The sequence below is a fragment of the Roseovarius sp. BRH_c41 genome (assembly GCF_000961715.1).
Taxonomy (GTDB): Bacteria; Pseudomonadota; Alphaproteobacteria; order Rhodobacterales; family Rhodobacteraceae; genus Roseovarius.
The window spans coordinates 1-57,671 of the sequence record NZ_LADY01000047.1 but is presented as its reverse complement, the minus strand read 5'-3'; the positions used below and the strand labels follow the sequence as shown (position 1 = coordinate 57,671).

Annotated in this window: 47 protein-coding genes (1 of these 47 running past the window's edge); 32 read left to right on the top strand and 15 right to left on the bottom strand. The window is 61.6% G+C overall.

What is annotated here, in order from left to right; genetic code table 11:
- Positions 1-78: the beginning of a DUF2061 domain-containing protein gene (locus VR71_RS13585; RefSeq protein WP_009817700.1), read on the bottom strand. The gene continues 129 nt to the left of window position 1, outside the view; only the first 78 of its 207 coding nucleotides appear in the window; the start codon lies at positions 76-78; the stop codon falls past the left edge of the window.
- Between the two features lie 108 nt (positions 79-186).
- On the opposite strand from VR71_RS13585, the gene VR71_RS13580 reads away from it, so the two are divergent.
- A complete protein-coding gene (locus VR71_RS13580; RefSeq protein ID WP_045684783.1) occupies positions 187-1,050 on the top strand; it encodes a helix-turn-helix transcriptional regulator in 864 nt (287 codons plus the stop codon).
- A 94-nt stretch (positions 1,051-1,144) separates the two neighbouring features.
- Here the strand turns inward: VR71_RS13580 and VR71_RS13575 are convergent, their stop codons facing one another.
- The gene (locus tag VR71_RS13575) at positions 1,145-2,188 is read right to left on the bottom strand and encodes an aldo/keto reductase (protein WP_045684781.1); all 1,044 of its coding nucleotides are present in this window, start codon (positions 2,186-2,188) and stop codon (positions 1,145-1,147) included.
- 275 nt (positions 2,189-2,463) lie between these two features.
- Here VR71_RS13575 and VR71_RS13570 point away from each other — a divergent pair, with 275 nt between their 5' ends.
- On the top strand, positions 2,464-3,366 hold the full coding sequence (locus VR71_RS13570) for a DUF2971 domain-containing protein (protein ID WP_045684779.1): 903 nt from the start codon (positions 2,464-2,466) through the stop codon (positions 3,364-3,366).
- A gap of 229 nt (positions 3,367-3,595) precedes the next feature.
- On the opposite strand, the gene VR71_RS13565 is transcribed toward VR71_RS13570, so the two are convergent.
- Genes VR71_RS13565 through VR71_RS13550 form a run of 4 tightly spaced genes read right to left on the bottom strand, consistent with a single transcriptional unit; the run spans position 3,596 to position 6,078 of the window.
- Positions 3,596-4,117, bottom strand: a complete 522-nt coding sequence (locus VR71_RS13565) for a DUF6505 family protein (RefSeq protein WP_045684776.1) — start codon at positions 4,115-4,117, stop codon at positions 3,596-3,598.
- A complete protein-coding gene (locus VR71_RS13560; RefSeq protein WP_045684774.1) occupies positions 4,114-4,821 on the bottom strand; it encodes a biotin/lipoate--protein ligase family protein in 708 nt (235 codons plus the stop codon). The genes VR71_RS13565 and VR71_RS13560 overlap by 4 nt, the downstream gene beginning before the upstream one ends.
- Entirely contained in the window at positions 4,818-5,882 is a 1,065-nt protein-coding gene (gene apbC, locus VR71_RS13555; RefSeq protein ID WP_045684771.1) for an iron-sulfur cluster carrier protein ApbC, read from the bottom strand. The genes VR71_RS13560 and apbC overlap by 4 nt, the downstream gene beginning before the upstream one ends.
- 1 nt (position 5,883) lies before the next feature.
- Positions 5,884-6,078, bottom strand: coding sequence for a DUF6494 family protein (locus VR71_RS13550; protein WP_009817707.1), 195 nt, complete (start codon positions 6,076-6,078; stop codon positions 5,884-5,886).
- A 63-nt stretch (positions 6,079-6,141) separates the two neighbouring features.
- On the opposite strand from VR71_RS13550, the gene VR71_RS13545 reads away from it, so the two are divergent.
- Positions 6,142-6,921, top strand: coding sequence for a hypothetical protein (locus tag VR71_RS13545; RefSeq protein WP_045684986.1), 780 nt, complete (start codon positions 6,142-6,144; stop codon positions 6,919-6,921).
- Here the strand turns inward: VR71_RS13545 and VR71_RS13540 are convergent.
- Positions 6,915-8,876 carry a 4Fe-4S binding protein gene (locus VR71_RS13540; RefSeq protein WP_045684768.1) on the bottom strand — a complete coding sequence of 654 codons (1,962 nt, stop codon included), beginning with the start codon at positions 8,874-8,876 and terminating at the stop codon, positions 6,915-6,917. The genes VR71_RS13545 and VR71_RS13540 overlap by 7 nt on opposite strands.
- A 388-nt stretch (positions 8,877-9,264) precedes the next feature.
- Here VR71_RS13540 and VR71_RS13535 point away from each other — a divergent pair, with 388 nt between their 5' ends.
- The 10 genes from VR71_RS13535 to VR71_RS13495 all read left to right on the top strand — a co-directional run bounded on the left by VR71_RS13535 (position 9,265) and on the right by VR71_RS13495 (position 19,141).
- A complete protein-coding gene (locus tag VR71_RS13535; protein WP_045684766.1) occupies positions 9,265-9,819 on the top strand; it encodes a DUF3305 domain-containing protein in 555 nt (184 codons plus the stop codon).
- Entirely contained in the window at positions 9,816-10,430 is a 615-nt protein-coding gene (locus VR71_RS13530; RefSeq protein WP_045684764.1) for a DUF3306 domain-containing protein, read from the top strand. Before VR71_RS13535 ends, VR71_RS13530 begins: the two co-directional genes overlap by 4 nt.
- Positions 10,427-11,056 (top strand): molecular chaperone, encoded by a 630-nt coding sequence (locus VR71_RS13525; protein ID WP_045684762.1) that lies wholly within the window; start codon positions 10,427-10,429, stop codon positions 11,054-11,056. The genes VR71_RS13530 and VR71_RS13525 overlap by 4 nt, the downstream gene beginning before the upstream one ends.
- Positions 11,057-11,110: 54 nt before the next feature.
- On the top strand, positions 11,111-11,302 hold the full coding sequence (locus VR71_RS13520; RefSeq protein WP_009817713.1) for a ubiquinol-cytochrome c reductase iron-sulfur subunit N-terminal domain-containing protein: 192 nt from the start codon (positions 11,111-11,113) through the stop codon (positions 11,300-11,302).
- 104 nt (positions 11,303-11,406) lie between these two features.
- Positions 11,407-14,376, top strand: coding sequence for a formate dehydrogenase subunit alpha (locus VR71_RS13515; RefSeq protein ID WP_009817714.1), 2,970 nt, complete (start codon positions 11,407-11,409; stop codon positions 14,374-14,376).
- A gap of 12 nt (positions 14,377-14,388) precedes the next feature.
- Positions 14,389-14,985: a formate dehydrogenase FDH3 subunit beta gene (gene fdh3B, locus VR71_RS13510; protein WP_008279844.1), complete on the top strand. Its 597-nt coding sequence runs from the start codon at positions 14,389-14,391 to the stop codon at positions 14,983-14,985.
- 182 nt (positions 14,986-15,167) lie between these two features.
- Positions 15,168-16,328, top strand: a complete 1,161-nt coding sequence (locus VR71_RS13505; RefSeq protein ID WP_254656478.1) for a formate dehydrogenase subunit gamma — start codon at positions 15,168-15,170, stop codon at positions 16,326-16,328.
- Positions 16,329-16,330: 2 nt separating this feature from the next.
- Positions 16,331-17,641 carry a c-type cytochrome gene (locus VR71_RS13500; protein WP_045684758.1) on the top strand — a complete coding sequence of 437 codons (1,311 nt, stop codon included), beginning with the start codon at positions 16,331-16,333 and terminating at the stop codon, positions 17,639-17,641.
- Between the two features lie 4 nt (positions 17,642-17,645).
- A complete protein-coding gene (locus tag VR71_RS25050) occupies positions 17,646-17,783 on the top strand; it encodes a hypothetical protein (protein WP_009817717.1) in 138 nt (45 codons plus the stop codon).
- Positions 17,780-19,141 (top strand): sigma-54 dependent transcriptional regulator, encoded by a 1,362-nt coding sequence (locus VR71_RS13495; protein ID WP_045684756.1) that lies wholly within the window; start codon positions 17,780-17,782, stop codon positions 19,139-19,141. The genes VR71_RS25050 and VR71_RS13495 overlap by 4 nt, the downstream gene beginning before the upstream one ends.
- 6 nt (positions 19,142-19,147) lie before the next feature.
- Here the strand turns inward: VR71_RS13495 and VR71_RS13490 are convergent, their stop codons facing one another.
- Positions 19,148-19,882, bottom strand: a complete 735-nt coding sequence (locus tag VR71_RS13490) for a FadR/GntR family transcriptional regulator (protein ID WP_009817719.1) — start codon at positions 19,880-19,882, stop codon at positions 19,148-19,150.
- A 61-nt stretch (positions 19,883-19,943) separates the two neighbouring features.
- Between VR71_RS13490 and VR71_RS13485 the strand changes: the two genes are divergently transcribed.
- The 6 genes from VR71_RS13485 to VR71_RS13460 all read left to right on the top strand — a co-directional run bounded on the left by VR71_RS13485 (position 19,944) and on the right by VR71_RS13460 (position 24,637).
- A complete protein-coding gene (locus VR71_RS13485; RefSeq protein WP_296430409.1) occupies positions 19,944-20,702 on the top strand; it encodes a DUF2182 domain-containing protein in 759 nt (252 codons plus the stop codon).
- A 16-nt stretch (positions 20,703-20,718) separates the two neighbouring features.
- Positions 20,719-21,348, top strand: a complete 630-nt coding sequence (locus tag VR71_RS13480) for a DUF1326 domain-containing protein (protein ID WP_045684751.1) — start codon at positions 20,719-20,721, stop codon at positions 21,346-21,348.
- Positions 21,348-21,863, top strand: a complete 516-nt coding sequence (locus VR71_RS13475; RefSeq protein ID WP_045684749.1) for a DinB family protein — start codon at positions 21,348-21,350, stop codon at positions 21,861-21,863. Before VR71_RS13480 ends, VR71_RS13475 begins: the two co-directional genes overlap by 1 nt.
- On the top strand, positions 21,860-22,969 hold the full coding sequence (locus VR71_RS13470) for a dimethylsulfoniopropionate demethylase (protein WP_045684747.1): 1,110 nt from the start codon (positions 21,860-21,862) through the stop codon (positions 22,967-22,969). Before VR71_RS13475 ends, VR71_RS13470 begins: the two co-directional genes overlap by 4 nt.
- A gap of 106 nt (positions 22,970-23,075) precedes the next feature.
- Positions 23,076-24,068 carry an acryloyl-CoA reductase gene (gene acuI / locus VR71_RS13465; RefSeq protein WP_045684745.1) on the top strand — a complete coding sequence of 331 codons (993 nt, stop codon included), beginning with the start codon at positions 23,076-23,078 and terminating at the stop codon, positions 24,066-24,068.
- 53 nt (positions 24,069-24,121) lie between these two features.
- Positions 24,122-24,637 carry an N-acetyltransferase gene (locus tag VR71_RS13460; protein ID WP_045684742.1) on the top strand — a complete coding sequence of 172 codons (516 nt, stop codon included), beginning with the start codon at positions 24,122-24,124 and terminating at the stop codon, positions 24,635-24,637.
- A 2-nt stretch (positions 24,638-24,639) separates the two neighbouring features.
- Here VR71_RS13460 and VR71_RS13455 read toward each other — a convergent pair whose 3' ends face one another.
- A complete protein-coding gene (locus tag VR71_RS13455) occupies positions 24,640-25,434 on the bottom strand; it encodes an alpha/beta fold hydrolase (protein ID WP_045684740.1) in 795 nt (264 codons plus the stop codon).
- Positions 25,435-26,031 carry an amino acid synthesis family protein gene (locus VR71_RS13450; RefSeq protein ID WP_045684737.1) on the bottom strand — a complete coding sequence of 199 codons (597 nt, stop codon included), beginning with the start codon at positions 26,029-26,031 and terminating at the stop codon, positions 25,435-25,437.
- 125 nt (positions 26,032-26,156) lie between these two features.
- Between VR71_RS13450 and VR71_RS13445 the strand changes: the two genes are divergently transcribed.
- Positions 26,157-27,044, top strand: a complete 888-nt coding sequence (locus tag VR71_RS13445) for a LysR family transcriptional regulator (protein ID WP_045684735.1) — start codon at positions 26,157-26,159, stop codon at positions 27,042-27,044.
- 170 nt (positions 27,045-27,214) lie between these two features.
- Here the strand turns inward: VR71_RS13445 and VR71_RS13440 are convergent, their stop codons facing one another.
- Entirely contained in the window at positions 27,215-27,961 is a 747-nt protein-coding gene (locus VR71_RS13440) for a hypothetical protein (protein ID WP_045684733.1), read from the bottom strand.
- Positions 27,951-28,496 carry an RNA polymerase sigma factor gene (locus VR71_RS13435; protein WP_045684730.1) on the bottom strand — a complete coding sequence of 182 codons (546 nt, stop codon included), beginning with the start codon at positions 28,494-28,496 and terminating at the stop codon, positions 27,951-27,953. The genes VR71_RS13440 and VR71_RS13435 overlap by 11 nt, the downstream gene beginning before the upstream one ends.
- A gap of 105 nt (positions 28,497-28,601) precedes the next feature.
- Here VR71_RS13435 and VR71_RS13430 point away from each other — a divergent pair, with 105 nt between their 5' ends.
- Positions 28,602-30,053 carry a S8 family serine peptidase gene (locus VR71_RS13430; RefSeq protein ID WP_296430407.1) on the top strand — a complete coding sequence of 484 codons (1,452 nt, stop codon included), beginning with the start codon at positions 28,602-28,604 and terminating at the stop codon, positions 30,051-30,053.
- Between the two features lie 21 nt (positions 30,054-30,074).
- Here VR71_RS13430 and VR71_RS13425 read toward each other — a convergent pair whose 3' ends face one another.
- Complete coding sequence (locus VR71_RS13425) at positions 30,075-31,397, bottom strand: AarF/ABC1/UbiB kinase family protein (protein WP_045684982.1); 1,323 nt, start codon at positions 31,395-31,397, stop codon at positions 30,075-30,077.
- Positions 31,398-31,485: 88 nt separating this feature from the next.
- A complete protein-coding gene (locus VR71_RS13420) occupies positions 31,486-32,511 on the bottom strand; it encodes a LacI family DNA-binding transcriptional regulator (RefSeq protein WP_045684726.1) in 1,026 nt (341 codons plus the stop codon).
- Positions 32,512-32,743: 232 nt separating this feature from the next.
- On the opposite strand from VR71_RS13420, the gene denD reads away from it, so the two are divergent.
- The 9 genes from denD to VR71_RS13375 all read left to right on the top strand — a co-directional run bounded on the left by denD (position 32,744) and on the right by VR71_RS13375 (position 55,967).
- Positions 32,744-33,727, top strand: coding sequence for a D-erythronate dehydrogenase (gene denD / locus VR71_RS13415; RefSeq protein WP_045684980.1), 984 nt, complete (start codon positions 32,744-32,746; stop codon positions 33,725-33,727).
- 57 nt (positions 33,728-33,784) lie between these two features.
- Positions 33,785-34,753, top strand: coding sequence for a TRAP transporter substrate-binding protein (locus VR71_RS13410; protein ID WP_045684724.1), 969 nt, complete (start codon positions 33,785-33,787; stop codon positions 34,751-34,753).
- A gap of 60 nt (positions 34,754-34,813) precedes the next feature.
- On the top strand, positions 34,814-35,314 hold the full coding sequence (locus VR71_RS13405) for a TRAP transporter small permease (RefSeq protein WP_045684722.1): 501 nt from the start codon (positions 34,814-34,816) through the stop codon (positions 35,312-35,314).
- Positions 35,311-36,597, top strand: a complete 1,287-nt coding sequence (locus tag VR71_RS13400) for a TRAP transporter large permease (protein ID WP_045684720.1) — start codon at positions 35,311-35,313, stop codon at positions 36,595-36,597. Before VR71_RS13405 ends, VR71_RS13400 begins: the two co-directional genes overlap by 4 nt.
- Complete coding sequence (gene ltnD, locus VR71_RS13395; protein WP_045684718.1) at positions 36,594-37,484, top strand: L-threonate dehydrogenase; 891 nt, start codon at positions 36,594-36,596, stop codon at positions 37,482-37,484. Before VR71_RS13400 ends, ltnD begins: the two co-directional genes overlap by 4 nt.
- The gene (otnK, locus tag VR71_RS13390; RefSeq protein ID WP_045684716.1) at positions 37,484-38,725 is read left to right on the top strand and encodes a 3-oxo-tetronate kinase; all 1,242 of its coding nucleotides are present in this window, start codon (positions 37,484-37,486) and stop codon (positions 38,723-38,725) included. Before ltnD ends, otnK begins: the two co-directional genes overlap by 1 nt.
- Positions 38,722-39,366: a 3-oxo-tetronate 4-phosphate decarboxylase gene (otnC, locus tag VR71_RS13385; RefSeq protein ID WP_009817740.1), complete on the top strand. Its 645-nt coding sequence runs from the start codon at positions 38,722-38,724 to the stop codon at positions 39,364-39,366. Before otnK ends, otnC begins: the two co-directional genes overlap by 4 nt.
- The gene (locus tag VR71_RS13380) at positions 39,366-40,139 is read left to right on the top strand and encodes a TIM barrel protein (protein ID WP_045684714.1); all 774 of its coding nucleotides are present in this window, start codon (positions 39,366-39,368) and stop codon (positions 40,137-40,139) included. The genes otnC and VR71_RS13380 overlap by 1 nt, the downstream gene beginning before the upstream one ends.
- Positions 40,140-41,618: 1,479 nt before the next feature.
- Positions 41,619-55,967 carry a tandem-95 repeat protein gene (locus VR71_RS13375; RefSeq protein ID WP_045684711.1) on the top strand — a complete coding sequence of 4,783 codons (14,349 nt, stop codon included), beginning with the start codon at positions 41,619-41,621 and terminating at the stop codon, positions 55,965-55,967.
- Positions 55,968-56,159: 192 nt separating this feature from the next.
- On the opposite strand, the gene VR71_RS25045 is transcribed toward VR71_RS13375, so the two are convergent.
- Positions 56,160-56,372 (bottom strand): hypothetical protein, encoded by a 213-nt coding sequence (locus tag VR71_RS25045; protein WP_198134930.1) that lies wholly within the window; start codon positions 56,370-56,372, stop codon positions 56,160-56,162.
- On the opposite strand from VR71_RS25045, the gene VR71_RS13370 reads away from it, so the two are divergent.
- Together VR71_RS13370 and VR71_RS13365 are read left to right on the top strand one after the other, a co-directional pair.
- Positions 56,347-56,832 carry a GNAT family N-acetyltransferase gene (locus VR71_RS13370; RefSeq protein WP_045684709.1) on the top strand — a complete coding sequence of 162 codons (486 nt, stop codon included), beginning with the start codon at positions 56,347-56,349 and terminating at the stop codon, positions 56,830-56,832. The two genes, VR71_RS25045 and VR71_RS13370, sit on opposite strands and share 26 nt — an antisense overlap.
- Before the next feature lie 122 nt (positions 56,833-56,954).
- Positions 56,955-57,671, top strand: a 717-nt coding sequence (locus VR71_RS13365; protein WP_045684707.1) for a hypothetical protein, incomplete at its 3' end; no start/stop codon positions are given.

Genomic DNA, 57,671 nt, shown 5'->3' with positions numbered 1-57,671 from the left:
ACCGACGCCTGCCATGACAAGCAGCCCGATCAGATTCCAGATCACCGCTTTGACGATGCTGCGCAATCGCGTCTCCATAATGCCTCCTGTGCTGTGAGAGATTGGGGACAGAGTGCTTGCGATTTTGCTAAGCCGCCATTTCGGAAATGGTTAACATTTCTCCGCAACTGTGATAATAATCATCACATGATAAAGAAAATCGACAAACGTTTGCGCGCCACACTGTTTCGCGCCCGGTTGGCTGAGGCGATGCGCCTGCGGCAGAGCAACCAAAGCGCCTTGGCGCGCAGCATCGGTGTGGATCGCTCGACTGTGTCGCAACTGCTCAAGGAGGAAACTGGTCGGCTGCCCAATGCGCAGGTTGTGGGCGAATGCGCCTCGGCGCTTGGGGTCTCGGCCGATTGGCTCTTGGGGTTGACCGACCGGCCCGAGACGGCTGCTGATATGCTGGCCAATACGCTATCGCTGACCGAGGCACCGCGCGCCTTGGTCGATGAACAGATTTTTGCCTGGCACAAGGAGGCGGCGGGTTACAAGATCCGCCATGTCCCTGCCGCGTTGCCGGACATGCTGAAAACGCGCGCCATGCTAGAGTGGGAATATGAGCCGCATCTCGGGCGCTCGACCGATCAGGCGATTGGCGCGTCCGAGGATCGCATGGCGTGGATGCGGGCGGCGCAATCGGACTATGAGATCGCCCTGCCGCTCTATGAGATCGAGAGTTTCGCACGCGGAGAAGGGTATTACCGTGGTTTGCCCGCCGCCATCCGCCGCGCGCAACTGGATCACCTGATCACTGTCACAACGCAGCTCTATCCCAGTCTGCGGCTCTATCTGTTTGACGCGCGCCGCGTCTATTCGGCCCCCGTGACAATCCTCGGCCCGCTTCTGGCAGTTCTCTATATCGGGCGGAATTACATGGTGTTTCGTGATCGGGAAAGAGTGCAGGCCATGACGCTGCATTTCGACAGTCTGGTGCGCGAGGCGTCGATCACGGCGCGGGCCTTGCCGGACCATTTACGCGGGTTGCGGGATGGGACGGTGGGTTAGGGCATGGCGTCGTGCTGACAGTGGCCCCAAGCGATCCGCGCGGCGTGCTTTGGGCTTGCGCCCAGGCTTGAGAGATTGGGGCCAACACCCGTGCTCAATAGGGCATCGGATGCGCCTTGTGGGTGGCGTCGAGATCGGTCAGCACCTCTTGGCTGAGCGTAATCTCCGCTGCGCCAAGGGCCAGATCGAGCTGTGCCATGTCGGTCGCGCCAAAGATGGCCGAGCAGAGGAAGGGCCGCGTCAGGCACCATGCGAGCGCCATTTGCACAGGGTGGAGACCGTGTGTCTGTGCGACCGCGTGGTAGGCTGCGACCGCCTCGAAGGCGCGCGGCGTCTTGCGCCCGCCAAGGTCGCCGTTGATTGCCATGCGCGAGCCGGCGGGTAGGGCGCCGTTCTGATATTTGCCGCTGAGCAGCCCCGCCGCGAGGGGGGAAAAGGCCAGAAGGCCCACATCCTCATTGACGCTGAGTTCGGCCAAGTCCGTGTCGTAGAGGCGGCACATCAGCGAGTATTCGTTCTGGAGGGACGCCGCGCGGGGCCCGTGGCCCGCCTCGGCCAGCCGCAGCCATTGCGCCATGCCCCAAGCGCTCTCGTTTGAGAGGCCGAAGGCGCGGATCGTGCCGCGTTCGACTTCACGCTGCATGGCCTCAAGCGCTTCGTGCATATGCGAGAGTGTGTCGTCGCGGTTCTGGCCGGAGGGGTCATAGTTCCAGTTCTGGCGGAACATGTAGCTGCCCCGGTTGGGCCAGTGGAATTGGTAGAGGTCGATGGTGTCGGTCTTGAGACGGCGCAGGGAGGTCTCAATGGCCTCAGGGATGGACTGGGCCGTGATCGGCGCGCCGTCGCGGGCGTGTTTGAAGCCCTTGCCGGAATGTTTGGTGGCGAGGATCACATCCGCGCGCCGCCCTGAGGCTGCGAACCAGTCGCCGATGATCTCCTCGGTGCGGCCGGTGGTTTCCGCGCTCATCGGGGTGGTGGGATACATCTCGGCGGTGTCGATGAAATTCACGCCGCGCTCCAGCGCGCGGTCGATCTCGGCATGGCCTTCGGCGGGGGTGTTCTGAGAGCCCCATGTCATCGAGCCAAGGCAGAGCGCGCTTACCTTGATCCCGGTCCGGCCCAAGGGTCTTTTCTGCATGGTGTCTCCTGCGGTTTGGGTTTTGGGGATGGGATAGGGGAGGAAGGCGGTGGAGGGAAGGGAGATGTTCAGCCATCCGGTCGCAAGGCAAGGCTGTTACGGGTCGCGGTAATGCGAGTGGGATTTAGCGGACATTCGTGCCTGATACGGGGAACTGCAAGTACGAGCCCTTTGCGGTCATTGTTTTCGTCATTAATCTAGCGGACACTTTGGTTCGTGCGGGTATACATTAATGATTTTGGTGCCGACGGTTTTTCCAAAAGGGAACGCGATTGATGACAGATGATAGGCTGTTTTTTCACTACTGCAGCACACAGACCGGATTTGCCATACTCCAGAAACGAGAGTTTAGACTTTCGGCTCTGTCTTCTGCGAACGATACACTTGAAGGTCGGGTTCTCGGCCGAGTGTTTACACAGCTTCTTCGCGAGACTGACCTGCCGCCGGAATTGGTAGATGTTGCGTCAGTAATTGTGGAGGGATACCCTGACTCAACCGAAGGCTTTGCCTTCTGCCTTTCAGAAAAGGGCGATCTCTTGAGTCAATGGCGCTCCTATGGTCGCGACGGGTCAGGGATTGCTATTGGGTTTTCGCCCGATGTTCTTGAGAAGGATTTTGGTGAAGTTAATTTTGGGGCAAAGTTCTATGAGCTGGTCAAGGTAGGCTATGGTGAAAAAGGTTTAAAAAATTCTCTCAAATCAATTGCAGATGCGGTGGGAGCAGAGTTCGCAAAGTTCGGAGTTTTTGCACGTCTGAAAGATGGAATGACGAAGGAGCGTGCTTTGCTGATGCTTGCTGATCGTGAGCGAGAAGCAAAGGTATTCGACAGCGCGAACGATGACGCATCGGAGCTTCTAGCTCGATTATTGAAATCCCTCGCTCCGCTTCATTTCCAAATATACGGAACCAAGCCAGAGCATTTCCATGAGGAATGTGAGTGGCGTTTGCTTCGCTATCGCCATAAGGTCGCGTTGCCAGACATCGAGTATTTTGCTGATGAACACTCGATTCGACCTTACATCACTTCCCTCGTCGCAGACCCAGCTAGAGAAGCGATTGAGGAAGTGATACTTGGCCCTAAGCACCGAACAAATCTAGAATGGATGCGGGCATTTTTGAATTCAGTCGGGTTGTCACATGTTCGGGTAAGGCGTTCTGCGATCGAAAGCTACAGGTGATGCCCCCGCAGACGAAAATACTCCTAGTCATAATGGATCGAATGCTCACTTTGTCCCCATTGCAGACCTTGCGGTGTATCGCGGCAAGTGTCCGCTTTGTCCCTCACCTCGGTCCCTAGTGCCGGACCGCCTGAGCCCTTGCGCGCCTGTTGTCAGGGAGGCAGCGTCTCGGGCCGTGTTCCCGCGCGACCTCAAACCCAAAAGCCAATCAGCCTTTTCTCAACGTGCCTCAGTGCCCATGCCCATGCCCATGGTCGTGATCGTGCCCGTGGTCGTCATCCAAGCTACCGTGCAACGCGAATTGCTCTAGCCCCGCGTCTTGGGCTTCGATCACGCTGAAGGTTTCGCGCACGCCCGCCTCGGTCAGTTCGCGGATCACGGTGAGGAGGGTGTTGGGCGTGTGATCTTCGCAGAGATCGAGCATTTGCGCCACTTCCTCGCGGGCGACGGGCAGGGCTGCGGCGAGGTCCGGCGCGCCGTAGATGTCGACGAAATGCTGGGCGAGGGCCGTGGTCAGGGTGGCAATCTCGGCCTCTTCGACTTGGGTCACGGCGACAAAGGTCACGCGGCCAAAGGTTTCGACCCCGAGCCAGCCGTTTGAAAACGCCTGCCGGGATTTGCCGGTGAGATCGGCCTCGGACCAATTCGAGAACTCGAACCCGCCCGAGATGCACCATTCGCCGGTGCGCGCGGGGCTGTGGTAGACGCGCTGATCGCTCTCGTCGAAATGGATAGCGCGGGCGAGTTTCATGGCTTGGTCTCCAACAGGGTGGTGAGCGGGATGAGGTGGGTGGTGTCATCGGCGCGCAAGAGCATGCCAAAGCGGTCGTCCACGCCCTGAAACGTGCCGGTGAGGCCGTTTTGCGTGACCTCCTCGCCCATGCGCCACGCGAGGCCGCGCCATTCGGCATGGAGCGCGCGGGGGCCCGCGTCCTCCCATGTGTTGATCCAGACGAGGCTATGGCGCGCCCAGGCTTCGAGCAATTCGACCGGGTCCATCTCGGCGCAGCCCTCATCATAGAGCGAGGTCTGGTCGGGTTGGTCGCCGGGGTGTTCCGCGATTTGCATCAGGGGCAGGTCGAGGCCGATCACCAGCCAGTCGGGTTCCTCCTCGGGGTCGGTGCCGCCTGCGGCCACGCGCAGCCGCCCACATGAGGCGCCGTTGAGGCGTATGGCCCCCGACCATTCGAGATGCACCGCCACCTCGGGCGGGGCGAGCGCGCCAAAGGCGTTTTGAAAGCCCACGCCGCAGGTGGGCAGCATCACCATCGCCTCGCCAAGCGGCACCTCGGGGGCGAGGACGATGGCGGCCATCAGGTGATTGGCGGTGAGGTTATGCACGATAAGGCCCGCATCGCAGCCTTGGGTCGCGAGGGTGCAGGCCATGTCAAAGGGGTGGGTCGCGCCGCTGACGGCGCGCCCTGACATCAGCGGAGGAAAGCTGGGCGTGGTCATGCCAGCCCTGCGTTGATGAGGTGGCGGGCCACCTCGCGGAAGGCCTGCGCCTGTGGGCTGTCGGGTTTCGAGACAACGATGGGCGCGCCGCCGTCCGAGGCCACACGAATGTCGAGATGCAGGGGGATTTCCGCCAGGAGCGGCACGCCCAGTTTCGCGGCCTCGGCGCGCACCCCGCCGTGACCAAAGACATGTTCTTCGTGGCCGCAGTTGGTGCAGATATGCGTGCTCATGTTCTCGATCATGCCCAGGACCGGCACATGCAGCTGATTGAACATGTCGATCCCCTTGCGGGCATCGAGGAGCGCCACATCCTGCGGGGTGGAGACGATGATCGCGCCGTCCACCTGCGCCTTTTGCGCCAGTGTCATTTGCACGTCGCCGGTGCCGGGTGGCAGGTCCACCAAGAGCACATCCAAAGCGCCCCATTGCACCTGCATCAGCATTTGTTGCAGCGCGCCCATCAGCATCGGGCCACGCCAGACCACGGCCTGGCCTTCGTTGGTCATCAGGCCGATGGACATCATCGTCACGCCATGGTTGCGCATCGGCAGGATGGTCTTGCCATCGGGGCTGGCGGGGCGGCCAGAGACGCCCAGCATACGCGGCTGGCTGGGACCGTAGACATCGGCATCCAAGAGGCCGACGCGCCTTCCCTCGGCGGCCAGTGCACAGGCGAGATTGGCGGAGACGGTGGATTTGCCCACGCCACCCTTGCCAGAGGCAATGGCGATCAAGTGGTTGACGCCGGGGACTTTTTCGGGGCCTTTCGGCTCTGCCTTGCGGGAGGGTTTGAGATCGGGCGGAGCCTTGGTCGAATGGCCGGTGAGCACGGCTGAGACCGAGTCGGCCCCTGCCAGTGCCTTGACCGCCGCTTCGGCGGCGTCGCGCACCGGGGTATAGGCCTGCGCCTTGGCCGGGTCGATTTCCAGCACGAAGCGCACGGTGCCGCCGTCGACGGTGAGGGCGCGCATGACGCCCGCCGACACGATGTCCGATCCGCTGACCGGGTCGGTTATGGTTTTGAGCGCCTCAAGGACGCTCTCCCTCGTCAATGCCACGTCAGTCCTGCCCTTTGATCTTGCCGGTCACGGTATGTTCGATGTCGAGACCATCGACGGTCAGAACCATTTTGGCGGTGAATTCCTGACCAGCGGTGGCGCCCTTCTTGCGCAGCCCATCTTCGATGGCCTGTTGCGAGGTGACGCCCACCTGTTTGAGGAATTTGCGCATCGACATGTTGAAATCGTCGCTCATCGGTTTCTCCCTTTGTTATTCAGAATGCTTGACGCCGATATAGGCGGTTTTCTAGGCTTGGGTATGCGCCTGTTGACGGATCTCTGCAATCGCCTGACCCGGATCGCGATGTTGTGGCTCGCGGTGGTGGTCTGGCTCTTGCCCGGTGTGGTGCGGGCCGATGACAAGCGCTTTCGCCTGAGCGCGCCGGTGGCCTTGGCCCAGAGTGGGCTGCTGGAGCATATCATTCCACGCTTTGCACTCAAGACCGGGGTGCGGGTCGAGGTGGTGGACGAGGGCGCAGAGGCCGAGATCACGCTGGGGTCGCAGGGGGAGCGCGCGGTGTTCGAGGGGGCGGGGGTGCTCTGGCGCATGGCGATTGAGGGCAAGCATCCGGGGGCGGCAAAGTTTGCCGATTGGCTGACGTCTGAGATCGGGCAGCGCACGGTGACGAGCTATGAGGTCGCGGGCGTTGCGCCCTTTCGCCTGCCGGAGATTGTTGAAGAGGCAGAGGTCGCGCAGAGCTTTGACGGGGATGCCGCGGTGGGAAAGCAGGCCTCGCTGCTTCTCTGTGGGCGCTGTCATGTAGTGGCCCCCGAGAACCGCATGAGCGCCATCGGTTCCACCCCGTCGTTTGCCGTGCTGCGCAGCTTTGCGGATTGGGATGCGCGGTTTCAGAGTTTTTACGCGCTCAGGCCGCATCCTGCCTTTACCCAAGTCGAGGGCGTGACCCAGCCCTTTGCCAGCCATCTGCCCTCGCCGATTTCGCCCATCGAAGTCAGTCTCGATGAGTTGGAGGCGATCATCGCCTATGTGGCGGGGCTGACCCCCGCCGATCTGGGCGCGCCGATCCAAGTTCAGTGATCCTTGCGCTTGGTCAGGTAATCTTCGGTGCGGCGCACGCGCGGGCGCTCGCCCATGGCAAAGGGATTGTCGGCGGAGTTGAACTGCGCGTTGATGCGGCAGCCCTCGCACATCTGGATCATGCGGGCGGCATCCGAGGTGGCGAACATGGCGTGTTTGCCCGCGAGTTTCTCGGTGATGCGGTTTATGGTCGCCTTGGAGCCAAAGAGCGTGCCGCATTCGACGCAGGCAAATGGCTCTTCCTCGTTCAGCACGACTTGGGTGAGGGCGCTATCGTCAAGGTTCATGCGCGGTTCGAGCGTGATCGCCTTTTCCGGGCAGATCGTGGCGCAGATGCCGCATTGCAGGCAGGCATCCTCTTGAAAGCGGAGTTGCGGTTTGTCTTCATTGTCCATCAGCGCGCCCGAGGGGCAGAGCGAGACGCAGGAGAGGCAGAGCGTGCAGGCGTCGGTATTGACCAGCACCGCACCGTATGGGGCGGCGGCGGGCAAAGGTAGGGTGCCGCCCGAGGGGTTGAGGGATTTGGCGGCAAGGCGCGCGACCTGACGGCGGCTGCCCATGGGCAGGACCGGGCTGGCGAGGGGGGCGGGCGGGGGTGCGCCATAGAGCGCATCGCAGAGCGCGTCGGGGTCGGTGAGGTCGAGGAGATGCACGGCGTCTGTGGCTGTGCCTGCCATGGCCTGTGCCAGCGGCACCTCTTGATCCAGTGCGTCGCGTTCGGTGGTGGGGGCGAGCAGGATTGCCACCTCGGCAAAGCCCGAGGCGAGGGCCGCGAGGATTTCTGCATGGCCAAAGCCCGCGAGCGCCGAAACCTCTAACGGGATCACATCGGCGGGCAACCCGCGCCCGTGGCGGGCGGCAAGGCGGATCATCTCGGTGCCGTGGGTGGCATCATGGACAAGCAGGCGCGGGGCGGTGCCGCCTGCGCGACGAAAGGCCTGCGCCAGCGTCTGAATGCGGCGAAAGGTCATGTCGGGCGGCGGCGCGTCATAGGTGATGGCCCCCGAGGGGCAGCGCGCGGCGCAGGCGCCGCAGCCCGCGCAGATCATCGGATCAATGCTGACGTGATCGCCATCCGGCGTGATCGCACCGGTGGGACAGATATCGAGACATTTGCTGCACCCGGTCTGTTCGGCGCGGGAATGGGCGCAGATCAGCGGCTCTAGCGCGACATAGAGCGGTTTTTCGAAGGTGCCGATCATCTGGGCGGCCTGAAATACCACGTCCGAGACCGCATGCAGGCTGCCGGGATCGGCGCGCAGGTAGCCGTCGCGCTTTTCGGGGGCGGGAAAGAAGGGCGTGCCGCCGCGCAGGTCAAGGAGCACGTCGCATTGCGTCTGCCCACCGTCGCGCGCCGCGGTCCAGCGTAGCGCGCCACGCCCGCCGGGATTGACCTGTTGCAGCGCGTCGATGCGCAGGTCAAACTGTCCCAGCGTGCCGTGCGCCTGCGTGATCCGGCCCCGGATGGTGTCGAAATCGCGCGCCTCGGGCGGGTCTATGTCGTCAGTCAAGAGCACCGTCACGCCCAAGAGGGGCGCCAGTTTTTCCGCAGCGGGCAAAACAACGTCAGACGCGCCGATGATAAGGCATAGACCCTCTGATATGACATCAAGGGTCTTTTCCGGCGGGATGGGCAGGCTGGCTTCGGCCAGAAGCGCGGCCATTTTGGGTAGTTTCGGGGCCGGATCGTCGGACCAGCCGGCCCTGTCGCGCAAGTCGAGGAATGCGGGGCTCTCTACCTCCAGATCAAGGGCCAGCTCCTCAAAGATGCGGCGTTCCTGAGCACAGCAAATAATAGCGTCGCCGGAGGCCATCGCCTTGGTCGCGGACTCGATTTCATCGGTGCAAAGCGCACTATGCAGGCGCGAACAGGTCAGACCTGTTGCCGTGGCGAGACCCTCGGGGTCAAGCGTCTGAGTGGCGGAACAATCGCACAAAATCAGGTGTTTAGGCATGTTTACCCCGGTGTTTGGCACGTCTGGGAAGCGGACCTGCGCGGTCTCGTTGCGCAGAGAGTAGGCATGATTCGAAGCGCCCGTAAACCGCAATTCGGATGGGGTGAGCGCGACGAGGGGGGTAAGATGACCCCCGATTTAATCCTGATTGATTCTGTTTGTTTTCAACATCTTGCCATGCGGCAGTGCAGCATGGACAGGGGCAAAGTGGACAATTTGTCCTGAAGCGATCGTAGCGCCGGGTGAGGTGGTCCAAAATGTCCGGATCGGACTTTATGTGGACTGTCGCACACAAAAATGGCTTTGCGCGGTCAGATAACTGGACCAATCTCGGGATTACGCAGCAAGGGGATGGCACGACAGCGTGACCCACAGCCACGACAAACAGATGATGGTGCCACTTGGTGTCGTCATGCGCAGAACGCCCGGTGTGACCCGTTGGGCGGCTTGGGCGTGGCGTGCGGTCGCGGTTCTGCCAGGGGCGTCGCCCGCCGACTGGCGTGAATTGCGGCGCGACGGTGACATGGTGGAGTATCACGCCGGAACCGTCATGCTGGATCTGCACCACACGCAGACAGAGGCCTATCTGAATGCCCTTGCCGCGCAGGTGCCATCGGTCTTTGTGATGTTGCGCAACCGTGTGGGGGCTGATCTTGCCGCTGCGCCCTTTGACGTGGTTCTGGTCACCGCCTCGCCATTCGAGGCGCAGGACTATGCGGATAATGGCGAAGATATCGTTGAAAAGGTGCCCATGCCCGAGGGGCTGGTGGCGCTGGTCCGCGACTTTATCGAGGCGCATCACGAGGAAGAAGTGTTCAAGAAGCGCCGCCGTGACAAACTGGGCGAAGGTCCGGCGCAGGATGGAATTGGCGATGCGCGCATCGTGCAGCCGCGCGATGTTTTTGCCACGCCGGAGCGCATGCGCCGGGGGAGGCTGAATTGAGCCGGGGGTTGGGTTTCTGGTCCCGCCGCAAGGCGCAGGTTGAAGCCGAGGCGCGCGAAGAGGCGCGGGCTGCGGACGTTCAGGATTTGGCCGCGCGTGAGGTCGAGCTGGCCGAGAAGACAGACGAGGAGCTCTGTGAGGAGCTCGGCTTGCCTGATCCCGATACGCTGCAATTGGGCGATGATTTTCGCGCCTTCATGGGCAAGGCGGTGCCGGAGCGGCTGCGTCGACGGGCGCTGCGGCGGTTGTGGGTCAGCAATCCGGTGTTGGCCAATATCGACGGGTTGGTCGATTATGCCGAAGATTACACCGATAGCGCCATGGTGGTGCCGGATATGAAGACCGCCTATCAGGTGGGCAAGGGCATGTTGGCGCATGTCGAGGAAATGGCCCGGCAGGCCGAAGCGCTGGCCAATCCGCCGGTCGCGGAGGAGGCGGTGGTCGAGGTGGACGTGGAGGAGCCGGAGGCCGAGGTGGCGCTGGCAGAGGTGGCGCCGGCAGACGTAGCATCTGACGTTGCGGACGCGGCTGATGAGGCGTCTGACCCGGTTGCCGCGCCGCGCCGCAGGATGCGGTTTCAATTCGAAAATCAGACCGGAGTATCCGCATGACCCAACAAGAGGCGATCATGACCCAAGAGACCGTGATGCCGGAGATTGCCGCCGAAGACCGTTTGCGTGCCGATCTCTACGATTTTCTGGCGGCCATTCTGGCGCGGTCACCGGGACAGGACATGTTGACCAAGACCGCCGGATTGAGCGGCGATGCCACCCCGATGGGCGAGGCTGTATCAGCGCTGGCGCGGGTGGCCAAGGTCAGCACGCCCGCAGGTGTCGAGCGCGAGTTCAATGCGCTGTTCATCGGCTTGGGCCGGGGCGAGTTGCTGCCCTATGCGAGCTATTACCTGACGGGCTTTCTCAATGAAAAGCCGCTTGCCGGATTGCGCCGCGACATGGCCGCGCGCGGCATGACGCGGGCGCAGAATGTCTATGAGCCCGAGGACAACATCGCCTCCTTGATGGAGATGATGGCGGGCCTCATTCGGGGGCGGTTTGGCAAGCCTGCGACGCTCAGCGATCAGCAGGCGTTCTTTGGCAAGCATATCGGCCCCTGGGCCGGGCATTTTTTCACGGATTTGGAGGCGGCGACCCATTCGGTTCTCTACGCTTCGGTCGGCGCGGTCGGTCGGGTGTTCATGGAGATCGAGGCGCAAGGCTTTCGAATGAGCGGGGCGTAAGCCCGTGACGCAACCGGCGGAGCGATCCGTCATAATGAGGGGAGGGAGACCTATATGACCCGGAAAACCGAGGCTGGCAGCAGCCGCCGTGATTTCCTCAAACTGGCTGCCACTGGCGCACCCGCAGTCGCGGTTGCAACCGTGGTGATGGCGGGCACGGCAGAGGCCGCAGAGCCTGATCTGACATCCAACGAGATGCAGGACACCGCGCATACCCGCGCCTATTTCGAGAGCGCCCGTTTCTAGGATCGGACGAAATCACCCGCCGCTGACGACTGGTTGCTTCAGGCCCGACTGTCAGAGGAAACCGCAGTACCCAGCCCAAGAGGGCCTAGGGAGGAGATAGAAACATGCTGAGGAAAAAGACCAACGGGGTTGCACGACGCCCCCAGCGGACCAGTATCCTGTCTGAGGTCGCCGGGTCGTCCGTCGATCGTCGCGCGTTCCTGCGCGGTAGCGGTCTGGCCATTGGTGGCCTGGCCGCGCTTGGTGCCATGGGGGGCACCGTGACCCGCGCCAATGCGCAGAGCGCCGCAAATGAGGCCGTAAAGACGGTGAAATCCGTCTGTACGCATTGCTCGGTCGGCTGCACGGTCGTCGCCGAAGTGCAGAATGGCGTCTGGACGGGACAAGAGCCCGGCTGGGACAGCCCGTTCAATCTGGGCGCGCATTGCGCCAAGGGGGCCGCAGTGCGCGAACACGCGCATGGCGAGCGCCGTCTCAAATATCCGATGAAAAAAGAAGGCGGAGAGTGGAAGCGCATCAGCTGGGAGCAGGCGATCAACGAGATCGGCGACGGCATGATGAAGATCCGCGAAGAGAGCGGCCCGGATTCTGTCTATTGGCTGGGATCTGCCAAGCATAATAACGAACAATCCTATCTCTTCCGCAAGTTCGCCGCCTATTGGGGCACGAACAACGTCGACCACCAAGCGCGGATCTGTCACTCGACGACCGTGGCCGGTGTTGCGAACACATGGGGCTACGGCGCCATGACCAACAGCTACAATGACATCCACAATTCCAAAGCCATCTTTATCATCGGCGGAAACCCGGCAGAGGCGCATCCTGTCAGCCTGCTGCATGTGCTGAAGGCCAAGGAGCAGAACAACGCGCCTTTGATCGTCTGTGACCCACGCTTTACCCGCACGGCGGCACATGCCGATGAATATGTGCGCATGCGTCCCGGTTCGGACGTGGCATTGATCTGGGGTATCCTCTGGCACATCTTCGAGAATGGCTGGGAGGACAAGGAATTCATCCGCACCCGCGTCTGGGGGATGGATCAGATCAAGGATGAGGTGGCCAAGTGGACGCCCGAAGAGGTCGAGCGTGTCACGGATGTTCCAGGCAGCCAGCTGCGCCGCGTGGCGCGGACGCTGGCCAACAACCGTCCGGGCACCGTGATCTGGTGCATGGGGGGCACGCAGCACACCACCGGCAACAACAACACCCGCGCGTATTGCGTTCTGCAACTGGCCCTTGGAAACATGGGTGTAGCGGGGGGCGGCACCAATATATTCCGCGGCCATGACAACGTGCAAGGCGCGACCGATCTGGGCGTTCTGGCGGACACGCTGCCCGGCTATTATGGTCTGGCGGAAGGCTCCTGGGCCCATTGGGCGCGAGTTTGGGACGAAGATCTTGACTGGTTGAAAGGCCGGTTCTCGGATGCCTCCTTTGGCGAAACCAAGATGATGAACCTCAACGGCATCACGGTTTCCCGGTGGATCGACGGTGTTCTTGAAGACAAGGAGAATATGGACCAGCCCAACAACGTGCGGGCCATGGTTCTCTGGGGTCATGCACCCAACAGCCAGACACGCGGCAAGGAAATGAAAACCGCGATGGAAAAGCTGGACATGTTGGTCGTGGTCGACCCGTTCCCGACGGTCTCTGCCGTCATGAACGACCGCACCGACGGTGTGTACCTGCTGCCTGCGACGACACAATTCGAGACGCGCGGCTCTGTCACCGCCTCGAACCGGTCGTTGCAATGGCGGGATCAGGTGATGGCTCCGCTGTTCGAGTCCAAGGTTGACCACGAGATCCTTGCGCTTTTTGCCAAGAAGTTCGGCTTTGATGACAAGATGTTCCGCAATATCGCGATGGATGACACCGGCGAGCCCAATGTCGAGGACATCACCCGCGAGTTCAATCGCGGCATGTGGACGATTGGCTATACAGGGCAATCGCCGGAGCGGCTCAAGCTGCATATGGCGAACCAGCACACCTTTGACCGCACCACGTTGCGCGCCAAGGGCGGTCCGGCCGATGGCGATTATTACGGTCTGCCATGGCCCTGCTGGGGCACGGCAGAGATGAACCATCCGGGCACGGCAAATCTCTATGATATGTCGTTGCCGGTCTCTCAGGGCGGTTTGACCTTCCGGGCTCGGTTCGGCGTCGAGCGTGAGGGTGACAATCTCTTGGCCGAGGGTGTCTATTCGGCTGGCTCGGAGATTCAGGATGGCTATCCCGAATTCACCATGCAGATGCTGGTGGATCTGGGTTGGGATGGCGATCTGACCGCGCAGGAGCGGGCCATGATCGACTGGGTGGCTGGTTTCCGCGATACGCGGCCGGGCACCGAGGAAGTCGGCGAAACCAGCCAGCAGGGCGAGTTGCCCTCGGATTACGCGGCAAAAGTGGGTGGCGTGAACTGGAAGACCGACCTCTCGGGCGGGATTCAGCGGGTGGCGATTGCGCATGAATGCGCGCCCTTTGGCAATGCCAAGGCGCGGGCCGTTGTGTGGACCTTCCCCGATCCGGTGCCGCTGCACCGCGAACCGCTCTACACGAGCCGTCGTGATCTGGTGGCGGATTACCCGACCTATGAGGACCGCAAGTTCTGGCGTCTGCCGACCATGTATGCCTCGATCCAGCAAAAGGACTTCTCGCAAGAGTATCCGATCATCCTCACGTCTGGCCGTCTGGTCGAGTATGAGGGCGGCGGGGACGAGACCCGATCCAACCCGTGGCTGGCCGAATTGCAGCAAGACATGTTCGTCGAAATCAACCCGCGCGATGCCAATAACATCGGTGTGCGGGATGGTGCGCAGGTCTGGGTCGAAGGCGCTGAAGGTGCCAAGGTCAAGGTCATGGCGATGGTGACAGAGCGGGTGGCAGAAGGCGTCGTCTTTATGCCGTTCCACTTTGGCGGTCATTTCGAGGGCAAGGATCTTCGGGAGAATTACCCCGCCGGGTCCGATCCCTATGTCTTGGGCGAAAGCACCAACACCGCACAGACCTATGGCTACGACTCGGTCACGCAGATGCAGGAGACCAAGTGTACTCTCTGCAAGATCATGCCAGCGTAAGGAGACAGAGACATGGCAAGAGCAAAGTTTCTATGCGACGCCGAACGCTGCATCGAGTGCAACGCCTGCGTCACGGCCTGCAAGAACGAGCACGAGGTGCCGTGGGGGATCAACCGCCGCAAGGTGGTGACGATCAACGACGGCAGCCCCGGTGAACGTTCGATCTCGGTGGCTTGCATGCACTGTTCGGATGCGCCCTGTATGGCGGTCTGTCCGGTGGATTGCTTCTACCAGAACGAGGAGGGCATCGTGTTGCACTCCAAGGATCTGTGTATCGGCTGCGGCTACTGCTTCTATGCGTGCCCGTTCGGTGCGCCGCAGTTCCCGCAGGCGGGCAATTTCGGTAGCCGGGGCAAGATGGACAAATGCACCTTCTGCGCCGGTGGTCCGGAAGAGAACCACTCGGAGGCCGAGTTCCAGAAGTATGGGCGCAACCGGATCGCCGAGGGCAAATTGCCCATCTGCGCCGAGATGTGCTCGACCAAGGCGCTGTTGGCAGGGGATGGCGACGTCGTGTCGGCCATCTACCGCGAGCGCGTCGTGGCCCGTGGTTTCGGCTCGGGTGCTTGGGGCTGGGGCTCTGCTTACGGTCAGCAGAGCGGCGGCTGATCGCGCTAATGCCGGTGCCGGAGGGTGACATGACCTTTGGCACCGGCCCGAACACAATCGGAAACCTCAAAAGCTTCCGATCTGATTTCTTTTGAAGAAATCGGATAAATCAGACTTAGATCGAGGACATCATGCGCGCATTTCTCAGCTTGGCTTTGTGTTTTCTGCTCGCACTGCCCGCCATGGCGCAGGACACGCCAACGACCACTGGGCCTGACCGGTCCGTCACCGGCGGCGCACAAACTCTGGACGATATTCTGGCCCGGCAGCGCGGCGAGAAGGTCGACGACAGTTTCCGCCGTGACGCCACCGGCAACCCGGATGACGCGGCGGGGATGGCGGGGCAGTTGGGCACTTTGGGCGGATCTTCGGATGCCGATGTGTGGCGCGCGCTGCGCTATGGGCTTGATGACGTCAAGGTCTCAACCGGCGGGCCGGAGGCGCGGGTGCTCATTCAGGACGGCGGCATGAACTGGCTGCAATTCCGCAAGGGGCCGCTGGCGACCTATGGCGCGTGGTTGCTGGGAGGCACGGTGGCGCTCTTGGCGCTGTTCTACCTCATTCGGGGCAGAATCCGCATTGACGGCGAAAAGACCGGGCGCACTGTGACGCGCTTTCAGGCGGTCGAGCGGTTTGGCCATTGGCTCATGGCGGGCTCTTTTGTCGTGCTGGCGATCACCGGGCTGCTCGTACTCTTTGGCCGTATGGTGGTCATTCCGCTGTTGGGGCACGAGGCGTTCTCGACCATCGCGATCGGGTCAAAATGGGTGCATAACAACATCTCATGGGCGTTTATGATTGGCCTCGTGATGGTGTTCTTCATGTGGGTTCTGCACAATATTCCCAACCGGACGGACCTGAAATGGTTGGCCGTGGGCGGCGGGATTTTCAGCAAGGGTGTGCATCCGCCCGCCAAGAAGTTCAACGCGGGTCAAAAGATGATCTTCTGGGCGGTGATCGTGTTTGGCGCGTCCATCTCAGCCTCTGGCCTGTCGCTGCTCTTTCCATTCGAATTGCCGATGTTTGCCAAGACCTTTGCCCTTCTCAATCAGACAGGATTGCCGCAGGCGGTGGGTTATGGCGAGTTGCCGGTGATGCTGGCGCCGCATGAGGAAATGCAACTGGCGACGCTCTGGCACAGCATCATGGCCTTTGTGCTGACCGCGATTATCCTCGCGCATATCTATATCGGCTCTGTCGGCATGGAGGGTGCCTATGATGCCATGGGCTCGGGCGAGGTCGAGGAGCAATGGGCGCGTGAGCATCATGGGTTGTGGCTCAAGGAATTGCAGGAAAAGGGCGAAGCGCCGGTTCACGGCAAGGCCGCCACACCTGCGGAGTAGCCATGCGTGCACGCGCCCTTGGTCTCTGGTTCTGGGCGCTGGCGGGGACAAGCCCGCTGGCGGCTGAGGAGTTTACCACACTCAAGGGGCATGGTGGGCCTGTCATGGGGCTAACAATCATGCCCGAGAGCGGGCAGGTGATTTCAGCCAGTTTCGACAATTCCGTGGGGCTGTGGCAGGGGCGCACGCCCCGCTGGTTGGAGGGCCATGCGGCAGCGGTGGTGACGGTCGAGGCACTGGAGGCCGGTCGGCTGGTGTCCGGGGGCGATGATTTCGCGGTGATCGTATGGGACATGGCGACCGGGCAGGGCACACGTCTGGAGGGGCACAAGGGCAAGATTGCGGCGCTTGATGTGTCGCCGGATGGGCAATGGATCGCTTCGGCCAGTTGGGATGGCTCGATCGGGATTTGGCCGGTGGCGGGGGGCAAGGGACGGTTTCTCACCGGGCATGACGGGGCGGTCAGCGATGTCGCCTTTGGCCGGGACGGAGCGCTCTTGTATTCCTCGTCAGCCGACGGGTCGTTGCGGGAATGGCGCTGGCACGAGGCGGGGGCTGCTCCGCGCGAGGTGCTCAATCAGGGATTTGGCATCAATCGGATCGTTCTGGGGCCGGACGATGCCTGGCTGGCCTATGGCGCGGTCGACGGGGCGACGCGGGTGGTCGACCCGAGGAGCGGTCAGCAGATCGCCGATTTCACGCTGGAGCGCCGGCCGGTTCTGTCGCTGGCCTATCACGCGGCAACCGCGCAATTGGCGGCGGGCGATGGGCAGGGCTATATCATGGTGATCGACACGGAGGATTGGACGATCACCCGCGATTTTCAGGCCATGGCGCGCGGCCCGGTCTGGGCGTTGGAATTTTCGCCGGACGGGCGTATGATCTATGCGGGCGGCCTGAGCGAGGTGGTCTATGGCTGGCCGGTGGACATGCTGGACAGTTATGATCCGGCGGGCGAAACAGAGCACAGTTTTCTGCGGCCTGCGCAGGAGATGGAGAATGGCGAGCGGCAATTCATGCGAAAATGCTCGATCTGCCACGCGCTGACGCCGCCACCCTCGCGCAAGGCGGGTCCGACCCTCTACGGTGTCTTTGGCCGTCGTGCCGGCACAGTGCCCGGCTATGCCTATTCCGAGATCCTCGACGGATCGGGGATCGTCTGGACTGACGACACCATTGACGCGCTTTTTGACCTTGGACCGGATCATTATATTCCCGGCTCCAAGATGCCGATGCAACGGATCACAGCGGCAGAGGACCGGCAGGATATGATCGACTATCTGCGCCGGGCGACCGCAACAAGAAGGAACTGAGAGAATGAAAGCAATGATTGCCGCCTTTGCAGCCTGCGCGGTGATTGCCGCCGCGGCCCCGACAGTCCTGCACGAGCTGGGCTATACGTCAGAGGCCAAGCGCGCAGGCGATGCGGTCCGGCTGGGTGACGCGGCCGAATGATGCCGCAACCTGCGCCCGAGGATACACGGGACGAATATGGTCAGAACCTTGCGCATGCGTCGGTGCTTATCATTGACGACGAACCGGGGATGCGCAATTTTCTGATCAAGACGCTGGGGCCAAGATGCCGCCATGTGGAGCAGGCGCGGTCCTGTGAAGAAGGGGCCATGATCCTCGATCAGGCGCATTTCGATCTGGTAATTCTCGACAATATCATGCCGGGCAAGACCGGCCTCGATTGGCTGGAGGAGCAGCGGCGTGTTGGGCTCTTTGCCGATACGATTCTGATCACCGCCTATGCCGATCTTGATACCGCGATCAAGGCGCTGCGCGCGGGGGTCACGGATTTTGTGCTCAAGCCGTTTCGCGCCAATCAGATTCTCAATGCTGTGGCGCGGGCGCTGGACCGCAAGTATCTGGCGCGCGAGAACTACCTCTTGCGGCATGAGTTGTCGGCGGGTGGGCAGGCGGCGCGCGGGCGGTTGCTTGGGAATTCGACTGCCATTCAGGCCGTGCGCGCGATGCTGGGAAAGCTGGCGGCGGCGCCCACCTCGGTGCTGTTTACCGGCGCAAGCGGGACCGGAAAAGAGATTGCGGCGCGCACCCTGCATGGATTATCGAACCGGGCTGACAAGCCTTTTGTCGCGGTCAATTGTGCCGCGATTTCGGCGGATCGCATCGCTGAGGAGCTGTTTGGCGTGGTCGAGGACGGGCGCGCGCGCAAGGACGGGCTTTTGCTTCATGCCGATGGTGGCACGCTCTTGCTCGACGAGGTGGCGCAACTGCCGGAACATGTGCAGGCGGCCTTGTTGCGGGTGCTGGAGGACAAGCGCATTCGCCCCATTGGGTCTGAACGGGAGATCCCGCTGAACCTGCGATTTCTCTTTGCCACCAATGCCGATCTGAAAGAGGCGGTGCGGTCTGGCCGTTTCCGGGCTGATCTCTATCACCGGATCAATATCGTCAATGTCCAGATGCCAAGCCTCAAGGAGCGTCAGGAGGATATTGTCGAACTGGCGGCGCTTTTCATGAGCGAGTTTGCCGGTGCGCTGGGCATGCCGGTGCTCGATCTCGATGCTGAGGTTCTGCTCAAGCTCAGCCGCTACGATTGGCCCGGCAATGTGCGCGAATTGCGCAATCTGATTGAGCGGTCGGTGATCCTTGGGGCCCTTCCAGAGGAATTCGCGGGCTCTGGCCGGGAGGGAGGCGAACCAGCGCTAGAGACGCTGGAACATGTGGAGCAGCGCCACATCATGGCCGTGCTCGATTCCTGCGGCGGCAATCGGGCGGAAGCGGCGCGGCGTCTGGGCGTGGCGCGCAAGACGATTGACCGAAAATGCGCGGCTTGGGGAGTCTGAGCCTGACTATCTGGGCGCGCGGGCGCGGGCGGCCATGACATCGCGCCCAAGGGTGAGCGTATAGGCCTCTAGTTCGGTCAGCGCCGTTTGGGCGGCCTCGGCCTCAGACCCGGCGAGCGCATCGGCGATGCGGGTGTGAAAGCCAACGATTGCCTCGCGCGACCGGGCCGTGAAGGTGATCATGTTCATCAAGGGTTGCATCGCCTCGACCGCACCTGCGAGTTGATAGCTGAGCACCGGGTTGCCCGCGCTGTCCACCAACGCGCGGTGAAAGGCCACGTCAGAGGCGCAAAAGCTCTCGTCGGTCAGTCCCGGTTGCCCTTGGCGATGGATCTCGGCGCGCATGGTGGCCAGGGTATCGGGTGTGCGGCGCTGGGCGGCAAGTGGCGTGCAGGCGCGTTCCAGCGCATAGCGCGCTTCGCAGGCGACATCAAAGCTGATGGCGTTCATGCTGAGCAGCAGCGTAGCGGTGGTGATCTGTTGGCCGTAAGCCTCGGTGTAGCTGAGGCGGTTGACGAAGGCACCACCAAATGCGCCGCGCTGGGTGCGAATGAGCGATTGCGCCGCCAGCCGCTTGAGCGCCTCGCGCACGGTGGGGCGCGACACCGCGAAGTGATCGGCAAGCTCTGCCTCGGAGGGCAGGCGTTCGTCGACGATGAGTTGACCCGAGACAATCGCATCGCGGATTGCCTCGGCTATCTGGGCCGAAAGGTCGGCTTTGTTATCCGGATCAATTTTCATTTGTCATACATTTAAATGTCTGACAATTTAAACGCAAGAGGTGAGTCGCAGGGAGAGCGCGATGATTGCAGCACGGGTCAGGCGGATGGGGGGAGGGCACTGGCTGGTGCTGTTCGGTCTCATTCTGGGGGCCTGGGGGCTGCTGTATGCCATGGCGCTGCCGCAGGATTTGCGCGACGGGGCGGTGATTTACGGGGCGGATTTCCTGCAAAGCCTGTGCATCGTGACGCCCGATGCCGCCGGATTTGGACGGATTGCCCTCATGTGGGCGCTGATGTCGGCGGCGATGATGGCCCCCACGGCGCTGCCCGCATTCGCCACTTACGAAGAGTTGAGCCACACTGGCGAAACGCGGTTTGGCGCGTTGGTGGCGGGGTATCTGGGCGTTTGGCTGGGGTTTTCGATCCTTGCGGCGGGGGCACAAATGGCGCTGTTTCAGGCGGGGTTGCTGACGGCGTTCGGCGATAGCCGCTCTGGCGTCTTGTCGGCGGGGCTGCTGGCCGTGGCCGGGGCCTATCAGTTCAGCCCGGTCAAGGAGGCCTGCCTGTCGAAATGCCGCCGCCCGCTGTCGTTCTTCATGCAGCATTGGGATGAGGGCGCGTGGCGCAACGGGGTGCGGCTGGGTCTTGTGTGTCTTGGCTGTTGCTGGGCGCTGATGGCGCTGGCCTTTGTTGGGGGGGTGATGAACCTCGCCTTCATGGGGTTGGCGACGGTGATCATGGTTCTGGAAAAACTGCCCGATCTCGGGCGCTATCTGACCCGGCCCTTGGGGGCCGGGCTGACGGCGGCGTCGGTCTGGGTTCTGTTCACGTCAATCTGAAAGAGGAGGCTGGAAAATGGCTTTGGATACGTTGGGCACGGTGCCCTGGGCGATCAAGGGGGAGTTGATCCTCAACTGCAACTGCACGGTATTCTGCCCCTGCGTGGTCTCTTTGGGCAAACATGCGCCCACCGAGGGATATTGTCAGGCGTGGTCGGGCGTGCGCATCGACGAGGGTCACTATGGCGACGAGGACCTGAGCGGCCTCAACGTCGGTCTGATGCTGGAAATCCCCGGTCTGATGGCGCGCGGCAACTGGAAGGCGGCGGCCTTTATCGACGAGCGCGCGAGCGAGGCCGGGTACGTGGCGCTGGTCAATATCTTTTCCGGCAAGGCGCGCGGCACGACCGGCCTCTTTGGGGTGCTGGTCAGCGAGTTTCTGGGCGCTGAGCGCGCGCCGGTCATTTTCGAGACCGAGGGCAATGCACGCCGCCTGATGGTGGGCAAGATGATCCAAGGCGAAGTGGTGCCGGTGCCGGGCCACAAGGGCGAGGATATCGTCGTCACCAACACCGAATACTGGATGGGCCCCGACATCACCGTCGCCACCGCCACCAAGGGCCGCGTACGCGCCTTTGGCCGGGTGTGGGATTTCGACGGGCGCAGCGCGGAAATCTGCCAGATTGATTGGAAAGGTCCGCGCTGATGCTGCTGGCGGCGGATCATGTGCGCCTGATGGCGCGCTATAATGCCTGGCAGAACGCGCAGATCATGCGCGCCGTGGATGGCGTGAGCCGCGCGGTGCTGACCGAGGATCACGGGGCTTTCTTTGGCTCGATCCTCGGCACGCTCAACCATATCCTCTGGGCGGACCGGCTCTGGCTGCATCGGTTCGGGGCCAAGGTCGCGGCGCCGGAGGGCGGAATGGCCGAGAGCACGACACTCACGCCGACGGGGGCGGCGTGGGGCGCGGAGCGGTTCGCCACCGATGGGGCGCTCCGGCTCTGGGCGCGGGGCCTGCACAGCATTGACCTTACCGGCGATCTGACATGGTTTTCTGCCATCAAGGGCGCAGAGGTCAGCCGCCCGAGGGCGATGTGCATCACCCATTTCTTTAACCATCAAACCCACCACCGGGGGCAGGTCCATGCGATGCTGACGCGCGCTGGGCTGCCCGCCCCGGTCACCGATCTTGTTTTCATGCCTGAGGAGGCTTTATGAGCGCACCCCTTTTGTCCCTGTCACGCCGGTTGCGTCGCACGCCTTTTTCAGAAGGGGTCGAAGCGGCGGGGGTCAAGGCCTATACGGTCTATAACCACATGCTCTTGCCCACGGTGTTCCGTTCGGTTGAGGAAGATTATCGCCACCTGAAGGACGCGGTGCAGGTCTGGGACGTGGCCTGCGAGCGGCAGGTGGAATTGCGCGGCCCGGATGCGGCGAAGTTGATGCAGATGCTGACGCCCCGCGACTTGCGCGGCATGACGGCCGGGCAGTGCTATTATGTGCCCATCGTCGATGAGACTGGCGGCATGCTCAACGATCCGGTGGCGGTCAAGCTGGCCGAAGATCGCTGGTGGATTTCGATTGCGGATTCGGACCTGCTCTATTGGATCAGGGCCACGGCACATGGATGGCGGCTGGATGTGTTGGTGGATGAGCCGGACGTGAGCCCGCTGGCGGTGCAGGGGCCGCGCGCCGATGATCTGATGGCGGCGGTTTTTGGCGATGCGGTGCGCGACCTGCGCTTTTTCCGGTTTGGGCATTTCGATTTTCAGGGCCGTGACATGGTGATCGCGCGTTCGGGCTATTCCAAGCAGGGCGGGTTTGAGATCTATGTCGAGGGCGGCGATATCGGTATGCCGCTCTGGCATGCGCTGATGGAGGCCGGCAAGGGCATGGATGTCCATGCCGGATGCCCCAATCTGATCGAGCGGATCGAGGGCGGATTGCTGAGCTATGGCAATGACATGACCGACGACAACACGCCGCATGAATGCGGATTGGGCAAGTTCTGCAACACTCATACGGCGATCGGGTGTATCGGGCGGGATGCCCTGCTACGGGTGGCCAAGGAAGGGCCGGTGCAGCAAATCCGTGCACTGGAGATCGAAGGAGCGGCTGTGCCACGCTGTGACCGGTGGTGGCCGGTGATGGCGGGAGGCAAGCGCGTGGGCCGGGTCAGTTCGGCAACGTGGTCGCCGGATTTCGGGGCGAATGTGGCGATCGCAATGGTGCGAATGACGCATTGGGATGCCGGGACAGAGGTGACGGTCGAGACCCCGGAGGGGCCGCGCGCCGCACGGGTTCGAGAGAAGTTCTGGACCTGAGAGGGGATGGGGGCGCTGCCCCCGCCGCCCGTACCGGGCGTCCCCCCGAAGTATTTTGGGCCAGATGAAGCGGGGCGTAACGCCTGCATGACAGAAGGAGAATGAAATGTTCAAGGCATTGGTCGTCGAGAAAGACGCAGAGAGCGGTAAGACAGCCGCTGCGGTGAAGACCTTGACGTTGGACGATTTGCCGGACGCCGAGGTGACGGTGGCGGTCGAATATTCCACGGTGAATTACAAGGACGGGCTCTGCATCGGGCCGGGCGGCGGTCTGGTGCGGTCCTATCCGCATGTGCCGGGGATTGATTTCGCGGGCACGGTCGAGGCAAGTTCTGACGACCGTTACAAGCCCGGTGACAAGGTGGTTTTGACCGGCTGGCGCGTCGGCGAGGCGCATTGGGGCGGCTATTCCCAAAGGGCGCGGGTGCGCGCCGACTGGCTAGTGCCCTTGCCCGAGGGGCTGGATACGCGGGCGGCGATGGCGGTGGGCACCGCTGGCTTTACCGCGATGCTGGCGGTGATGGCGCTCGAGGATCACGGGCTGGTGCCGGGGCATGGCGAGGTGCTGGTCACCGGGGCTGCGGGCGGCGTGGGATCCGTGGCCACGGCCATTCTGGCGCATCTGGGGCATGAGGTGGCCGCTGTGACTGGTCGGCCTGAGCAGGAGGCCTACCTGCGTGAATTGGGTGCCAGCCGCATCGTGCCGCGTGAGGAGTTGGCCGAGACGGTCAAGCGACCGCTCGAGAGCGAGAACTGGACGGGTTGCGTCGATGCCGTGGGCGGCGCGATGCTAGCGCGGGTTCTCGGCCAGATGAAATATGGCGCAAGTGTTGCCGCCGTGGGGTTGGCGGGGGGCGCGGGCCTGCCTGCGACGGTCATTCCGTTCCTGTTGCGCGGCGTCAATCTCTTGGGGATCGACAGCGTGATGCAGCCCTATGCAAACCGTCTGCGGGCCTGGGAACGGATCGCGCGAGACCTGCCGATGGACAAGCTCGAGGCGATGATCACGCCTGCCATCTTGGCAGATCTGCCGCGTTTGGGGGCGGATATTCTGAAGGGGCAGGTCAAGGGCCGGGTTGTGGTCGATCTGAACGGCTGAGACTTGCCAAAGCGTCTCGCCCCCGCTAGCCATTGCGGGCGGGGGAGAGTGGTATGACAGAACAGGCAGGTATCACGATCAGGCTGGCGCGCGAGGCGGATTTTGCCGCGATCTGGCCGATCGTGCGCGATGTGATCCGGTTGGGTGATACCTATGCCATCGAGGCGGGTCTGACCCGCGAGGCGGTGCGTTCGCTCTGGATGGAAGCGCCGCGTGCCACCTATGTGGCCGAACGCGGTGGCGAGGTTCTGGGCACCTATTACCTCAAGACCAATCAGGCCGGGGGCGGGGCCCATGTGTGCAACGCGGGCTATATGGTGGCCGAGGCGGCGCGCGGGCAGGGCATCGCGCGCGCGATGTGCGTGCAGTCGCAGGATGAGGCGCGCGAGCTTGGCTATCTGGCGATGCAGTTCAATTTCGTGGTCGAGACAAACCGGGGCGCGATTGCGCTTTGGGAGCATCTGGGATTTGAGACGGTGGGGCGTTTGCCTCGGGCGTTTCGCCATCCCCAAGCGGGTCTGGTCGACGCGCGCGTGATGTTCAAGTGGTTGGGCCCCGAGGAGGCGTGATCTCAGGCGTGCAGGCTGAGGAATTGTGTAAGCCTGCCCGCAAAGGCTTGGGGTGCCTCGATCAGTCCGAGGTGGCGCAGGGCGGGCAGGATCAGGCACTGACTGTCCGTGATCTCGGCGGCGATGGCCCCGGCCATGGTCGGGGTGGACCCGCTGTCATTTTCACACGTCATCACCAAGCTGGGCAGGGTTAGCGGCGGCTGGGGCTGGATCAGTTCGGTTACGCCCTCTGCCAGCACGAGCCGATGCGCCGCATAGCTGGCTGGATCAGTGGCGAGCACGGTTTGGCGAATGCTATCCACCAGATCGGGGGCGTGATCGCGGAATTCGGGTGTGAACCACCGCTCCAGCGCTGCGTCGATGGTGGCTGCCGGACCGCCGGAGGCGGCGTCGCGGGCCTGTGCCTCGACCCGCGCCTGCAGGTCGGGGGCGCGTTCGTGGGGCGAATTGAGGATGGCGAGCGCAGAAACCCGGATCGGGTGATCGAGGGCTACGCGCCGGTTGATCATGCCGCCAAGAGAAAAGCCGACGAGAGCCGCGCGGGGCAAGGCCAGCCGATCCATCAGGGTGAGGAGTTGGAGTGACAGCGTGGAGAGGGTGAGCGGCCCCGCATGGGGGGCGCTCTGCCCATGTCCCGGCAGATCGTAGCTGAGCACGCGGAAGCGCTTGGCCAAGAGCGGCGCGATCACGCCCCATGTGCTGTTGCGCGACAGACCGAGGCCGTGGATCAGCACCACGACGGGGGCCTCGACCGGTCCAGTCAGGTCATAGGCTGTGCCATCAGGGGAGAGTGTCATTCAGACCCCAGCGGGATTGTCAGGATCATGTCCCATTTCGCGCAGATCCTCGTAGCGGTTGCCGATGCGGTGATGCGGATGCCCGCCGACGGAAGCCCCAAGCGCGAGGATGATTTCATCCTCGGCGGGCGCGTCCGGCACAACGGTGTGGATGGTCTGATAATGCGAGCGCCGCCCGGCGTCGTCCTTGTCCATCAGGGGGATCATCAGGGCGGCCCCGGCGGCCCCGCGCGTGTTGGTGAAGGCGAGATAGGTCTTGGCCTTGACCGCATCGCGGAACTGGTTGCCGAACCACAGCGTATGGGTGAGGGCCATGGCATGTTCCAACTCGCCGCCCATACCGACGATGCTGGCCTTGCCATAGCCTTCGAGCCGGTCGCCGGTGACCTCAAGGATCATGTCGGTCAGCATGCGTCCAAGCTCTGGGCCGTGCGCGCGAATTTCCGGGCCGAGATCCTCGACATGACCACGCCCGAACCACGGGTTGCGGATGATCGCCATGGCGGCGACCAGCAGCGTCGGATCTGCCACCGCCTTGCCGCCTTCGCTGTGGGTGCGTTGCACGAGGGTCAGGCTGCGTCGAAGGTCAATGGTCATGGAGCTGTCCTAGGTGTTTTGAAGCGCCTTGACGGCGCGTTGCGGGAAAGTCGCATAAAAGAAGCATTCTTGAAAACGAATTGTTTTGCTGCAAATATGCGGAAAATTCGAATTGAAAGCCCGTGATGAACATCACCGCCTTGCAGACCTTTCTCGCCATTGTCGACACCGGCAATCTGGTGCGCGCCTCGCAAAAGCTGAACGTCACGCAATCGACGGTGACGGCGCGGCTCAAATCGCTGGAGGATGAGCTGGGTCAGCAGCTTCTCAATCGGCAGAAATCGGGCACGACGCTGACCCCGGCGGGCACCAAGCTCTTGCGCTATGCGCGGATCATGACCGGGCTCTGGCGGCAGGCGCGCTATGAGACAGGCCTGCCTGCGGGCCTCAGTTCGGTCTGCACCTTTGGCTGTGACCGCGAGTTGTGGCACGGGCCGGGACGGGCGTTTTTCGACGGGGTGGTGCAGGGGCATCCCGATATGGCCGTGTCGGTGCAGCAGGGTAGCGGGCGCGAGTTGGAGGATTGGCTGGCGGCGGGGTTGGTGGATGTGATCCTGACCTACGGGGCCTCGGCGCGGGGCAATCAGACTGTCTATGCCTTGCCGCCTGAGGAATTGGTACTTTATTCCGACCGGGAAGTGACCTCGATCCGGGCTGACCCCAAGTATATTTTCGTGGATCACGGCGAAGACTATCGCCGGTCCCACGGCGAGACCTATCACGATGCCGGAATTGCGCGGGTGAGTTTCGACAGTTCCTGGTGGGCGCTGCAATTCCTGCTCGAGCGGGGGGGATCGGCCTATCTGCCGCGCGCGCTGGCGGCGCCTTTGGTGGCGGAAGGGCGGCTCTATGAATTGCGCGAGGCGCCGATCTATACCCGCAAGAAAATGCTGGTGGTCAATGACAGTGCTGCGGCGAATTGGGAGTGGTTCACGCCCTTGGTGGGCGCGCTGAGGGCGCGGTCGGCGGATTGGCTGGAGCATCCGGATCGGAGGTTTGTCATTCCGGGCTAGGGGGAGAATTGTGACTGGTTCTGGCAATGCTCCTAAGAGGGAGCCGCGCGATCGCTAGGCCGCGGGACGGCCTAGCGATCGCGCGGCGGCGCTCCGCGCCTTGTTCCGCGCGTGCGCGTTTGAAGTAAACGTCGCCCTTCAGATCCATGCCAGCCTTATTCAGCACCTCCCTACCTCAGAAAGGCGCGCTCTTCGTCTGTGGTCATCGGCTGGCCTGCGCCGGTGGCGGTAAAGAAGGCATCAAGCGCCTCGAGAGCTGAGGCGGGGGTGTATCCGGTGTCACCACCTACCTCCCCGGCCTGGGCGATGGCAAATTGCAACTGCCACCCGGCATCGTCGCGACAAGCGACGGCGACATAGCCGCCGCGCTCGGGTGTTGTCGCCTCATATTCTCGGCAGAACTGGCCTGCCGCATCGGTGAAAGACGAGACCACGGTCAAGGTGGTGCCATCCGAGAGTTGCGCCGCATTGCCCGACGGCAGGCTGTCGAGGCGTTCGCTAAGGGCCGTGCTGAAGGGTGCGCCAAGCGGGGTCTCTGCCCCGCGTGACAGCAGCAGCCCCGCGCCGATTCCAACGGCGAGGGCGAGGCTGGCGGCGAGGGCCATCGGCTGCCAGCGCAGGCGGGATGCAGGTGGCGCGGCGGGCGCTGGCGCTGTGCGCAGGGGCACCACATTGGATGCCTCTGGCGGTGCGCTGGCCTCGCCCATGGCGCGGACGCGCGCGATGAGCGCCTCAGAGACCTGTGCATCGGGATGGTCCTGCATCGCTTGCTGTGCCAGTTGCGCAGTCTCGACGAAGAGGCCGTAGCGTGCAGCCAAGGCTTCGTCGGTGACAATCTGGGCAAGCAGTGCCTCGGCCTTGGGGCCTGTGATTTCGCCATCGGCGAGGGACATCAGTGTGTCGTCGTCAATCTGCATCGGTTCTGCTCCTTCCCCTTGCCTGAGGATAACGGCTGGGGCTGCTGTCTATTCCCACGGCTTTTGCAAGGGCAAGCCGGGCGCGGCTGAGGCGGCTCATGACGGTGCCCTGAGGGATGTCGAGTGTCGCGGCGGTTTCGGCATAGCTCAACCCTTCGATGCAAACCAGATGCATCACATTGCGCTGATCCTCGGGCAAGTCCGCCATCGCGATGCGCACGGCGTTCAGGGTCAGCCGGTCATCGGTCTGGGCGGCGCTGTCGATAGGGTCAGGTTGCGGGCTTTCGTGGATATCAACGGTCTCGCCGCGCGTGGCGTCGCGTCTCAGGGTGTCAATCCACGCGTTGCGGAGAATGCGAAAGAGCCAAGCCTGTAGATGGGTCGCGGTGTCGAACCGGTCTCGGGCGCGAAACGCGCGCTCGGCCGTGATCTGTACGAGATCGTCGGCGAGATCACCGCGGCGGCAGAGCGACAGCGCAAACCGCTTGAGGGCGGGCAAAAGCGCCACGACGTCCTCGGTGAACTTGTCAGACATTGTGGCGTGGCCTCTGAAACTAGGGGATGTCGGGAATAAAGTCTGATCTATTTCGTTTTACATAACATGGCATGTAGGGTGGGGACGACAAGAGGAGAAAAACAGGTGAGCCAGTGGCGACCAAGCGCCGTGCTGATTTTGGTTGGTCTCATTGCCCTGACCGGGCCGTGGGTGTCTGGGCTGTCCCCGGTCAGTGTGGCCTGGGCAGACGATGGCGACGGGGATGGAGATGGCGATGATGGGGATGACGGGGATGATGGCGGCGGTGGGTCCGGTGCAGGTCGTATCGGTGTCGGGGAAACCAGTTTCCGCGACTACCGCCGTAATTTGCGCTCGCTGTTCAATCTTCAGGTGCCGCGCCGAACGCAACGCGCAAGCCCTGCACCGCGCGCCGCGCCCCGCCCGACCGAAGCCGAGCGTGAGATCATTGCGCGTGGTCTGAGCGATGACGACGCCGCAGCGCTTGTGGCGCAGGGCTACGGCATTTTGGAGCGCGTTGATCTGGCGAGCCTTGGATTGACCATGCAGCGGCTCTTGGTGCCCGAAAACACCAGTTTGCAAGAGGCGCGTGCGGCGGTTCAGGCACTGCCCACGGGTGAGGTGGCGGATTTCAATCATTACTACCGTGCCGGTGGAGACATGGCATCGGATGCCGTGGGGACAGAGAGTGTCGCGGAGCCATGTGAGGGGCTGCATTGCCCGGCACGCGGTTTAATCAATTGGCCTGATCATATCGGGCCGGGGGGCTGCGGCGTGCCGGTTACCATCGGCATGATTGATACCGGGATCAATACCGACCACGCGGCGCTTGCGGGGGCGCAAGTGGCGCTCCTGCGGGTGGCACCTGAAGATTACAGTGCCTCGGATGCCATTCATGGGACGGCTGTGGCCGCTCTTTTGGTGGGCGATCCCGCCTCGCGCGCGCCGGGTCTCTTGCCCGGTTTGCCGCTGGTCGCGGTGGATGCGTTTCACAAGGCGTCAGGGGATGAGCGTGCCGATGCTTTTACCCTCGTGCGCGGTCTTGATCATCTGGTCGAGGCCGGGGCAACGGTGATCAACCTCAGTCTCACGGGGCCAGCCAATGCGGTGTTGGAGCAGACATTGGCCGAGTTGGAGAGCGCAGAGGGGATTGTGGTGGTGGCAGCGGCGGGCAATGGCGGGCCCAATGCCCCGCCCGCCTATCCTGCCGCCTACGACAGCGTGATTGCCGTCACGGCGGTGGACAGGGCAGGGGGCCCCTATCGTCGCGCTGGACGGGGTCCGCATGTGCATCTTGCCGCGCCGGGGGTCGAAGTTTGGACGGCTGCCTCCGTCAAGGGGGCGCGGTGGAAAACCGGCACATCCTTTGCCGCCCCCTATGTCACCGCTGCTGTGGCGCTCTGGCAACAGACGCATCCGGGTTCGTCCCCAGCGGAAATCCGGGCCGCCTTGGCGCAAAGCGCGGTGGATCTCGGGGAGGCTGGAACAGACGACATCTTTGGTCATGGTTTGCTCAATCTCGAGAATAGCTGCCCGAACCCGGCTCGGGTCGGCATCATTCCGGTTCTGGCGGATTAGATTGGCCCGGAGCTACGGCTGTCACGGGTAACGCTCCAGCATTGGGCGCAGAGCGACGCGGGCCCGGAGTTTGGTGGCGAGCAGGTACATGCCGCCAATCTTGCGGTGCAGGAACATCGTCGCGGGCGGGGGCACATGGGTCAGATCGCGCTCTGACCCCATCGCCAGCCCCATATCGCGCAGGGTTTTCATAAGATCGGCGCTGCCGAAATCAAACGGTGTGCTCTGGCGCAGCGGTGCCATGGCGGTGTTGAACATCTCGAGGATCTGATCCTGATGCCGGGTGGAGGTCGCCGCATCGAAATAGCCGATGCGGAGCATCGCGGCGCGGGTGCGAGCGGCGTCGCACGCGAGCGCGGCGTTGAGCAAGCCACGAAAATCCTGCGTGAGATCCGGGGCAATCGCCATTACGGCGCCAAAATCCAAGAGGACGATGCGGCGCGCGGCCGTGTCAAAGCGGTAATTGGCGAGGTTGGGATCGGTCTGCATCAGGTCAAAGTCGAAGAGTTCCCGCAAGGTCAGAGCGATCAGATGCTGTGCAATGTGGTCGCGCAGGTCTTGGGGGGCGTCGATCAGCGCGTCTATGGGCTGGCTCTCGATATAGGACATGGCCAGCACATGTGGTGTGCTGAGATCGGTGTGGAGGTCAGGGAGACGGAACGCGTCTGAACCCGCGAGACGCGTCTGAAAAGCGGTGAGATGTCGGGCCTCGGAGAGGTAGTCGGCCTCTTGATGCAGTTGCGCCTTGGCCTCGCGCAGCATCGGGCCAAGGTCCATCTCGCGCGGGACCACGCCCGGAACGCGCAAGAGTGTCGCCAGATTGTCGATGTCGCTGTCGATGCTGGCGCGCACGCCGGGATATTGCACCTTGATCGCCAGATCGCGGCCATCGAGGGTTTGCGCGCGGTGGACCTGTCCGATTGAGGCCGCAGCGAAGGGGCGCAGATCGAAGCGTTTGAACCGCCCATACCAGCCCGTACCCCATTCGGCATTCAGCACTGATTGCAGCTGTTTGGGGGGCATGTGCGGCGCCTCGGCGCGCAGGGTGGCCATGATCGCGGTCATCTCGGGCGGCAGCACAAGGCCTGTGTCCATCGACAGCATCTGCCCCAGCTTCATCGCCGCGCCACGCATCTGGCCCAGATCTCGGGTCACGCGCCGGGCGGTGGCGGGCGTCAGCAGCAGTCCGGGAAGCCGTGGTCGCTGGCCTTGCGCTGCCTGGCGCACTCCGCTGGCCACCATGTCGCCCAAGATACCGGTGGTCATGCCACCAAGGCGCATCAAGCGGCCAAGACGGTGACCGGGCACAGGGTAAGACCCGTCCAGATCGTCGTTGCGCGCCATTTGATCCACTCCTCCGCCCGATGTGAGGGGCAAGATGGGGCGCTGTCGCGCGATTGCCAGACCCTGTTGCGGCGGCATAAGCAATCGGTCAGGCGGTGCTGCCCGGGACGAGACGGAACTCTATGCGGGTGATTTTTGGCGGAGTTTCGCCCGCGAGGCTGCGCAGTATGTGATCTGCCGCGACAAAGCCGATGCGTTCGCGGTTGGACGCGATGGTGGTGAGAGGCGTCGGCAGCGCTTGCCCGATGCTGAGCCCGTTGAAGCCTGCAAGGGCGATGTCACCGGGAAGCGATAGCCCGGCGGTCTGACAGTGAAAGACGCCCCCGACCGCCATGTCATCATTGGAGAAGAACACCGCTTTCGGGGCCGGGGACGCGGTGGCGAGAAGCTGCGCCAGACCTGTCCGACCCAGTGGCACCGAAGATGGGCCGTCGAGCATGAGCGTGTTGGCAAGGGTCAGGCCCACTTCGGCCAGACCGTCCTTGAACCCGTCAAGCCGGGCCAGCGCGCGAAAATCGGTTGATATGTCATGGCCGATATAGGCAATTCGGCGATAGCCGCGCCCGATCAGGTAATGCGCCATCGACCGTCCGGCGGCGCGGTGCGAGAAACCGACAACCATATCGGCCACATCCGAGTCAGTATCCATCACCTCAACCACCGGCATTTCGGCGGCGCGCAACAGGCTGCGCGTCGCCGCGTTCCCGGCGGTTGGAGCCAGAACGAGGCCCGCAGGCCGCCAGGACAGCAGGTCGCGCAAGAGGTGCTCTTCGCGGGCGGCATCATAATGTGAAATGCCGAGGATCGGGTGATATCCGTCCTGTTCGAAGCGGGTTTCCAGCCCTTTGAGCACATCTGCAAAGACAATGTTCGAGAGCGAGGGCAGGATTACCGCGACCTGACGCGAGGCCCCGCCGGCGAGCGTTCCGGCCAGACGATTTGGCACGTAATTGAGGGCGCGCGCGGCGTTTTCGACCTTGAGGCGGGTGTCCTTGGCAACAGCGCTGCGGCCCCGCAAGGCGCGGCTTGCGGTGATTTCACTCACGCCTGCGGCCTCGGCCACCTGCGAGAGGGTCGGGCGGCGGGACGGTGGATCGGGCGGGTTCGGGTCCATACCTTTAGATTGCGCAAAATGATGGCGCTGTCATTGAGAATCTGCGTGGGAAGGGGTGCAGAGCCGCGCGGCGGCGCTTTGGGTCTTGTTCCGCGTGGGGAGGTTAGGACCATGTTTGCCGATACAGAAGTTCAAGTTCCAAGGCGGCTTCTCTACCTCGGGCGCCATCGGACAGAACCATATTGACAGCGCTGTCATTACTTGGTTCAGTCCGGGTCGAGGGGGATTTGGCGTGCGTATTCTGATCACCGGAGCAGCGGGATTTATCGGTCAGCGGGTCGTGCGCGCGCTCTCGGAGCGCGATAGCCTGATCGTGGATGGGCAAGAGCGCCGGATTGCGGTCCTCCTTGCCACAGATATTGCCGAGGCTCCGTTGCGTGATCTTGCGCAGTCCTGTCGGCGGGTGCATGCCCTGCCGGGGGCGCTGGATAGTGCGGAAATATTGGCGCGGATTGTCGAGGATGCGCCCGAGTTGGTGATCCATCTGGCCGGTGTCGTCTCGGGGCAGGCGGAAGAGGATTACGCGCTGGGCATGGCGGTCAACTTGCAAGCGACGATTGCCCTGATCGACGCCTGCCGTAGCCTGCGCAAGCCGCCGGTGTTTGTCTTTTCCTCATCGGTTGCGGTGTTTTCCTGCACCGACAATGACACGATTTCAGAGGAGACCCAGCCCGCGCCACTGTCATCTTATGGTACGCAAAAGCTGATGGGTGAATTGCTGGTGCGCGATGCCAGCCGAAAAGGGTTTATCCGGGGCCGCGCGTTGCGCTATCCGACCATCGCGGTGCGGGCGGGCAAGCCCAATCGCGCCGCGTCGGGCTTTGCCAGCGGGATTATCCGCGAGCCGCTGGCCGGGATGGCGGCGGAGTTGCCGGTAGGGCGCGGGCTGCGGATGCATCTGGCCTCACCCGCCAAGGCGTTGGACTATACGCTGACGGCCATTGCGCTGGCGCAAGCCGAGCTGGGGCTGGAGACCACCGTCACCTTGCCGGGTATTTCGGTCACGGTGGGGGCGATGCTGGACACGTTGGAGACCTTGGCGGGGCCCGAGGTTGCCGCGCGGGTGACAGAGCGGCCCGATGCCGCGATCGAGCGGATCGTGACCACATGGCCGGGGCAGATCATCACGCCGCGCGCCGAGGCCATGGGATTTGCCCCCAACCGGGATTTTGCCGAGATAGTGCAGGAGTATATGGATAGTCTGGCACGGAACTGACGGGGCACGGGAGGCCCCGGTTGACTGAACCAATGGAAACCCAAGGAGGAGGATCACATGAAACATCTGGCACTGGGCGCGATTGCTGCGCTGGGACTGGTCACAGCGGCCGAGGCGCAACAGAATATCGTGGTCGGGCACGCGCTCTCGCCCACCTCGCATTATGGCGTGGGCGCGCAGGCGTTCATCGACACGCTGACCGAATTGTCGGGCGGCGCCTTTACCGGCGAACAGGCACCTGCCGGGCAGTTGGGCGGCGAGCGCGACATGATCGAAGGCTTGCAGATCGGATCGCTGGATGTGGTCATCACCTCTACCGGCCCCTTGGGGAATTTCGTGCCGCAGGTCTATGCGCTCGATCTGCCGTTCCTGTTCCGCGACTATGACCATGCCCGCACCGTGCTGGATGGCGAGATCGGGCAGGAATTGCTGGATGAGATAAGCAAGAATAATCTGGTGGCGCTGGCCTGGTCCGAGAATGGGTTTCGCCATGTGACCAACTCGCAGCGCGCCGTGCGCACGCCCGAGGATCTGGCGGGGCTCAAGCTGCGCACGATGGAGAACAAGGTGCATATGGCGGCGTTCGAGGGCATGGGTGCTGCCCCGACCCCGATGGCCTTTCCTGAACTGTTTACCGCGTTGCAGCAGGGCGTCGTGGACGGTCAGGAAAACCCGGTCACGGTGATCACGGCGTCGAAATTCTGGGAAGTGCAAAAATATGTGTCCCTCACCGGACATGTCTATTCGCCCGCAGCCGTCCTGGCCTCGCCGGTCCTGCTCGACGGTTTGAGCGATGAAGAGCGCGGCTGGTTTGCAGAGGCGGCCAAGGCCTCGGCGGCGGCGACGCGGGCAGAGGTCAACCGGCTGGAAGAGGCGGGTGTCGCGCTCTTGCGGGAAAACGGCATGGAGGTGATCACCGACATCGACAAAGCTCCGTTCGCGGCGCTGGCCGAAACGGCGTCTTACTCGGTCTATACGGATCAGTATGGCGGCGAAATGATCGAGCGGATCAAGGCCGTCGAGTGATCCAAGGCACGAACCTGACCCCGGCGCGGGGATCGTGCCGGAGCTGACGGAAGGGGAAAGATGTCGTTGTTTCTGAGATTTGAGGCCATGACCACGCAACTGGCCTTGCGGTTGGCGATTGGCTTTTTGCTGATCGCGGTCAGTCTTGCGCTCTATCAGGTGACGACGCGCTTTGTCTTTGGGCACCCCTCGACATGGTCTGAGGTGATCACGCGGTCGGCGATGATCTGGTGTGTGTTTCTGGCTGTGGCGCCCGCGTTTCGCGAAGGGGCGATGATCGCGGTCGAGATCGTGCAAAAGATGCTGCCGCCGCGGCTTGGCTTTGTGCTCTATCTGGTGTCGATGGGATTGTCGGTCGTGTTTTTCTGCATCCTGTTCTGGCAGGGCTGGGCGATGACCGACCGGGTGATGTCGCAAAAGCTGGCGGCGCTGGAAATCTCTATCGCTTGGGTCTATGCGGCGCTGCCGGTGGGGTCAGTCTTTATCCTGCTGGCAATTTTGGGCTGTGTGATACGGGCGGTTCAAAAGGGCGCGGTTGAGTTCTCGGCGGGCCTGCAATGAACGCGGCACTGGCGCTGTCCCTTGCGATTTTCTTTTTGGCCGGGGTGCCGATTGCGGTCGCGATTGGTCTTGCCTCGGTGATCGGGATCGAGGCCAATGGCCGCTTGCCGCTTCTCTTGGTGGCGCAGCGGATGTTCACGGGCATTGACAGTTTTCCACTGATGGCGATTCCGCTTTTCATTCTGGCGGGCAATCTGATGTCGGCGGGGGGCATTTCGCATCGTTTGGTGGAATTGGCGAAATCCATCGTGGGCGGTATCCAAGGGGGGTTGGCCGCGTCCTGTGTGCTGACCTGCATGATGTTCGCCTCGGTCTCTGGCTCGTCGGTCGCCACGACCTTTGCGATTGGCGCGATCCTAATTCCGGCGATGGTGAAGCACGGTTATCCTGCGCCGATGGCCGCCTCGGTTCAGGCGAGTTCCGCCGAATTGGGCGTGCTGATCCCGCCCTCGATCCCGCTCATTCTCTATGGCGTGTCGACCGATACCTCGATTGGGCAGTTGTTCCTTGCCGGGATCGGTCCGGGGTTTCTGGTGGCAGGGTCGCTGATGGCGCTGGTGCTGATCCTGTGCCGGGTGCGGGGCATCGGGCTTGAGGATGGACGAGATCGGCCACGGGTGGGTCCGGCGCTCTGGTCCGCCTTGCCTGCGCTGATCGTGCCGGTGGTCATCTTGGGCGGCATCTATTCGGGCGTTTTCACGCCCACAGAAGCGAGCGCCGCCGCCGTGGCCGCGGCCGTGATCGTGGGCATGGGATTTTACCGCGAGTTGCGCTTTGTGAACCTGCCCGAGATCTTGAAAAAGACAGTCTTGGCGACGGCGGCGATCATGCTGATCATCTCTGCGGCGGCGCTTTTTTCGTTTCTCATCACGCGCTCGGGCCTGCCCAATGAAATCGCGGCCTGGTTCAAGGATATTTTCGAGAGCCGCTTTGCCTTTCTCCTGGTGGTGAACCTGATGCTGCTGGTGGTGGGCATGTTTATCGAAACCTCGGCAGCGATCCTTGTCCTCGCGCCGATCCTTGCGCCAATTGCCGTGTCTTACGGGGTCGATCCGGTGCATTTCGGATTGATCCTTGTGGTCAATCTGGCGCTGGGGATGATCACGCCGCCACTCGGCGTCAATCTCTTCGCGGCCTGTGCGGTGGCCAATCTCTCGATTGAAAAGGTCATTCCGCATCTTTTCTGGTTCGTGCTGACCGTGTTTGGCGCGCTCATGCTGATCACCTATATTCCGGCCATCACGCTCTGGCCGATGCAGACCATTCTTTCGGTGGGACCATGACGGATATCGTGCATTTTGTGGGGTTGGGGTCGATGGGCCTTGGCATGGCGCAATCGGCGCTGCGGGCCGGGTTTGAGGTTTATGGCCATGATCCGGACGCGGGCCGTCGGTTGTTGTTGCGTGAAGCGGGCGGGCGCGCGTTAGAGCCTGCGTCACCCAAGGCCGAGGTGCTGGTTTGCGTCGTGCTCAATGCTGCACAGACGCGCGATGCGCTCTTTGGGGCGCAAGGATGGGCCAAGGGCGTGCAGACGGGTGGTGTGATCCTTGGCTGTGCCACGGTCGGGCCGGAGTTTGCCCGCGAAATGGAGGAAGAGGCCACCCGTCGGGGCCTCCTTTATCTCGATGCGCCGATTTCGGGCGGGGCGGTCAAAGCGGCGGAGGGGCGCCTGTCAATCATGGCGTCGGGGCGCGCTGAAGCGTTTGAGCGCGCGGCAGGGATTTTGGCGGCACTGGCCGAGACGGTGCATCGCTTGGGCGATTGCGCCGGGCCGGGATCGGCGATGAAGGCGGTCAATCAATTGCTTGCGGGCGTGCATATCGCGGCGATGGGCGAGGCGCTGTGTTTTGCCACCTCTCAGGGGCTTGATCTGGCCCGTGTGCTGGAGGTGATCAAGGTGTCGGCGGGCAATTCGTGGATGTTCGAAAACCGCGCGCCGCATGTGATCGAAGCGGACTACAGCCCGCGCTCGGCCATCGACATCTGGCCCAAGGATCTGGGGATCGTCCGGGATATCGCCGCGAAGGTGCCACTGAACCTGCCATTGGTTGAGGCGGCGTTGGGCGAGTATCGCGCGGCGTCGGAGGCTGGATTGGGGCGCGAGGATGATGCGGCCATTACCAAACATACCGCTGCGCGCGCCGGGCTGCGATTGCCGGGGGATGGCTGATGCTCTTGGGCTGTATCGGCGATGATTTCACCGGGTCGAGCGATCTGGCCAATACGCTGACCAAGGTCGGGATGCGGACGGTGCAATATGTGGGCGTGCCGGATTCGCCAGTCGATGGGGTCGTCGAGGCGGGGGTGGTGGCGCTGAAATCCCGCTCGATCCCGGTGGCGGAGGCGGTGGCACAATCGCTGGCGGCGCTTGATTGGTTGCGCGCGCAGGGGTGCCGGCAATTCCTGTTCAAATATTGCTCCACGTTTGATTCAACGCCTGAGGGCAATATCGGCCCGGTGGCCGAGGCCTTGGCCGAAGCCTTGGGCGCGCGACAGGTGATCGTGTGCCCGGCCTTTCCGGGGGCGGGACGGACGGTCTATCAGGGGCATCTCTTTGTGAATGATTGTCTGCTGAATGAGAGCGGGATGCAGCATCACCCGCTGACGCCAATGACCGATCCGGATATTCGTCGCTGGCTGGGGTTGCAGGTGCGCGGATCGGTCGGGCATGTGGGCGCGCAGGTCGTGCGGCAGGGGCCGGAGGCGATCCGGGCCGCACTGGCGGCGCAGGCGCACAGATTGATCGTCGCGGATGCGATCAGCGACGCGGATTTGGTGGCCTTGGGCCATGCGGCGGCGGAATTGCCGCTGATCACAGGCGGGTCGGGCATTGCCATGGGCCTTCCGGACAATTTCCGGGCGAGGGGGGAGTTGGCGGGGCGGGCGGGAGTTTGGTGCGGGCTGGCCGGTCCTGCCGTGGTCCTCTCCGGGTCTTGTTCCGTGGCCACGCGCGGGCAGGTGGCGCGGCACGCGGCCTGCCATCCGGCGCGGGAGATTTCCGCAGCAGAGGTCATTGCGGGCAGGGTTGCGCCGGGTGATCTGGCGGATTGGGCCTTGGCGCAGGATGGCATTCCGATGATCTATTCCTCAGCCGATCCGGCGCAGGTGGCGCAGGATCAGGCGCGGTTCGGTGCTGTGGCGGTGGCCGGGGCTATCGAGGCGCTCTTTGCGGAATTGGCGCAGGCGCTGGTGGCGCGCGGTGTGACCCGGCTTATCAGCGCGGGCGGTGAGACCTCGGGTGCGGTGGTCGAGGGGCTGGGCCTGAGGCAGTTGGAGATTGGCCCCGAGATTACGCCCGGCGTGCCGGTGATGCGGGCGGGCCATGACCTTGTTCTTGCGCTCAAATCGGGGAATTTTGGCGGGCCGGATTTCTTTGTCGCGGCGGCGCAGATGATGGAGCATTCCGCATGACCGAAAGCCGCCTGCGCGAAGACCTGTGTTTCTGGGCCAAGTCGATGTTTGATCGCGGGCTGACGGGTGGGGCCTCGGGCAATATTTCGGTTCGGACCGAGGACGGCGGGCTGTTGGTGACGCCGACGGGGGTCAGCATGGGGCGACTTGATCCGGCGCGGCTGAGTCGGTTTGACGCGGGTGGGCGGCTGATTTCCGGGGATGCCCCAACCAAGGAAATGCCTCTGCATGCGGCGTTTTACGAGACGCGGCAGAGTGCGGGGGCGGTGGTGCATCTGCATTCGACCCATTCCGTCGCCCTCTCGATCCTTCCTGATACCGATCCTGACAATGCCATTCCACCGTTTACGGCCTATGCGGTGATGCGGGTGGGCAAAGTGGCGCTCTTGCCGTTTTTTGTGCCCGGTGACGCGGCGATGGCCGGGGCGATCCGGGGGCTGGCGGGGCGGCGTGCCGCGGTGCTCTTGGCCCATCACGGCCCGGTGGTGGCGGGCAAAGATCTGGAGGCGGCGGTGTTCGCGATGGAAGAGCTGGAGGAAACCGCGCGTCTGGCGCTCATCCTGCGCGGCACGGGCGCGCGCGCGCTGGATGCAGGGCAGATCGCGCAGGTGGTGCGCAAGTTCGAGGTGGATTGGGACTGATGCGTTTCTCTGCCAATCTCGGGTTTCTCTTTACTGATCGGCCCTTGCCCGAGGCAATCCGCGCAGCGGCAGAGGCGGGGTTTGCGGCGGTGGAGTGTCATTTTCCTTATGAGTGTGCTGCAGCAGAGGTGTGCGCGGCGCTTGAGGAAACCGGCCTGCCGATGCTGGGGCTGAACACATCGCCGGGCGACCGGGCGGCGGGGGATTTCGGGCTGGCTGCTGTGCCGGGCCGCGAGGAAGAGGCCCGCGCGGCGATCCGGCAGGCTGTGGACTATGCGCAGGCCATTGGCGCAGGGGCGGTGCATGTCATGGCGGGATGCACCGATGGCGGGGCCGAGGCGGAGGCGGTATTTCGCGCCAATCTGGCCTATGCCTGCGATCTGGCCGCGCCCTTGGGCCAGATGATCCTGATCGAGCCGATCAATCACCGCGATGTGCCGGGCTATCACCTGTCGTCGAGCTCTGCGGCGGCGGCGGTGATTGCGGCGCTGGGGCGGGATAATCTGCGGATGATGTTTGACTGTTATCATTTGCAAATCATGGAGGGTGATCTGCTGCAGCGGTTTGCGCGCTATCAGTCGATCATCGGCCATGTGCAAATCGCCGGGGTGCCGGATCGTGGGGCACCGGACCGGGGCGAGGTGGATTATGGCTGGCTCTTGCCGCAGATGGTTGATCTGGGCTGGCCGCTGCCGTTCGGCGCGGAGTACCGCCCCGGCGACGCGGGCACAGAGGCCACGTTGGGTTGGCTGGCGCAATTCGGGGCCGTGTAAGCCGGTGACGTGACCCGCGAGCGAGCCGGTGCCGGATAGATCATGAAATGTAACGGGGTCCGCGTATCGGCGCATGGATTTTCTGCAACCTATTTGGTGTCGGAATTATCCAAGGATCGGGGGCGGCCTCGCCGGTTTAACATGCTGAAAGGGGCCAACGTGGACGTGTGTGGATCATGAGTCTTACAATCATGCGCTGATCGTCTTATCTTGCCATATTGGGTGGATTTTTTAATTGAAAGCCGAAACTAAAAGTTTTTCATGCAACTTATACGAATATTCTAACTATTCTAGTTCAGAATCCAATCGCCAGTAACCTTTTACTGATCTTGTTAAGCCTTTAATCTCTATAGGTAAAAACACGATCCCGGGTCTGGACAGGCGGATGTTTCGCTCGGAGTTTATGGGCATTGGGCGAATTGTTGGGCTGGAACGCGCTCAGTTAAGTTTCTTAAAATATTGATATTAAATATATATTTTTGTTTTTAGGTTGATTGACCCGGAGTGACAGCTGCCGCGGCCCTTTGGTATCTCAAAAGGAGTCTGCAACCTACAGGGTCCTCACAATTTGTTGATTAATCTTTTGATTGAAATTTTACAAATTCAGGAGAATGAAAAGCATTTTTTGTTCAAAATTCAGCTTAAATGCATGTTTCATTCTTGCCTGAAGGGTAACGAAATGGTTACCTTATGCCGAAGCAGGCGATCATCCATCGTTGGATGGCTGTGCTTCGTACAATTGGACCGATGTTCGCGTGTGAGTAGCCAAGTGTTTCAATCTCTAAACATGGAATTTCCATCACAGACCTAAAATTCCTAAGAGCAGATACCAAAACCTACGCCGTTGCGCGTCAAGATCCCGCATTGTCTGGTGTTTAGGCACTTTCATGCGGAAATAAGCCTGTGACCGGAGTTCTGTTCGAACTTGGCGTCAGGTGGGGAGGCACGACATTTCTACGTATCGATCATGGGCTCAGTGTTATGGGCTATCTTCCGCGGGACCAAAGATGCACTCGGACTTGTGTCCAGAGCCAAGCGGCAACCGGGGAGTGTTACATGCCAACGGCGGGCCGGTTTGGGCCAGCGCCGGGCGTTTCCCAAGAGACATCAGCACAGGTGGGCCGGACGCGCCCAGCCGCAGCCATCGCGAAAACAAAACCACGACAGCCCTGTTGCCGGATCAGTCCGGACACAGCCAACCCCGCATCCCTTGTTCTTCCATCACGTTGATCCCGGCCCTCCATCACGGTGCCGCCGGGCCGTTCCCCTACTGACCGATCAGGAGAATTTCTAATGGCTACTGTTGACGATTGTGCGGTTTCCTCGGGCCAATTGGCACATCTTGCCATCCACGCGCGCGAGAGCCGCGACCCTCATAGATCCTAATTCCACGGCGCAAGCGGGGCATCACCCACCGCTTGTGTAAGCAAACATAACGCCGCAGAGCACGGCACCAAAAATAGAGCAGGAGCATCACCAATGGCATTTAATGTTGAATTCGCGGTCTCGACCGGCACCATCAATACGAACGAGCTCGCAGTTGAACTGCTGAATGGCGCGACCACGTCCACCACGTCCGCGACTGTCAGCTTGACCGATCCCAATTTGTCGGGATTGACGGGGGATGGTTTTGCCGTTCGCTTCAAAGGCGTGGTGAATTTCACTGAAGCAGGTGACTGGATCTTCAATCACAACGCCGATGACGGGTTTGTTCTGTTCATCGACGGCGAGATTGTCGCGCAACGATTTTCCGGCACTGGCATCAATCCTGATTGGTCGACCTTCTCGACCGTCAACCTCACCGCAGGTGAGCACAATGTCGAGGTGCTCTATTGGGAAAATACCGGTGGTCAGGACGTTTTCCTTGCGGCCGACGCGCCCAACGGGGCGGGCTTCGTCGTTATTGGCGCGTCCGGCGGGCTGGCTGTCACTGGCGGAACATTTGCTGACGGTGAGCTTGTGACGGATACGTCGGCAGATGCGGATGGCAACCTGTCTGTCGGCTTTTTGGGCGCGGGCGCTGACACGACATTCAATTCAGGAGAACCTATTCAGGTTGCTTTCAGTGGCATTGATGCCGATGCAACAGGGACGTTGACGATTGCATCTACTGGTGGCGGCTCGGTTGTTGTCGAGGGGCTGACCAGCGTGTCATCCAGCCCAATCACACTCAGCCCTTTGCAAATGGCTGCGCTGAGCGACGGCACGCTTTCGGTTACGCTTGATGTGGCCGACCCGGCGGGCAATACCGCGCAGGCCCAGTCGAATGGGTTTGATCTGGACGCCAACGCTCCGGTGATTTCGACGGTGACCCTTGCGGGGGGAACCGGTGTTGATGGCGCTGTGATCGACAGTGACGTGGGCGGTTCTGTCACGCTGACGATTGCGTTCAACGAAGCGATGGATACGGCTGTTGATCCGACTGTCGCGCTGGATGTGGCGTCTGCCAGCAGCTTTACCGAAACCATGCGCGAGTGGTCGATTGATGGCTTAAGCCTGACGATCACCTACACGGTCGTCGATCAGAACGTTGATTTGGTCGCGATCACAGTGGATGTCTCGGGCGCGCAGGACGTGGCGGGCAATGTGATCTCTGCCGTATCCGACGTGTCCACCGGCACCTCGATTGATACCGAGAGCACAGCCTCTGAGACCAGGCCCGTCACCAGTGCCGAAATCGCCGATCAGGACGCTGCGACCACTGGCACGCCCCTTGTTCTGGCCACGCTGTCGGGTGCTGATGGCACGACCTATGCCGTGACAGGCGAAGCTGCGGTCAATGCGCATGTCGAGATCGTCAGCGATGGCGATACCGGATACCTGCTCCAGATCATCGACACCGAGGCCGCGCGCGGGTTCTTTGACCTCGAAGAGACCGGTCCGAGCTTTGACATTTCCGTGACCGGCACGGATGACGCGGGCAATGCAACCGCGTCGGTTCTGTCGATCACGCTGACCAATCTCAACGATGCGCCGGAACTGGTGCCGGGTGACAACGATCTGACCGGCACGGTTACCGAGCGTGAGGACGGGGTGATTGGCGAGAATGCCACGCCCTTTGGCACCACCGGCACCTTTGGGGTGCATGACGACGATGTGGCTGATGGCCACTCGGTCACGGTGTCCAATATTTCCAGCACCAACGGCAGCTTCCTTGGTGTGTTCCAGGCGGGATTCTCTGATCCGATTCAGGGTGATGGCAATGGCACGGTGCAATGGACCTTTAACATCGGCGCACCGATCACCAATCCGACCGTTCTCGCAACCCAGATGGCGATTGTCGATGCGCTGGCCGATGGCGAGAGCATCACGCAGGTCTATGATGTGACGACGACCGAAACCGTTGGCGGCCTGAGCTTTGTCCAGCGGATCGTGGTGACGATTGCAGGCAGCAATGATGCGCCGGTGATTTCCGGCACGGCCGTTTCGGCGGATCTGACTGAAGTCGTCGATGACGGCAGCAGTGACCAATCGCTGAGCGCGACGGGTACGTTGACCGTGGCCGATATCGACACCACCGATCAGGTTGCGGTTGAGGTGAGTTCGGTTTTGGTTTCGGGCGCATTCGAGGGGGTGAACCCGCTGGACGACGCAGCCTTGCTTGCCATGATGCAGGTGGCTCCTGAGGGTGGTGAGTTTCGCAGCAGCACCGGTTTGCTGACGGCGGATCAATCCGCGCCGTCATCGTTCACATGGCAGTTTGCCGCCGGGTCGAGCGAAAGCTCGCCGTTTGATTTCCTGCCTGCGGGCGAAACGTTGGTTCTGGAGTATACGCTCACGGCGACGGATGATTCCGAAACCGGGAACGCGACCGATACGCAGGTCGTGACCATCACCATTACCGGCACAAATGACGTGCCGCAGATCGGAGCCAGCAGCACCGCCGGGACCACAGTGATCGAAGCAGGCGGTGTCGAGAATGGCGCTGAGGGCACAGCGCAAGCCACAGGCAATCTGTCGGCGGTTGGCAATTGGACCGATGCCGATGATGGCGAGGCCGCAGCCTTGGTTGTGAGTGAGATTGCCTTTGGAGAGACCCGCGTGGAGGTCGCGTTTGAGGGCGAAACCGAGATCGCGGGCACCTATGGGTCGCTCTTTGTCAGTGCCAATGGCAGCTATCGTTACGTGCTGGATGACACGCTGGCCGCGACGCAGGCGCTGAATGACGGCGAAGGTGTCACAGAGGTCTTTGACTATACCATCGCCAACAATGGCGGTGGCGTGGGCAATGAGGCAAGTGCGACGCTGACCGTCAATATCACGGGCGCCAATGACACGCCGGTGATCAGCTTTGTCGAAGGTCAGGAGGTGGGTACGGTCGAAGAAGAGGGCGTTGATGCGCAAAACGCCGCGATCAACACACCGCCGACCACCGCCACCGGCACGCTGAGCGCGGATGATGTGGATGCCGAGCATGGTGCCAGCGGCACCGCCCTTACATGGTGCGTTCAGGCCGGCGTCGGTCAGACCGTGGAATTGGGCGAGATTCTGGGTACATACGGCAGCTTTGCGATAGATGCTTCGGGCAACTGGACCTTTACACTGGATAACGAGGCCGAAGCGGTTCAATCGCTGCACGACTCGGAGTCCGTTTTTGAGACCTTCACGGTCACAGTGACCGACACGCGCGGCGCGACAGTGACGCAAGATGTGGCGATCACCATCAACGGCACCAATGACGTGCCGCTGATCCTTGCGACTCTGGGGGCCGACACCTCGGTCACAGAGCTAGGCATCAGCGCGGATCCAATTGTTGGGCCCGAAGGTCCGATCCCGTCGGGTGATCCCGAAGCCTCGGGCAGCTTCTCGACGTCGGATGTGGACACCGGAGGAGCAGACCAGGTGATCTGGTCGATCACCGGGGTGAACGGCGAGGCAATCGAGCATTCCGTGGCCAATGGCCTCGCCGCAGAGGCCGTTGGCACCTATGGTTCCCTTGTTCTGACCAGCGCTGGTGGGTGGTCCTATCAGTTGGATGATCGGGACGCGGATACACAGGCGCTCGCCGCGGGTGTCATTGTTACTGATACCTTCACTGTGCGCGTGGCCGACGGGCTGGGCGGGTATTCCGAGGACACTGTCACCGTTACCGTGACCGGCACCAATGATGCGCCTGTGATTGAACTCTTCGGGGGTGAATTGGCGGGGCCCTTGGGTGAGGACTCAGCGTCGGCCATCCTCGTGGAATCCGATGCCACAAACCTGACTGCCAGCGGCACGCTGACCGTATCGGATGTGGATGCGGGTGACTCGGTTGCGGTAACAGTGACCGCTGTTTCGGCATCGGGCGCATTGGGCAATTTTGCAGCGGATGACGCGGCGCTTCAGGGCATGATGACCATCAGCGCAGGTGCCCCACTTGAGACGGGCGCTGGAAATGCCAGTGGCCAGATCACCTGGAGCTTTGATAGCGGCGCAGAGACGTTCGATTATCTTGCTGCGGGCGAGAGCATTACGCTCGACTTTACCGTGACTGCTAATGACGGTGACGCGACCGACACCGAGACTGTGAGTGTCAGGGTCAACGGCACCAATGATCGGCCCGAGATTGTGGTCGGAGAATTGGATTCAGCCACAGGTGATTTGACGGAATCGACAGGTCTGATGGGGGAGTCCCTTGATACCGCGGGCACGTTGAGCATCACCGATGCGGATCTGTCGGATACGCACAGCGTTTCGGCCAGCCGCTCTTCTGTGACATGGACGGATGTGAATGGGGCCGACAATCTTGGCACTGCGTCCGATGTGACGCCGCTGCCCGAGGGCCTCGAGGCGGCGCTGGATGCGGCCTTTGCTGCTGCCATCAACTCTGGCGATGCGCGGCAGGTCGACTGGAGCTTCAGTCTTGCCGATAGCCTTGCAGATTTCCTTGGGGCCGGTGAGACGCTGACGGTGGTCTATGATGTTACCGTGAATGATGGCGGGGCGTTTGACGGCATCGACGAGAACGGCAACGAGAATTCCGTTTCCGCTGTCCAACAAGTCACGATCACCATCACCGGCACCAATGATGCGCCGCTTGTCGTGGCGGACGCAATCAACGCCTTTGTTGAAGGCGACGCGCTGATCATCGACGAAAACAGCGTGCTGGATCAGGTCACACCGACGCCAGCAGCGACCGTCACGGTCAATCTGTTGGGTGCGGGTGACGACAGCGCCGATGAAATCTGGGTGACAACGGTCACTGAGTTGGATGCCAACGACACCCGCGCGATCACCGGGACGACCAGTGTTTCCGCTTTCGGTGATCTCCCCGCAGGATTTGTTGCGGCGGATGCTCAAGCGGCGTTTGACCTCAGTGAAGCCCTGAACGGGGTTGTCACCTTTGACCGCAACGCGGCCGTGTTTGACGCATTGGACGATGGCGAATTCATTGATGTGGCGCTGACATACACGGTCACAACCACCTCGCCGGATGGCATCACCACGACCAATGATGAGGTGACAACGTTCATCCGCGTCACCGGTGCGAATGATGCGCCCTATATCGTGGAAGAGGCTGATTTTGTCGCCTCTGTTGCCGAGTTGACCGATTTGGATGCCGGCGAGAATGCCGTGCGCCCGACTGTAAATGGCTCGATCACGTTCAATGACGTTGATCCGGGCGATATCGCTGCTCTTCAGGTTACAGTTGAACCTGTGCAGGACATAGGTGAGGGTGCCGCGCTTCTGGCAAATTATGTCGGCACGTTCTCGGCTGGCTTCGTTGCGCCGACCGGCACATCGGTCGCTGAGGTCGGCGAGGTGTTCTATAGCTTCAACATCAATGATCTTGTGCTCGACAATCTGACCGAAGGCGAGACCTTTACCCAATCCTACCAAGTGTCGATCTCGGATGGCACGGCCACCACGAGCCGCAATATCGTGCTGACCTTTACCGGCACGAATGACGCGCCGGTGATCACTGCGACAACAGGCGACTTGGCCCTGACCGAAGATCAGGCCGTCGTCGAGAGCGGGTCCGAGGCCATTCAGACCCTGACCGGCACGATCAGCTTTGACGATGCGGATACCTCGACCCTGCCTGCCAGCGGTGGCGCGGGTGGCGCGGATACGCACACGGTTACTGCGGCAGTGACCTCCGTTGCATTGGATGCTGAGGTCGATGCAGGCTATGCCGGGCCGACAGGTTCCCTGTCCTTCGATGCCACAGCGGCAAACGCCTCTGAGGCGGTTGGCAACACGGTCGGTTGGACGTTTGACATCACCGATGGGGAGTTTGATTTCCTTGCTGCGGGAGAGGTTCTGAGCATCACCTATACGGTGACGGTTGAGGACAATCACGGCGGCACGGATACGCAAGACATCACCTTTACCATCACTGGCACGAATGATCTGCCGGTCATCACTGTTGCGGAGTCTGACGTTGAGGTCAGTGGCAGCGAGGATGCGGAGGGGATTTCCGGCACGGTGCTGGCCACGGATGTTGACGGTGACGAGCTGAGCTTTGCGCTTGCGGTTGAGAGTGGCCCGACGAATGGGTCGGTCACGGTCAACACCGATGGCACTTACACCTATGTTCCGAACGCCGATTTCAACGGGGCGGATGCCTTTACGGTCGAGGTTTCGGACGGCAATGGCGGCACGGATACGGTGGTCGTCAATCTCACTGTGACAGCGGTCAACGATGCACCTGAGAACACCGTGCCCGAGTCCTTGACCACGGATGAAGACACCTCGGTGACCCTTACCGGATTGTCGGTGGCTGATGTAGATGCGGGCGAGGGCACGATTACCGTGACCCTTGCCGTCGCTGACGGCGCGGGCACGATTGCGGCGTCGGATGCTGGTTTGGTGACGGTTGCGGGGTCGGGGACGAATTCGATCACGCTGACCGGGACATTGGTGGATATCAACGCCTATCTGGCGACTGAAACGACACCGGTGTTTACGCCTGCGCAGGACGCGAATGGCGACGTTACCCTGACCATGACGACGAATGATGGCGGCAACACCGGCGCGGGTGGCGCACTGACTGACGTGGACACGGTTACCATCACCGTCAACCCGGTCAACGATGCGCCGGTTGTGGAAGGTCCCGTAGCGGCAGAGCAAACCGAAGATGCGGAGGGCTTTACCGTCAATCTGCTGAGCGGTGCGTCGGACGTAGACGCGGGCGATGTGCTCAATGTGTCCGGATTGACGCTCGACGGCGGAGACGCCAGCGGCGTGACCGTGTCTGAGGATGGCAATAGCCTGACGGTTGATCCCAATGCCTACACCGCACTGGCGGTGGGTGAGAGCGAAGTGATCACCTACAGCTACACTGTGACCGACGGAAACTTGACGGTGTCTCAGACCGCGACGATCACCATCACCGGGGCAAATGACGGTCCGGTTCTGGAGGACGTGATAACAGCACCGGCGATTGTCGATACGGCTGGCGATGACATGCTGTCTTCGGTTTCGGATACGCTGGTTGGGTCGGATGTCGATAATGGGGCGGTTCTGACCTACGCGATCAGCGGCGAAGTATCCGAAATGGGCCAGACCTCCTTGCTGGGCAAGTATGGGACGCTGACGGTGTTCTCTGATGGCAGCTATACTTACACACCTGATGCGACGCTGTTGCAGGGGCTGGACGCGGATGCTGAACCGGGTGAGACCTTTACGATTGTCGTGACCGATGAGCACGGTGCAACCGACACCGCAACGTTGACGGTGGATATTACCCCGGCCAATGACACGCCGGAACTGGCCGCAGTCGATGCCATCAACATCACCGACACAGCAGCGGCGGATGATTTTCAAGCTCAAGGGGGGACTCTGTCTGCCACAGACCGCGACAGCGGGCATGTCGACGCGATGGTGTATACGATTGCGGGGCAGGACGTTGCAGAAGGTGCTACTTCGCAAACGTTCTACTTTGATCGTGTGAGCAACGAGGTCGTGACCGAAGCGCCGTTGAATGGTGTGGAATTGGGCACGCTGACGGTGCAGTCGAGCGGCGCTTACAGCTTTGAGCCGAATGATGCGGGTATCAACAGCCTTCGTGCCGATCAGAACCCGGTCATCACGACAACGCTACGCGCGACAGATCCGCAGGGGGCCACGTCCGAGACCGCTCTGGCGATCAATATCGACGGTGTGAACGACAACCCGACCATCACGGGAACCGATCCTGAGACTGACGCAGGTGTCGTGAATGTAGCGGCCAAGGAACAGGCGGAGGCCAATGAAGGCAACCTTGTCGTCGTATCTGGCACCATTTCGTTTGCCGATGTCGACAGCAATGGCATCCCGAGCTTTGGCTTTGCGGCGCTTGCACCCGGCTTTGTGGGGACGATCCAGTTTTCACCCTCGGGCGAAACGGTCGATGAGGGGACATTTACATGGACCTTCAGCATTCCTGATGCCACGCTCAATGCGCTGGCCGAAGGTGAAGCCCTAGGCACCAGCCCGCAGGTCTATGACATCACCGTCAACGATGGTGATGGGGGGGCGGTCGTCCAGCGGGTCTCAATCGCGATTGTCGGAACCAATGACGCGCCGGTGATTGCCGGGGCGTTGGGGGGCGGTCTCGCGGATACCGGTGTTGCAACTGAGGCAGCCGATGGTGCTGTCGATGCTTCCATCACGACCTCTGGCACGCTGTCGGTTTCGGATGAGGATACGCGGGATGAGGTGACCGTTTCGGTGACCGGGGCTTTTGTGTCCGGTGGTACGTTTGGCGGCACTGTGACTCTGGAAAACGCGGCGCTTGCCGCGATGATGCAAGTGGCGGCGGGTACTGCGGCGGAAACCGGATTTGGTGACACTGTGGTTCTGGGCGCAGATGGCTCTGGCTCTGACTTCACTTGGGCCTTTACGTCGGGGTCGTCGGGCGACGCGTCGTTCGATTTCCTCGCTGTGGGTGAGACGCTGGAGGTCACCTATACGCTGACCGCCGACGATTTGTCCGAGACCGCCAGTGCGAGTGACACTCAGACCGTGACCATCACGATCACCGGGACCAATGACAGCCCTGTCGCCTCGGCGGCGGATGCGGCCACGGTCGCTGAGGATCTTGATGCCACAACGGTTATTGCGACCGCGTCGGGAACCGATGTCGACTTGAGCGATGTGCTGAGCTACAGCATTTCCGCTGGGAACGCTGCTGGTCTCTTTGAGATTGATGCCACCACAGGCGCCATCTCACTTGTGGCTGGTCAATCTCTGGATGCGGAAACGGCGCTTGAGCACGTTCTGACCGTGACGGTCAGCGATGGAAACGGTGGCACCGATACGCAAGAGATCACCGTCACCGTCACGGATGTGGACGATAACCTGACCACGGCGCCGGTGGATGCGGACGGTTTGGCGGGCGGGAGCGTGGATGAGAACGCCACAACGGGGACGGTCGGGATTACCGCTGCCTCAACCGATGCGGATGTCACATCTGGCGCGATAAGCTATGCCATCGTCGGGGGCACTGGTGCCACAGACTTTGTGATTGATGCCGAAACAGGCGTCGTTTCAGTCGCCTCGGGCGCAAACATCGACCGGGAGACAGATGGCGCCCTGACCATCGAAGTTCAGGCGACACCGGCCAATGGTGCGGCAAGCGTCACCTCGACATTCACGATCACGATCAACGATGTGGATGAGTTCGATGTCAGCACGCCGGTGGATAGTAATGCCGCTGTAAATGAGGTTTCTGAAAACGCTGCCCCCGGCACTCCGGTCGGTATCGTGGCGTCTGCCTCTGATGCAGATGCAACCACCAATGGCATTACGTATAGTTTGAGGGACAGCGCTGGTGGGATTTTCGAGATTGATGCAACGACGGGCGAAGTGCGTCTTTCGACTGTAGAAATGGCCCCGCGTCCTGATTTCGAAACAGCGGACAGCCATACGATCACGGTGCAGGCGACGAGCGAGGACGGTTCGATCTCGACCGAAGTCTTCACGATCACGATTGTGGATGCGAATGACACCGCGCCGGTGTTTGCGATCAACGCCGCACAAAGCGTGGCCGAGAATGACACATCCGTCGTCGTGCTGAGCGCAACCGATGTGGACACCGATCAATCTGGGATCAGCTTTACCATCGTCGGTGGCGATGATCAGGCGGCGTTCCGGGTTGTTGAGGTCGAGGGTGTCTATACTCTCGAGTTCGTCGGGGCGCCTGACTTCGAAATCCCGACCGATGTGGGTGGCAACAATGTCTACAACGTCGTGGTTGAGGCCTTTGATGGCACCAATATGACCGAACAGGCGTTTGCGATCACGGTGACGGATGTGAACGAGGCCCCCACCGCGGTCAGCCTTGACAATGCGACGGTGACCTTGGCTGAAAATTCGGTCATCGGAACCGGCGTCAAGGTGGCGGATATCACCATCACTGACGATGCACTTGGCGTGAATGATGTCACGTTGACGGGGGATGATGCCGCGTTCTTTGCGGTTGTGAGCACGGAGGCGGGGCTTGAGCTGCATTATGTCGGGGGATCGCCGAATTTCGAGAACCCGGCTGATGCAGGAGCGGACAACATCTTTGATGTGTCTGTTGTGGTCGATGACGCGACGGTTGGCGCGACGCCAGACGTAACGACAGACTTCACCTTGACTGTGACGGATGTGAACGAGGCACCTGTTGCCAATCAGGTTTCGGCGGAGACCTTCCCGATTGTGATCGAGGACGAAGTCTTCAACGGCCTTGTCGTCTCGGAGTTCAGCGAAGCGCTCGGTGAAATCCCGCTTTCGGTCTTTGCGTCCGATGTGGATGGAAACATCAACCCGTCTTCCCTGTCCATCGACGGCGTTACAGTCGAGGGCAACGTGGCCACGCTGCTCGAGGCAGGTATCTCCTATAGCGGTGAGACCGGGGCATTCATTGTTGACGCGTCGACTGACGTCTATCAGTCGCTGGATGTCGATGAAGAAATCTCGGTTGTTGTGAGCTTTACCGTGACCGACAGTGAGGGACTGAGCGACGATACCGGCACGATCACATTCACGGTGCGCGGCACCAATGATGTGCCGGTCATTGTGGTGGCGGAGTCGGACATCACTGGCACTGGGGTAGAAGATGACGGTGCAATCACCGGCACGATTGTGGCGGATGATGTGGATGACGGGGCGATCCTCGCGTTTTCCATCGAGGAAGGGGATAGCGCGGCAAACGGTGGTGCCACCGTAGATCCGGAAACCGGCGCCTGGACCTATACGCCCAATGCCAACTTTAACGGCGTGGACAGCTTTACTGTGACTGTCTCTGACGGGCTGGGTGGGGCTGTGACGCAGGTTGTCGATGTCACGGTTACAGCCGTAAACGACTCGACTGAGATCGATGTGTCGAGCCAGAGTGCGGCGACACATGTCGAAGCGGTCGATGCAAACGCGCCCGTTGCGACACTGGTTGCGGGTCAGGTCAGCCTGACCGATGTGGATGCGCTGGATTATGACACCGGCACCTTCACGGCCTCTGTGGTGGACGGCGATGCGACCGACCTTCTCGATCTTGACACCTCTGGCAGCGTCAGCGTTGTGGATGGTGCGGTATCGGTCGGCGGCACGCAGGTCGGCACGGTGACGGGCCAAGGCACCGCCACGCTTTCGGTCAGCTTCCTTGCAGCGGCCTTTGCGGCGGATGTGCAGGCGGTGGTCAACGCGCTGAGCTATGCGACGACAGACGACACGCCCGTTTCATCGCGCGACATCACGCTCGATCTGACGGATGGTGATGGGGCCGCAGCCGTGCAGCAGACCATTTCGGTCACGATCACGGCATCGAACGATAGCCCGATTGCTGTCAATGATGCCTTTGGAGTGACCGAGGGATCGTTTGCTTCGGCCTTCAACGTGTTGAACATTGGTACGGCGGACAATGATTCCGAGAATGACACGCTCAGCGTGACGGCACTGGCTGATCTGGCGGATGGGACCCTGCCTGTTGGTGGGTCGGCAGCCGTCGGCGTGTCGGCCGGTGTCATCACGACCGATTGGGGCGCTGAGGTCACCCTTCAGTCCAATGGGCAGCTGTTCTATAATCTCACCTCCTCCACCGCTCGGTTTAATGAACTGGCGGCGGGCGAGACAGCGGTTGACAGCTTTATTTACACGATCAGCGATGGGAATGGCGGCACGGATACGGCCACGGTTTCGGTCACGATCACTGGTATCAACGATGCGATCGTGGCCGTGTCTGACACAATCACGGCCACAGAAGATACCGCCGCCTCTGTGACGGGCAATCTTCTCGCGAATGATACGGATGTCGATATCAACGATATCCCGACCATTGTGGACGCCAGCAGCTCTGTCACCGCGACCGCGGTTGCAACGGCTGACGGGTTCCGGATCACGACGGTTGATGGGATCGTGGTGCTCCTCAGCGCGAATGGCGACTACACGCTGACCGCGCCGGATAGTCTGGCACCGGGCGTGACCTCGACAGCCACGTTCCAATATACCGTGCAAGACAGCGGTTCGGCACAATCGACAACGACAGTGACCGTGCGGGTGACAGGCGACAATGACGCGCCGACCGCCGCCGAAGTCACGCTCGTCGCCTCCAATGAAGACACGGTTCGGGTCATCACCGAGGCGCAGCTTCTGACGGGCGCCAGCGATGTGGACACTGGTGCAGTGCTCGAGATCACCGATCTGAGCCTGACCAGCGGCAACGGATTGCTTGTCAACAATGAGGATGGCACCTGGACCTATACGCCCGACCTGAACGACAACGGCGATGTGACATTCTCCTACACAGCGTCGGACGGGGCGTTGACGGCCACAGCAAGTGCCACTCTCGATCTGTTGCCGGTGAACGATGCGCCGGTGGCGCAGGCGGATACTGCGGTGAGCACGGATGAGGACACGCCGCTTACGGGTGTTGTGACGGCCACGGATGTGGACAGTGACAGCCTGAGCTTTGCACTGGCCTCGGGCGGTGCGCCGTCGAACGGATCGGTGACGGTCGCGGCCAACGGCGGCTACACCTACACGCCGGGCGCCAATTTCAACGGGGCGGATGCCTTTACGGTCTCGGTCTCGGATGGGAAGGGCGGCACGGACACGGTTGTGGTCAATGTGACGGTGGATGCGGTCAACGATGCGCCGGTGGCGCAGGCGGATACTGTGGTGAGCACGGATGAGGATCACGCGGTCTCTGGGACGGTCACGGCTACGGATGTGGACGGGGACAGCCTGAGCTTTGCACTGGCCTCGGGCGGTGCGCCGTCGAACGGGTCGGTGACGGTGGCATCCAATGGCGGCTACACCTACACGCCGGGTGCCAATTTCAACGGGGTCGATGCCTTTACGGTCTCGGTCTCGGATGGGAAGGGCGGCACGGACACGGTTGTGGTCAATGTGACGGTGGATGCGGTCAACGATGCGCCGGTGGCGCAGGCGGATACTGTGGTGAGCACGGATGAGGATCACGCGGTCTCTGGGACGGTCACGGCTACGGATGTGGACGGGGACAGCCTGAGCTTTGCACTGGCCTCGGGCGGTGCGCCGTCGAACGGGTCGGTGACGGTGGCATCCAATGGCGGCTACACCTACACGCCGGGTGCCAATTTCAACGGGGTCGATGCCTTTACGGTCTCGGTCTCGGATGGGAAGGGCGGCACGGACACGGTTGTGGTCAACGTGACGGTGACCGCGGTCAACGATGCGCCGACTGTTGCACTCGCAAACGTGACCACAAATGTTGCTGAGAATGCCGACACCACGTCTCGGATCAAGGTTGCCGACATTGTCGTGTCAGATGACGCGCAGGGGACCAACACTCTGGCCTTGGTCGGCGCTGATGCTGCTCTGTTCGAGATCGTTGGTGCGGCCCTGTTCCTGCGGGCTGGGGCGGTGCTTGATTTTGAAACCAATGCGCTGCTCGATGTTTCGGTCACTGTGAATGATGCCAGTGTCGGTGTGAATCCCGATGCCACAGCGTCACTAAGCATCGCGGTCAATGACGTCGAGGAGGGCCCCGTAGCGACCGGTGAAAATGACACGCTGATCGGGAACGATGGCGATGATCTGATCGGTGGTCTCGACGGAAATGATAGTATTTCCGGCGGGTTGGGAAGTGACTCGTTGTTTGGCGAGGCTGGTGCTGACACTCTGTCCGGTGGTGAAGGCAACGACACTGTCGCAGGGGGGGATGGCGATGACCTTGTGAGCGGCGACGCTGGCAATGACTCTCTGGGTGGCGGTTTTGGAAATGACACGCTGGACGGTGGCGACGGCGACGACACCATGGGTGGCGGCGTTGGCGACGACTCATTGTCGGGTGGCAATGGTGCTGACGTGGTTGCCGGTGGGGCGGGCAATGACACGCTCGACGGTGGCGACGGCAATGACTCGATCTCCGGTAGCTTTGGGAACGATCTGATCAATGCCGGGGCTGGAGATGACCAGATTGGTGGCGGCACTGGGCGTGATACGCTCGACGGTGGCGCTGGCAATGACCGGATCGGTGGCGGTGAGGGCGATGACGACATCAGTGGCGGGTCAGGGAATGACTTCCTCGCCGGGGGTGGGCGCAACGACGTGATTGATGGCGGCACAGGGAATGATACGATCAACGGCGGCACCGGAAACGATATCATGACTGGTGGCGCGGATGCGGATCAGTTCGTCTTCAGTAGCTTTGTTGATGGCGAGTTTGATGTCATTACCGATTTCACGGATGGAACGGACAGCTTCTTGATCCGGATCGTCAATCCGGATACCGGCGAGGCCAACATAAGCAACGGAAACAATGGCTTGCAAGGCTTTGTGGATGCGCTGGGTATTACCCAGACAGATGCAGGCGCGCAGATCAATGTGAACGGTCAGGTCATTCTGTTGGAGGGTGTTGATGCCTCTGTGCTGGGAATTGACGACTTCCAGTTCCTGTAAAGACAAGAAAAAAGGATGCGTGATCGCCGTTAAGGTCGCGCATCCTTTTGAATTTACCGACTATGGCCAATAGCCTTTTGGGTTATTTCGAGTGACCCGAAGGGCTATTGGTCACGTGCTGTGCCTACCTGTCCCAGAGATATCGTCCGGGGTTTCAGTCCATCTTTGGCATCCAGATACGTCGGCGCGCTCTCAAAGGCCGTACGGATGTGCGGTGATTTCGTACGTTCCGCGGCAGTGCGAGCAGGCGTTGCATACAAGACGCAGATTTGTCGCGGCGTGAAGATCCGGCGCAGTCAAGGGCATCGCGTGAACCTCGTGCAGGCTTGTGACGGGACCACGCTTTTCACCGCCGCTTTGGAACTCTACACTTTTCTGCATGACGCGCATGTCGAACAGTGGCATCAGCTTGATCCCAGAAAATCCCGATAAGGTTTCCTGGGTCGTTGACCGTGTGAGAGAGGCATTTGTTGAGCATCTCATTGGCGACTGCGGTGCTGACCCTCTCACGGCGGAAGAGACTGCAACGGAGATTTGTAATCGAGAGCTGACGATCTCAAGATCAGAGACCAAGACCAACTTTCTTTCGATTGCACGTGAGGGGGAGCCGGTCGGAGTGATCTGGAAGACCGAGCGCATGATCTCTGATCGCAAGACATGGCACCTGCTCTATATCGAGACCTTTGCGCCGCACCGAAACAAGGGCATCGCGGAAGCGGCGATGATAGAACTCATCCGGCTGGCCAAGCAAGACGGCGTCACAGAGATCACACTCAATGTTTCTCCTCGGAACACGTCCGCCTCGTCCTTGTACGAGAAACTAGGGTTTGGCAGGCAGAGCGGTGGGTATGGCCTTCGTCTGTAATGTCAAGGGTGAAGCGCTCTTGCTCTGAGAACTTGCACTCATAAGTTGCATTTTTGCCGAATCTAATATATCTTAGCGACATTAAGTCACACCTTGACGATGCAGTCGGTGGAGGCAGCCCAATGGATAGCGCGGCACTTATTCATGTTGTATCGGCGGCTCTTTTGGATGCCGACATTGCAAAGGCCTTTTGCGATGATCCAGAAAGCCTCGCAAAGTCATTGGGTTATTCGCTCAATCCAGACGAACTAGAAACGTTGCAGGCAATCGATTCTCGCGCAGTTCAATCCTTCGCAAATTCAAATTTGGGAGTGAATTCAGAAATGACTATATCCAATTATTCATCTTCTGCGGGTGGCATTCTAGCAAAACTCGCAGCCGTTCTTGATCAACAGCAGCAACAGGGTTCTCGTCGATTGTCCGATCTTGCGGCCTTGCTCGATCAGCAGCAACAGCAGACCGGGTCGCGTGGGTTAGACGCGTTGGCGGCGATTCTTGACCAGCAACAGCAGCAGGGCGGTGCCAAGATGGGCAGTCTCGCGAACCTCGCGGCTTTGCTCGATCAGCAACAGCAACAGACCGGGTCGCGTGGGCTGGATCAGTTGGCGGCGATTCTTGACCAGCAACAGCAACAGGGCGGCGGCAAGTTTATGGAAAACTTGGCGGCGCTGCTGGATCAACAGCAGCAGCAAGGCGGTGCCAAGCTGGGCAGTCTCGCGAACCTCGCGGCCTTGCTTGATCAGCAACAACAGCAGACCGGGTCGCGTGGGCTGGACGCGTTGGCAGCGATCCTTGACCAGCAACAGCAGCAGGGCGGTGCCAAGCTGGGCAGTCTCGCG

Bases quoted from the DNA above. Each gene is read 5' to 3' on its own strand.
- VR71_RS13580 (WP_045684783.1), top strand. From the start codon at position 187: ATGATAAAGAAAATCGACAAACGTTTGCGCGCCACACTGTTTCGCGCC.
- VR71_RS13575 (WP_045684781.1), bottom strand. From the start codon at position 2,188: ATGCAGAAAAGACCCTTGGGCCGGACCGGGATCAAGGTAAGCGCGCTC.
- VR71_RS13570 (WP_045684779.1), top strand. From the start codon at position 2,464: ATGACAGATGATAGGCTGTTTTTTCACTACTGCAGCACACAGACCGGA.
- VR71_RS13565 (WP_045684776.1), bottom strand. From the start codon at position 4,117: ATGAAACTCGCCCGCGCTATCCATTTCGACGAGAGCGATCAGCGCGTC.
- VR71_RS13560 (WP_045684774.1), bottom strand. From the start codon at position 4,821: ATGACCACGCCCAGCTTTCCTCCGCTGATGTCAGGGCGCGCCGTCAGC.
- VR71_RS13550 (WP_009817707.1), bottom strand. From the start codon at position 6,078: ATGAGCGACGATTTCAACATGTCGATGCGCAAATTCCTCAAACAGGTG.
- VR71_RS13545 (WP_045684986.1), top strand. From the start codon at position 6,142: ATGCGCCTGTTGACGGATCTCTGCAATCGCCTGACCCGGATCGCGATG.
- VR71_RS13540 (WP_045684768.1), bottom strand. From the start codon at position 8,876: ATGCCTAAACACCTGATTTTGTGCGATTGTTCCGCCACTCAGACGCTT.
- VR71_RS13535 (WP_045684766.1), top strand. From the start codon at position 9,265: ATGATGGTGCCACTTGGTGTCGTCATGCGCAGAACGCCCGGTGTGACC.
- VR71_RS13525 (WP_045684762.1), top strand. From the start codon at position 10,427: ATGACCCAACAAGAGGCGATCATGACCCAAGAGACCGTGATGCCGGAG.
- VR71_RS13520 (WP_009817713.1), top strand. From the start codon at position 11,111: ATGACCCGGAAAACCGAGGCTGGCAGCAGCCGCCGTGATTTCCTCAAA.
- VR71_RS13515 (WP_009817714.1), top strand. From the start codon at position 11,407: ATGCTGAGGAAAAAGACCAACGGGGTTGCACGACGCCCCCAGCGGACC.
- fdh3B (WP_008279844.1), top strand. From the start codon at position 14,389: ATGGCAAGAGCAAAGTTTCTATGCGACGCCGAACGCTGCATCGAGTGC.
- VR71_RS13505 (WP_254656478.1), top strand. From the start codon at position 15,168: ATGGCGCAGGACACGCCAACGACCACTGGGCCTGACCGGTCCGTCACC.
- VR71_RS13500 (WP_045684758.1), top strand. From the start codon at position 16,331: ATGCGTGCACGCGCCCTTGGTCTCTGGTTCTGGGCGCTGGCGGGGACA.
- VR71_RS25050 (WP_009817717.1), top strand. From the start codon at position 17,646: ATGAAAGCAATGATTGCCGCCTTTGCAGCCTGCGCGGTGATTGCCGCC.
- VR71_RS13495 (WP_045684756.1), top strand. From the start codon at position 17,780: ATGATGCCGCAACCTGCGCCCGAGGATACACGGGACGAATATGGTCAG.
- VR71_RS13490 (WP_009817719.1), bottom strand. From the start codon at position 19,882: ATGAAAATTGATCCGGATAACAAAGCCGACCTTTCGGCCCAGATAGCC.
- VR71_RS13485 (WP_296430409.1), top strand. From the start codon at position 19,944: ATGATTGCAGCACGGGTCAGGCGGATGGGGGGAGGGCACTGGCTGGTG.
- VR71_RS13480 (WP_045684751.1), top strand. From the start codon at position 20,719: ATGGCTTTGGATACGTTGGGCACGGTGCCCTGGGCGATCAAGGGGGAG.
- VR71_RS13475 (WP_045684749.1), top strand. From the start codon at position 21,348: ATGCTGCTGGCGGCGGATCATGTGCGCCTGATGGCGCGCTATAATGCC.
- VR71_RS13470 (WP_045684747.1), top strand. From the start codon at position 21,860: ATGAGCGCACCCCTTTTGTCCCTGTCACGCCGGTTGCGTCGCACGCCT.
- acuI (WP_045684745.1), top strand. From the start codon at position 23,076: ATGTTCAAGGCATTGGTCGTCGAGAAAGACGCAGAGAGCGGTAAGACA.
- VR71_RS13460 (WP_045684742.1), top strand. From the start codon at position 24,122: ATGACAGAACAGGCAGGTATCACGATCAGGCTGGCGCGCGAGGCGGAT.
- VR71_RS13455 (WP_045684740.1), bottom strand. From the start codon at position 25,434: ATGACACTCTCCCCTGATGGCACAGCCTATGACCTGACTGGACCGGTC.
- VR71_RS13450 (WP_045684737.1), bottom strand. From the start codon at position 26,031: ATGACCATTGACCTTCGACGCAGCCTGACCCTCGTGCAACGCACCCAC.
- VR71_RS13445 (WP_045684735.1), top strand. From the start codon at position 26,157: ATGAACATCACCGCCTTGCAGACCTTTCTCGCCATTGTCGACACCGGC.
- VR71_RS13440 (WP_045684733.1), bottom strand. From the start codon at position 27,961: ATGCAGATTGACGACGACACACTGATGTCCCTCGCCGATGGCGAAATC.
- VR71_RS13435 (WP_045684730.1), bottom strand. From the start codon at position 28,496: ATGTCTGACAAGTTCACCGAGGACGTCGTGGCGCTTTTGCCCGCCCTC.
- VR71_RS13425 (WP_045684982.1), bottom strand. From the start codon at position 31,397: ATGGCGCGCAACGACGATCTGGACGGGTCTTACCCTGTGCCCGGTCAC.
- VR71_RS13420 (WP_045684726.1), bottom strand. From the start codon at position 32,511: ATGGACCCGAACCCGCCCGATCCACCGTCCCGCCGCCCGACCCTCTCG.
- VR71_RS13410 (WP_045684724.1), top strand. From the start codon at position 33,785: ATGAAACATCTGGCACTGGGCGCGATTGCTGCGCTGGGACTGGTCACA.
- VR71_RS13405 (WP_045684722.1), top strand. From the start codon at position 34,814: ATGTCGTTGTTTCTGAGATTTGAGGCCATGACCACGCAACTGGCCTTG.
- VR71_RS13400 (WP_045684720.1), top strand. From the start codon at position 35,311: ATGAACGCGGCACTGGCGCTGTCCCTTGCGATTTTCTTTTTGGCCGGG.
- ltnD (WP_045684718.1), top strand. From the start codon at position 36,594: ATGACGGATATCGTGCATTTTGTGGGGTTGGGGTCGATGGGCCTTGGC.
- otnK (WP_045684716.1), top strand. From the start codon at position 37,484: ATGCTCTTGGGCTGTATCGGCGATGATTTCACCGGGTCGAGCGATCTG.
- otnC (WP_009817740.1), top strand. From the start codon at position 38,722: ATGACCGAAAGCCGCCTGCGCGAAGACCTGTGTTTCTGGGCCAAGTCG.
- VR71_RS13380 (WP_045684714.1), top strand. From the start codon at position 39,366: ATGCGTTTCTCTGCCAATCTCGGGTTTCTCTTTACTGATCGGCCCTTG.
- VR71_RS13375 (WP_045684711.1), top strand. From the start codon at position 41,619: ATGGCATTTAATGTTGAATTCGCGGTCTCGACCGGCACCATCAATACG.
- VR71_RS13370 (WP_045684709.1), top strand. From the start codon at position 56,347: ATGACGCGCATGTCGAACAGTGGCATCAGCTTGATCCCAGAAAATCCC.
- VR71_RS25045 (WP_198134930.1), bottom strand. From the start codon at position 56,372: ATGCCACTGTTCGACATGCGCGTCATGCAGAAAAGTGTAGAGTTCCAA.